Source organism: Rothia sp. 11254D007BW (assembly GCF_053548195.1).
The window spans coordinates 342,609-400,279 of the sequence record NZ_JBPWPK010000001.1 but is presented as its reverse complement, the minus strand read 5'-3'; the positions used below and the strand labels follow the sequence as shown (position 1 = coordinate 400,279).

General features: G+C 61.2%; 47 protein-coding genes and 6 tRNA genes (2 of these 53 cut by a window edge). 18 read left to right on the top strand and 35 right to left on the bottom strand.

All coding sequences use genetic code 11. The features are described from left to right. Positions 1–249: the end of an aminotransferase class I/II-fold pyridoxal phosphate-dependent enzyme gene (locus ACEE43_RS01800; RefSeq protein ID WP_449106991.1), read on the top strand. 969 nt of this gene lie to the left of the window's left edge; 249 of the gene's 1,218 nt are visible here — the last part of the coding sequence; the start codon falls outside the window, past its left edge; it ends in the stop codon at positions 247–249. A 3-nt stretch (positions 250–252) separates the two neighbouring features. Here the strand turns inward: ACEE43_RS01800 and ACEE43_RS01795 are convergent, their stop codons facing one another. The 6 genes from ACEE43_RS01795 to ACEE43_RS01770 all read right to left on the bottom strand — a co-directional run bounded on the left by ACEE43_RS01795 (position 253) and on the right by ACEE43_RS01770 (position 7,208). After that, complete coding sequence (locus ACEE43_RS01795; protein WP_449106990.1) at positions 253–870, bottom strand: LURP-one-related/scramblase family protein; 618 nt, start codon at positions 868–870, stop codon at positions 253–255. Between the two features lie 14 nt (positions 871–884). Further along, positions 885–1,445 (bottom strand): 16S rRNA (guanine(966)-N(2))-methyltransferase RsmD, encoded by a 561-nt coding sequence (gene rsmD / locus ACEE43_RS01790; RefSeq protein WP_449106989.1) that lies wholly within the window; start codon positions 1,443–1,445, stop codon positions 885–887. A gap of 206 nt (positions 1,446–1,651) precedes the next feature. After that, positions 1,652–4,207 (bottom strand): ATP-dependent DNA helicase RecG, encoded by a 2,556-nt coding sequence (locus ACEE43_RS01785; RefSeq protein WP_449106988.1) that lies wholly within the window; start codon positions 4,205–4,207, stop codon positions 1,652–1,654. Further along, a complete protein-coding gene (locus tag ACEE43_RS01780; protein WP_449106987.1) occupies positions 4,207–5,178 on the bottom strand; it encodes a DAK2 domain-containing protein in 972 nt (323 codons plus the stop codon). The genes ACEE43_RS01785 and ACEE43_RS01780 overlap by 1 nt, the downstream gene beginning before the upstream one ends. Further along, positions 5,159–6,202, bottom strand: a complete 1,044-nt coding sequence (gene thiL, locus ACEE43_RS01775) for a thiamine-phosphate kinase (RefSeq protein WP_449106986.1) — start codon at positions 6,200–6,202, stop codon at positions 5,159–5,161. Before thiL ends, ACEE43_RS01780 begins: the two co-directional genes overlap by 20 nt. A gap of 7 nt (positions 6,203–6,209) precedes the next feature. Then, complete coding sequence (locus ACEE43_RS01770; RefSeq protein ID WP_449106985.1) at positions 6,210–7,208, bottom strand: hypothetical protein; 999 nt, start codon at positions 7,206–7,208, stop codon at positions 6,210–6,212. Between the two features lie 139 nt (positions 7,209–7,347). On the opposite strand from ACEE43_RS01770, the gene ACEE43_RS01765 reads away from it, so the two are divergent. After that, positions 7,348–7,875, top strand: a complete 528-nt coding sequence (locus ACEE43_RS01765; RefSeq protein WP_449106984.1) for a DUF3515 domain-containing protein — start codon at positions 7,348–7,350, stop codon at positions 7,873–7,875. Between the two features lie 80 nt (positions 7,876–7,955). On the opposite strand, the gene ACEE43_RS01760 is transcribed toward ACEE43_RS01765, so the two are convergent. The 6 genes from ACEE43_RS01760 to leuC all read right to left on the bottom strand — a co-directional run bounded on the left by ACEE43_RS01760 (position 7,956) and on the right by leuC (position 14,617). Then, positions 7,956–9,083 carry a D-alanine--D-alanine ligase family protein gene (locus ACEE43_RS01760; protein ID WP_449106983.1) on the bottom strand — a complete coding sequence of 376 codons (1,128 nt, stop codon included), beginning with the start codon at positions 9,081–9,083 and terminating at the stop codon, positions 7,956–7,958. 40 nt (positions 9,084–9,123) lie between these two features. After that, entirely contained in the window at positions 9,124–10,215 is a 1,092-nt protein-coding gene (locus ACEE43_RS01755) for an NAD(P)H-dependent glycerol-3-phosphate dehydrogenase (RefSeq protein WP_449106982.1), read from the bottom strand. A gap of 22 nt (positions 10,216–10,237) precedes the next feature. Then, positions 10,238–11,011 (bottom strand): lysophospholipid acyltransferase family protein, encoded by a 774-nt coding sequence (locus tag ACEE43_RS01750; RefSeq protein ID WP_449106981.1) that lies wholly within the window; start codon positions 11,009–11,011, stop codon positions 10,238–10,240. 1 nt (position 11,012) lies between these two features. Beyond that, a complete protein-coding gene (murA, locus tag ACEE43_RS01745) occupies positions 11,013–12,335 on the bottom strand; it encodes a UDP-N-acetylglucosamine 1-carboxyvinyltransferase (protein WP_449106980.1) in 1,323 nt (440 codons plus the stop codon). Between the two features lie 220 nt (positions 12,336–12,555). After that, a complete protein-coding gene (gene leuD, locus ACEE43_RS01740) occupies positions 12,556–13,149 on the bottom strand; it encodes a 3-isopropylmalate dehydratase small subunit (protein WP_237204481.1) in 594 nt (197 codons plus the stop codon). Positions 13,150–13,195: 46 nt separating this feature from the next. Continuing rightward, entirely contained in the window at positions 13,196–14,617 is a 1,422-nt protein-coding gene (gene leuC, locus ACEE43_RS01735) for a 3-isopropylmalate dehydratase large subunit (RefSeq protein WP_449106979.1), read from the bottom strand. A gap of 221 nt (positions 14,618–14,838) precedes the next feature. Between leuC and ACEE43_RS01730 the strand changes: the two genes are divergently transcribed. Continuing rightward, on the top strand, positions 14,839–15,555 hold the full coding sequence (locus tag ACEE43_RS01730) for an IclR family transcriptional regulator (protein WP_237185919.1): 717 nt from the start codon (positions 14,839–14,841) through the stop codon (positions 15,553–15,555). Between the two features lie 69 nt (positions 15,556–15,624). Here ACEE43_RS01730 and ACEE43_RS01725 read toward each other — a convergent pair whose 3' ends face one another. From ACEE43_RS01725 to ACEE43_RS01695, 7 genes are all read right to left on the bottom strand, one after another. Next, positions 15,625–17,340 (bottom strand): dynamin family protein, encoded by a 1,716-nt coding sequence (locus ACEE43_RS01725; protein WP_449106978.1) that lies wholly within the window; start codon positions 17,338–17,340, stop codon positions 15,625–15,627. A gap of 15 nt (positions 17,341–17,355) precedes the next feature. Continuing rightward, positions 17,356–19,152, bottom strand: coding sequence for a GTPase (locus tag ACEE43_RS01720; protein ID WP_449106977.1), 1,797 nt, complete (start codon positions 19,150–19,152; stop codon positions 17,356–17,358). Between the two features lie 106 nt (positions 19,153–19,258). Then, positions 19,259–19,331 (bottom strand) — tRNA-Glu (locus ACEE43_RS01715). A 245-nt stretch (positions 19,332–19,576) separates the two neighbouring features. Next, positions 19,577–19,649, bottom strand: a tRNA-Glu gene (locus ACEE43_RS01710). Positions 19,650–19,674: 25 nt separating this feature from the next. After that, positions 19,675–19,746 (bottom strand) — tRNA-Gln (locus ACEE43_RS01705). 310 nt (positions 19,747–20,056) lie between these two features. After that, positions 20,057–21,571, bottom strand: a complete 1,515-nt coding sequence (gltX, locus tag ACEE43_RS01700) for a glutamate--tRNA ligase (protein WP_449108332.1) — start codon at positions 21,569–21,571, stop codon at positions 20,057–20,059. 49 nt (positions 21,572–21,620) lie between these two features. Then, positions 21,621–22,397: a fumarylacetoacetate hydrolase family protein gene (locus tag ACEE43_RS01695; protein ID WP_449108331.1), complete on the bottom strand. Its 777-nt coding sequence runs from the start codon at positions 22,395–22,397 to the stop codon at positions 21,621–21,623. A gap of 269 nt (positions 22,398–22,666) precedes the next feature. On the opposite strand from ACEE43_RS01695, the gene ACEE43_RS01690 reads away from it, so the two are divergent. Then, positions 22,667–24,358 carry an ATP-binding cassette domain-containing protein gene (locus tag ACEE43_RS01690; protein ID WP_449108330.1) on the top strand — a complete coding sequence of 564 codons (1,692 nt, stop codon included), beginning with the start codon at positions 22,667–22,669 and terminating at the stop codon, positions 24,356–24,358. Between the two features lie 77 nt (positions 24,359–24,435). On the opposite strand, the gene ACEE43_RS01685 is transcribed toward ACEE43_RS01690, so the two are convergent. The 5 genes from ACEE43_RS01685 to thrC form a co-directional block, all read right to left on the bottom strand. Further along, entirely contained in the window at positions 24,436–25,533 is a 1,098-nt protein-coding gene (locus tag ACEE43_RS01685) for a branched-chain amino acid aminotransferase (protein WP_449108329.1), read from the bottom strand. 111 nt (positions 25,534–25,644) lie between these two features. Continuing rightward, a complete protein-coding gene (locus tag ACEE43_RS01680) occupies positions 25,645–26,703 on the bottom strand; it encodes a 3-isopropylmalate dehydrogenase (protein ID WP_449108328.1) in 1,059 nt (352 codons plus the stop codon). 65 nt (positions 26,704–26,768) lie between these two features. Further along, on the bottom strand, positions 26,769–27,119 hold the full coding sequence (locus ACEE43_RS01675) for a hypothetical protein (protein WP_449108327.1): 351 nt from the start codon (positions 27,117–27,119) through the stop codon (positions 26,769–26,771). A gap of 134 nt (positions 27,120–27,253) precedes the next feature. Beyond that, entirely contained in the window at positions 27,254–27,514 is a 261-nt protein-coding gene (locus tag ACEE43_RS01670; protein ID WP_449108326.1) for a type II toxin-antitoxin system RelB/DinJ family antitoxin, read from the bottom strand. A 190-nt stretch (positions 27,515–27,704) separates the two neighbouring features. Beyond that, positions 27,705–29,132, bottom strand: coding sequence for a threonine synthase (thrC, locus tag ACEE43_RS01665; protein ID WP_449108325.1), 1,428 nt, complete (start codon positions 29,130–29,132; stop codon positions 27,705–27,707). 123 nt (positions 29,133–29,255) lie between these two features. On the opposite strand from thrC, the gene ACEE43_RS01660 reads away from it, so the two are divergent. From ACEE43_RS01660 to ACEE43_RS01645, 4 genes are all read left to right on the top strand, one after another. Further along, on the top strand, positions 29,256–30,503 hold the full coding sequence (locus ACEE43_RS01660; RefSeq protein ID WP_449108324.1) for a sensor histidine kinase: 1,248 nt from the start codon (positions 29,256–29,258) through the stop codon (positions 30,501–30,503). Positions 30,504–30,612: 109 nt separating this feature from the next. After that, positions 30,613–31,239 carry a response regulator gene (locus ACEE43_RS01655; RefSeq protein WP_449108333.1) on the top strand — a complete coding sequence of 209 codons (627 nt, stop codon included), beginning with the start codon at positions 30,613–30,615 and terminating at the stop codon, positions 31,237–31,239. Positions 31,240–31,489: 250 nt separating this feature from the next. After that, positions 31,490–32,239, top strand: a complete 750-nt coding sequence (locus ACEE43_RS01650) for an ABC transporter ATP-binding protein (RefSeq protein ID WP_449108323.1) — start codon at positions 31,490–31,492, stop codon at positions 32,237–32,239. Between the two features lies 1 nt (position 32,240). After that, positions 32,241–34,835, top strand: coding sequence for an FtsX-like permease family protein (locus tag ACEE43_RS01645; protein ID WP_449108322.1), 2,595 nt, complete (start codon positions 32,241–32,243; stop codon positions 34,833–34,835). Positions 34,836–34,885: 50 nt separating this feature from the next. Here ACEE43_RS01645 and ACEE43_RS01640 read toward each other — a convergent pair whose 3' ends face one another. After that, positions 34,886–35,806 carry a hypothetical protein gene (locus tag ACEE43_RS01640; RefSeq protein WP_449108321.1) on the bottom strand — a complete coding sequence of 307 codons (921 nt, stop codon included), beginning with the start codon at positions 35,804–35,806 and terminating at the stop codon, positions 34,886–34,888. Between the two features lie 114 nt (positions 35,807–35,920). Between ACEE43_RS01640 and ACEE43_RS01635 the strand changes: the two genes are divergently transcribed. Then, on the top strand, positions 35,921–36,988 hold the full coding sequence (locus ACEE43_RS01635) for a hypothetical protein (protein WP_449108320.1): 1,068 nt from the start codon (positions 35,921–35,923) through the stop codon (positions 36,986–36,988). Between the two features lie 95 nt (positions 36,989–37,083). Here ACEE43_RS01635 and metG read toward each other — a convergent pair whose 3' ends face one another. The 5 genes from metG to ACEE43_RS01610 form a co-directional block, all read right to left on the bottom strand. Beyond that, positions 37,084–38,625, bottom strand: a complete 1,542-nt coding sequence (metG, locus tag ACEE43_RS01630) for a methionine--tRNA ligase (RefSeq protein WP_449108319.1) — start codon at positions 38,623–38,625, stop codon at positions 37,084–37,086. Between the two features lie 76 nt (positions 38,626–38,701). Next, positions 38,702–40,297, bottom strand: coding sequence for a phosphoglycerate dehydrogenase (gene serA, locus ACEE43_RS01625; RefSeq protein ID WP_449108318.1), 1,596 nt, complete (start codon positions 40,295–40,297; stop codon positions 38,702–38,704). Between the two features lie 257 nt (positions 40,298–40,554). After that, positions 40,555–41,583: a ketol-acid reductoisomerase gene (ilvC, locus tag ACEE43_RS01620; protein ID WP_185174491.1), complete on the bottom strand. Its 1,029-nt coding sequence runs from the start codon at positions 41,581–41,583 to the stop codon at positions 40,555–40,557. A 148-nt stretch (positions 41,584–41,731) separates the two neighbouring features. Beyond that, entirely contained in the window at positions 41,732–42,241 is a 510-nt protein-coding gene (gene ilvN / locus ACEE43_RS01615) for an acetolactate synthase small subunit (protein ID WP_185174490.1), read from the bottom strand. Then, a complete protein-coding gene (locus ACEE43_RS01610) occupies positions 42,238–44,076 on the bottom strand; it encodes an acetolactate synthase large subunit (protein ID WP_449108317.1) in 1,839 nt (612 codons plus the stop codon). Before ACEE43_RS01610 ends, ilvN begins: the two co-directional genes overlap by 4 nt. Before the next feature lie 429 nt (positions 44,077–44,505). On the opposite strand from ACEE43_RS01610, the gene ACEE43_RS01605 reads away from it, so the two are divergent. Next, on the top strand, positions 44,506–44,958 hold the full coding sequence (locus ACEE43_RS01605; protein WP_237185900.1) for a hypothetical protein: 453 nt from the start codon (positions 44,506–44,508) through the stop codon (positions 44,956–44,958). A 122-nt stretch (positions 44,959–45,080) separates the two neighbouring features. Here ACEE43_RS01605 and ACEE43_RS01600 read toward each other — a convergent pair. The 3 genes from ACEE43_RS01600 to ACEE43_RS01590 all read right to left on the bottom strand — a co-directional run bounded on the left by ACEE43_RS01600 (position 45,081) and on the right by ACEE43_RS01590 (position 46,193). Next, positions 45,081–45,153 (bottom strand) — tRNA-Lys (locus tag ACEE43_RS01600). A 184-nt stretch (positions 45,154–45,337) separates the two neighbouring features. Continuing rightward, positions 45,338–45,410: transfer RNA gene (locus tag ACEE43_RS01595), tRNA-Lys, on the bottom strand. 168 nt (positions 45,411–45,578) lie between these two features. Next, a complete protein-coding gene (locus tag ACEE43_RS01590; RefSeq protein ID WP_237194255.1) occupies positions 45,579–46,193 on the bottom strand; it encodes a MarR family winged helix-turn-helix transcriptional regulator in 615 nt (204 codons plus the stop codon). Positions 46,194–46,392: 199 nt separating this feature from the next. On the opposite strand from ACEE43_RS01590, the gene bcp reads away from it, so the two are divergent. The 8 genes from bcp (at position 46,393) to ACEE43_RS01550 (ending at position 54,435) form a co-directional block, all read left to right on the top strand. Then, positions 46,393–46,863, top strand: coding sequence for a thioredoxin-dependent thiol peroxidase (gene bcp, locus ACEE43_RS01585; protein WP_185174486.1), 471 nt, complete (start codon positions 46,393–46,395; stop codon positions 46,861–46,863). A gap of 73 nt (positions 46,864–46,936) precedes the next feature. After that, a tRNA-Leu gene (locus ACEE43_RS01580) sits at positions 46,937–47,018 on the top strand. 115 nt (positions 47,019–47,133) lie between these two features. After that, the gene (locus ACEE43_RS01575; RefSeq protein ID WP_449108009.1) at positions 47,134–48,861 is read left to right on the top strand and encodes an ABC transporter substrate-binding protein; all 1,728 of its coding nucleotides are present in this window, start codon (positions 47,134–47,136) and stop codon (positions 48,859–48,861) included. Positions 48,862–49,022: 161 nt separating this feature from the next. Then, positions 49,023–50,501 carry a malate:quinone oxidoreductase gene (locus ACEE43_RS01570; RefSeq protein WP_449108008.1) on the top strand — a complete coding sequence of 493 codons (1,479 nt, stop codon included), beginning with the start codon at positions 49,023–49,025 and terminating at the stop codon, positions 50,499–50,501. Positions 50,502–50,678: 177 nt separating this feature from the next. Continuing rightward, a complete protein-coding gene (locus ACEE43_RS01565) occupies positions 50,679–51,785 on the top strand; it encodes a YihY/virulence factor BrkB family protein (protein ID WP_449108007.1) in 1,107 nt (368 codons plus the stop codon). A 5-nt stretch (positions 51,786–51,790) separates the two neighbouring features. After that, positions 51,791–52,624, top strand: a complete 834-nt coding sequence (locus ACEE43_RS01560) for an alpha/beta fold hydrolase (protein ID WP_449108006.1) — start codon at positions 51,791–51,793, stop codon at positions 52,622–52,624. A gap of 60 nt (positions 52,625–52,684) precedes the next feature. Then, positions 52,685–53,776: an S-(hydroxymethyl)mycothiol dehydrogenase gene (locus tag ACEE43_RS01555; RefSeq protein ID WP_449108005.1), complete on the top strand. Its 1,092-nt coding sequence runs from the start codon at positions 52,685–52,687 to the stop codon at positions 53,774–53,776. Positions 53,777–53,787: 11 nt separating this feature from the next. Next, positions 53,788–54,435, top strand: coding sequence for an MBL fold metallo-hydrolase (locus ACEE43_RS01550; protein ID WP_449108004.1), 648 nt, complete (start codon positions 53,788–53,790; stop codon positions 54,433–54,435). 95 nt (positions 54,436–54,530) lie between these two features. Here ACEE43_RS01550 and ACEE43_RS01545 read toward each other — a convergent pair whose 3' ends face one another. Further along, complete coding sequence (locus tag ACEE43_RS01545) at positions 54,531–55,919, bottom strand: MFS transporter (protein ID WP_449108003.1); 1,389 nt, start codon at positions 55,917–55,919, stop codon at positions 54,531–54,533. Continuing rightward, positions 55,916–57,671: the 3' portion of an AAA family ATPase gene (locus tag ACEE43_RS01540; protein ID WP_449108002.1), read on the bottom strand. 1,388 nt of this gene lie beyond the right edge of the window; only the last 1,756 of its 3,144 coding nucleotides appear in the window; the start codon falls outside the window, past its right edge; its stop codon occupies positions 55,916–55,918. The genes ACEE43_RS01545 and ACEE43_RS01540 overlap by 4 nt, the downstream gene beginning before the upstream one ends.

The window sequence follows — 57,671 nt, the reverse complement described above, 5'->3', positions numbered from 1 at the left end:
ACTCCCCCGGCAGGTACCTTCTTCGCGGTAGCCGATGTGTCGAGGGTCCTGGCTGAACGGGACCTGACCTCAGCAGAAGAGCTCTGCCATCTGCTTCCCGAGCAGGCAGGGGTCGCACTGATTCCACTGACAGCCTTTACGACCGAGGCCTACCGGCAGCGGGTGCAGACCTACGTGCGTTTTGCCTTCTGCAAGCGCCCGGAAGTACTGCAGGAGGCCGCCACCCGTCTGCGTGCCTATAGCGGCTAAGCCCTAGTTGCGGGCGTCCTTTGCCCGAATGAGGTCAAGGGCAACCAAACCGCCCAGCATGGCCAGGCGCACGGGCTCGGGGGCGCCGGGGTCGAAGTTCACCCCGTAGCGGCTCTTACCGCGCAGCCCTGCCACCAGGCCGCCCCACTCGCGGGCAACGCGGGCAGCTACATGGCCGTTAACCGTGATGTTGAAGTCGTACTCGAAGAGGCTACCTTCGAGCTCCAGGGTGAGGCCCGGCAGCTCGATGGTGAGGCGCTTGCGCATGAAAGAGAACTGCTTTTGCACGTGGGCGAAGAGGGAGCCATCGGGGTTCAGCAGTTCGTAGCGGTCCAGGCCAAAGTCAAAGGGGTCAACAATCTTGAGAAGAAGGTTCCCACTGCCGTCGACCAGGTCAAAGGTGCGGTTGCCCTTGAGCAGGCGGCCTGCGGTTGAGCCGGTGGTGAGCACCCGGCCGAGCACGCGCCCGTCCTGGCTCTGTATCTCAAAGTCATTGCTCATGAAGCTGCGGGTTTGCTGCACCACCAGGGTGTTTTCGGTCAGCAGGGGCGCGGACGCTCCCTGGCTCGTTTCTGGGGTCGACTGGGGCTGATGACCGGGGTTATTTGTGTTCTCACTCATAGTTCCACCCTAAACTAGACGGCGGGCTCCACATAATAGAGCACGGTCTCACCGTATTTTTTCTCGGCAAACTTTTCGAGGCCTTCGGGCCAGGTGGGCTCGTCGGTGCGGGAGGCCCGTTCAACCACCACCACCGCTCCCTCGGTCAGGCGGGGTGCCAGCAGGGCCAGCAGCTCTTCGAGCTCGCTGTTGGTTACGGCGTAGGGCGGGTCAATAAAGACCAGGTCCCAGGCGGACGCCCCCGCCGAAAGGTAGGTGCGGGCCGTCATCTTATGTACGCGGGCAGTACCCCCGGCGGTCTTGCCCACGGCGGCAATGTTTTTTTCAATGACGGTAACGGCCTTGGGGTAGTGGTCTACGAAGTCCACGTGGGCAGCCCCGCGCGAGAGAGCTTCGCAGCCCAGGGCACCCGAGCCGCCGAAAAGGTCGAGGGCGCGCACGCCGTCCAACATGTTGTAGGTATCCAGGCGGGAAAAAAGGGCTTCTTTGACCCGGTCGGTGGTGGGGCGGGTGTTATCACCGGGGACGTTGGCTAGGCGCAGGCCGCCTGCGGCTCCTGCAATGATGCGGCTCATTCGGCTGCGCTCCGCTCGTAGTGGTAGAGGGTGGGACTGTTATAAGGGTACCGGTAGGGCTGGTGAGAACAAAGAGAAGGTTAGGTATGGGTGACCGGTGACGGAGGGCCCGCCGGGCACTTGAGTTGACCGCATTTATTCTGGTTTACCCGCAACTAGTTGCGGGTAAACCAGAATAAATGCGGGGTCTACGGCCTTGGCCGAGCCTAACCGCGCCCCAGGAAGGCCTCGCGGTCGGCGTCGAGGGCCCGGTCGATGGTGCGGGCCAGGTCGGGGTGTTTGGCCAGAGTGGGGTCAGCCTCAATAATTCCGGAGGCGTCCTGCCGGGCCCGCTCAATGAGCTTGGCATCGGTCAGGGCACGCAGCAGCTTGAGGGTGGACTTCTTCCCTGACTGGGCAGCACCGAGAATATCGCCTTCGCGCCGCTGCTCCAGGTCAACCCGCGAAAGCTCGAAGCCGTCGGTGGTAGCCGCTACCGCTGCCAGCCGCTCCCGACTGACGCCGTCCGCCGGCTGCTTGGTAACCAGCAGGCAGGTGCCGGGCAGGGAGCCGCGGCCAATGCGTCCGCGCAACTGGTGGAGGCCAGAAATACCAAAGCGGTCGGCGTCCATAATGATCATGAGGGTTGCGTTGGGCACGTTCACGCCCACCTCAATCACGGTGGTAGACACCAGCAGATCAATGCGACCGGCGGAGAATTCGGTCATGACCCGGTTCTTCTCGGCAGTATCCATGCGCCCGTGTAGCCCCTCGATGCGCACCCCGGCCAGGGTGGGGACGTCCTCGAGCTCCTCCAGGGTGCTCTCGACCGAGGCCAGCGAACCGCGGGCGCTCTCCCCCGCCGCGGCTTGAGACCCCAGCCCTTTACCGGTGAGCCCACTCGCCCCGAAGAGGGTCTGGCCTGCCTCGGCGTCACCGGGGGTATCGGCCCCGCCGATTTTGGGCACCACCACGTAAACCTGGTGCCCGGCGTCAATTTCTTCGCGGGCGCGGGCCCAGATGCGGTCGGCCCAGCGGGGGTGCTCTGCCAGCGGCACTACGTGGGTGGTAATTTTTTGGCGGCCGGCCGGTAGCTGGTCAAGCACCGAGGTATCGAGATCGCCAAAGACGGTCATGGCGACGGTACGGGGTATGGGGGTGGCGGTCATGACCAGCCGGTGGGGCAGCTCCCCGCCGGGACCGCGCAGGGCATCGCGCTGTTCAACGCCAAAGCGGTGCTGCTCATCGACCACGACCAGCCCGAGGTCGGCAAAGGTCACCGAGTCTCCGAGCAGGGCGTGGGTACCAATGACGATGTCTGCCTCACCCGAGGCGATAGCCAGCAGGGCTTCCCGTTTAGCCTTGGTTTTGAGGGAGGCGGTCAGCAGCACGACGCGGACGCCCGCCCCGGAGCTGTCCTGAGGGGCCAGCATATCGCCCAAAATCTCGCAGACCGACCGGTAGTGCTGTTCAGCCAGCACCTCGGTGGGGGCCAGCATAGCCGACTGGGCACCGTTATCTGCCACCTGCAGCATGGCGCGCAGGGCCACTACGGTTTTACCCGAGCCTACGTCCCCCTGGAGCAGGCGGTTCATGGGGGAAGAGCTGGCCAGGTCAGAGCGGATTTCTGCACCCACGGCCTGCTGGCCCTCGGTCAGCTGATAGGGCAGGGCTTCCAGCAGGGCGTCCGCGAAACCGCCCTCTACATAGGGGCGGGCAACGGTCTGGTGGGCGGCTCGGGCTGCACGAATACGGGCAAGAGCGGCCTGCAGCACGAAGGCCTCGCGGTAGCGCAGGGAGTGATGGGCTGCCCGCCAGGTTTCTTCGGTATCGGGGGTGTGCACGGCCCGGTAGGTCCATTCCAGGGATGGGATCTTGCGGCTCTTACGCACGGTAAAGGGGACGGGGTCTTCGAGCTCCTTGAGGTTGATGCGCTCAATCAGGGTCTCGATGGCTGCGGCCACCTTATCGGTGGGGAACTTGGGGCTGGCCTTATAGACCGGTATGGGGGCGGACGCCCGCGCGGCGGCCCGCTCTATCGCTTCGGCGCTGGCGCCGGGGGCGGCGGCCAGTTCTTTTCCGGCGATGACGGCGTAGTGGGGGTTGGTCAGGGTGATTTCGCCCCGGTAGGAGCCCACCTTGCCCGAGAACATGACCTGGTCGCCCTCGTGAATGTCTCGGGCTGCTGTCCAGGCGTTGAAGAAGCTCAGGGTCATGGTGCCGCTGGCGGTGAGTGAGTAGGGTTCAGCTGCATAGCCACCGAAAACGTCGCCCATGTGGTAGCTGGACGGGGTGCCCGGTTGCTGGGTGCCGCTGTAGCCCCCAGCGTTGCCGTGTAGGCGGGGATTGGTGTATCCCGGGGTGTAGGACGCCGGTGGAGCCGCCCCCCGGTAGGCGTTGGGGTTGGGAGGCTGCCAGGTGGGCTCGAGCTGACCAACCTGATCCAGCTGATCCGTAATGGTGACCTCTGTGATGGACCCGCGCCGCGATGCCATCTGCCGGGTGGTTACCCGAACGACCCTAGCAATGATGGTGGCTTCGCTGCCCTCTACCAGGGATGAGAAGGGGGTGAGTTCCCCGCGGGGCAGGTATTTGCGGGGGTAGTAGTCCAGTGCCTGGCCCACGGTTTCTAGCCCCAGGTGGGTCTTAAAGGACTTGGCCAGGGTTGCCCCCAGGTAGTCGGCCAGGGGGGCGTTATCCAGGCGGTCTTCTGCGGCGTAGCGGGCTAGGGCGTCCTTTGCCTGCTCGCTTAGTTCCGGGGTCTTGCGTTGACGGGCTGCCATTAGGGGTTAGATTCCTGGTGGGTTTCCCGGTGGGCGGGGTCATCCAGGGAGGTGGTTCGTACGTTGAGGGGGTTGCCCGCAGCGCGGAGGAGGGCCAGGGCGTCCTCGGCCTCGGGGACGTGCACGTGGATAGCCCACAGGGCCTCATTCCCTGCTTCGACCTGGGCGATGGAGACCGAGTCCCCGACCGTCTCTAAGGCGCTGCGCAGCTGGGTTACTTCGAGCACCGGAAGATAAATCTCGCACATAACCTCGATGCGGGCTTCTGCCGCCGAGCGCTGCCGAGTGCTTCGGGGCGGTAAGGACGCCGCCCCCACCTGGAGCAGGTCGCGGTAGGTGGCCTGCGGGGCGGCCCCCAGCAGCTCTGTTGCCAGGGCTACTAAGACCAGGTGCAGGCCCAGGGCTCCGGAATCAACCCAGCCGTTACGGGCGTGGTCTGCTTCGGTGGTAGCTCGCAGGGCAGCCTCTGAGACGGCCAGTAGGGTCGTGAGGTAGACCTGCCAGGGGTTCTCTTCATCGGTAGGATCTGGCAGCGAGCAGGTGGCAAGAGCCTGCATGAGGGTGAGCATGGTGCCGTCGGCGGGCTGGCTCAGAGCGGCGGACGCCTGCTGGGCCCCTCGTTCCCAGGCAGCGGCGAGCGCCTGCGGGGTCAGGGGGCGGACGGTGGAGGGCGGCAGCTGCCCGGCCTCCCCCAGTTCTTCAGCTAGACCCAGGAGCCAGACAGCTAGCAGGGTTCCAGAGTTTCCCCTGGCCCCGCGCAGGGCTGCCCGGGCAGCGATAGCGAGGGTGGGCTCGTCCGCCATGCCAGCGGTGTCGGCGGCCCGCCCGAGGGTGGCGACCATGTTGGCCCCGGTGTCGGCATCGGCCACGGGGAAGACGTTAATGCGGTTGAGAAGGGATCTGTGCTCCACCAGCTGGGTGCGAGCGCGCAGTAGCCAGTTCAGCCACCAGTCAGCGGGAACCTGCCTCAAAGTGATCCCATCCTTTCGCGGTGTAGGTGCGGCCGTCGACGGTAATTCCGTTGCCTGCCTGTACCGTACCAATTCTAGTAAATCCGGGCGGCATCTGTGCAGGTGGGCAGGTGCCTAGTAGGCCGTGGTCTTCCCCGCCGGTCAGTACCCAGCGTAGGGCTTGGGCGTCCGCCTGTTCGGGAGTGCCTGCGGTGAGCAGGGCTGCAGCAGGGCCTACCCTGTTGGCCCAGGGAGCCAGGGCCGTCGAGTCGAGGTCAAGGGCCACACCGGAGGCCGCTGCAATACGGCCGCCGTCGCGCACCAGCCCGTCGGAGACATCCATGAGGGAGGTCAGGTAGGGGGCGCCTTCCGGCCCCAGGTGTAGGGGCGAGCGGGGGCGCTGCTGGGCGCGGACGCAGGCAGTCAGCTCTTCGGTGGCGGTGAAGGGGGCTGAGTCGAGCAGGGCTAGGCCGGCAGCGGCGGTGCCCAGGGCACCGGCGAAGACTACGGCGTCCCCGGGGCAGGCTCCGCTTCGGGTGATAGGCCGGTCGGTCAGGCCCACGGCGGTAACAGTTACCGAGATTTCGCTGCCTGAGCCCATATCGCCCCCGGCAATCGTGCAGGTGGTAGCCCCCTGGGCAGTACAGGATTCGGTGAGACCCCGGGCAAAATCCTGCACCCAGCTCACGGGGGTATCGGGGGTCAGGGTAAGGGACACCAGCAGGGTGACAGGGGTAGCCCCCATAGCTGCGATATCGGCCAGGTTCTGGGTGGCGGCCTTCCAGCCCACCTCATACCCGCCGGTTGTATAGCCCGAGGGCCAGCTGCGGCGGAAGTCCTGGTTTTCGGTTTGGGTGTCGGTGCTCATGACGGTCAGCCCGCCCCGCAGATCGAGGGCAGCAGAATCGTCCCCCGGCCCCAGGACCAGGGCGCCGGGGGCACCTAGCTCGGCGCGGACGTCCGCCGCCCGCTGGTTATGCTCGGTGAGTATAGGCATGAAGAGGGCAAGGAGCTGCCCTTCGCTGACCTGGCTTACAGTCTGCATAGGGCTCCTAGTTCCTGGGCGCACGGTTACGCCACACAAAGTTAAAGACCACCAGGGCCAGGCCCGCCGTGGCGATACCCGTAAAAATCAGCAGGGGGCGGGCACCGTTCATAATGGTGTTGCCGCGCTGGAAGATACTCCCCCCGGTCACCGCCCCGGCCTGGTGCCCCTGGGCTTCTGCCCCGGCAACACCGGCGGCCTGGTTGGGGTCGGCAGATGAAGATCTGTTCCCCTGGGCCCCCGACACGTTCAAGAAGCCCTCCACCCACTCAGGTGCCCCCGCGTACCCGGGGTTCTGCTGGCTGCTTGAGAAAATACCCAGGACTGTTCCACCCACCGGGGAGCTTTCCAGCTGGCTTGTATCGGCGTCCATTCGCCCAGGAGCCTGGGCACCAGCAACACTACTGCCCAGGGTAGAGGGCACAGGCGAGCCCTGAACCGGTATCAAACCTTGGCTAGTGTCGGTTTGACCGATACCCGCAGAAGGCTGCCCCGTAGGTTGGGGGGCTGGCAGGCTAGGGAGCCCGGCAGCTCCACCGGTCACATCAGGGTCAGCAGTTTCCCCTGGAGGCAGGAGAATCTCAATCGCCGATTGGCTGGGGGCAGGCTCAGGGTTAGCCGAAGGAAGCGGGTTCTCGCTCGGTTCTGGCACAGGAGTCGAAGGGGCGGACGAACTCGATTCGGGGCTGGGTGTTGGGGCAACAGGCACTGGGCTAGTCGGCTCAGGGTCTGTGGGCTCGGGCGAAGGAGACTCTGGCGCAGAAGTTTCAGGACCGGGTGACTCGGTAGCGCTGGGTGAATCGGTAACGGTGGAGCTCTCACTCGGCAAGTCACTCGACGGGGAGGAACCAGTGGGGGCAGGACTCACCGTAGAGGTGAAGCTCTCAGTTGGATCAGCTGCGTAAGCGCTCTGGGAGCCTGCCAGGGTCGAGCCGACCAGCAGGGTCAGGGGGGCAAGGGATACCGCCAGAGCCGTTCCCACAGCATAACAGGTCTTCTTCTGCACGGGCCCTCCTTTCCATCGCTCAAAACCAGGCTGCCGTACCCGGAGCAACCCTACCCCTACCCTACCGAATCTGCCACCGCCCCGGCTAGCTAGACCGCTTACCGGCTCCAGGCCCTCAAGAAAGTTATAGAATAGCCGGGTGAGAACACCGCACAAACCTCTTATTCTCTTCCTGGCAGCCTTCGGCCTCACCGGCTGCGGGGCAAGTGCCGTCACCCTTGAACCGGCCCCCGACGCTGCTAACCCCACCTGCGCCTACGCCCTGGTTGCTATGCCAGAAACCGTCAGTGGGCTCTCCCAACGCGAGACCACCGCCCAGGCGACGACCGCCTGGGGCGACCCCAGCGCCGTCATTCTCAAATGCGGAGTCGAGCTCGGCACAGCCCCCGTTGCAGACACCTGCGTCTCGGTCAACGGGGTGGACTGGATCGTCAAACCCGCCGACGAAGAACTTGCCACTGCCACCGAGCAAACAGCCACCGGCACCTGGGTTGCCGAAACTTTCGGACGCGACCCCGCGGTGCAGGTCACCTTTGATGCAGATAGAGTCTCATCGTCCACCGTCCTGGCAGAACTATCATCTGCTGTAGCCCAGATACCCCAGCAGATGCAGTGCACCAACCTCGATGACACCCTTACAGGTATCGACAGCGGCACAGATAGCTAAAGAAAACCCCCAGCACCAAACGGTGCCGGGGGTCATTCACAGCTACGGGTGCGGAACTTAGGCCAGCACCGCTACCGGGTCTAGCGCAGGCCCAGGGGGCGCTCTAGAGCCAGAGAAATCAGCTCGTCAATCAGCTCACCATAAGCCAGGCCGGTGTTCTCCCACATGGTCTTATACATAGAAATCGGGGTGAAGCCGGGCATGGTGTTCACTTCGTTAATGACCAGGCGGCCGTCCTCGGTGTAGAAGAAGTCAGCGCGGCACAGGCCCTCACCATCAACGGCCAGGAAGGCCTCCACAGCTAGCTGGCGCATCCGCTCAGAAACCTCAGCGGGTAGGTCAGCCGGGCAGCGGGTCTCAGCAGAGGTCTTAGAGACGTACTTGGCCTCAAAATCATAGAAACCGTGCTGATCATCCACCACAACAATTTCACCGGGGTAAGAGGCCCGGGGCAGCTCAGAACGGTGCCCATCGAGCACAGCACACTCAATCTCCCGGCCCACAATACCAGCCTCAATCACTAGCTTAGGGTCGTGGGCCTGGGCCTCAGCAATAGCAGCATCAAGCTGGTCAGCCGAATCAACCTTGGTAATACCAAAGGAGGACCCCGCCCGAGCAGGCTTCACAAAGACCGGGTAGCCCAGTTTCTCAATGCGCTCGCGGGCACCGGCCTGATCGAGTACCCACTGGCGGTGGGTTACAACCTCGTAGGGGCCAACTTCCAGGCCAGCGGCCTCAAAGGCCACCTTCATGAAATGCTTGTCCATACCAACCGCGGACGAGGCAACACCACAGCCTACATACTTCAAATCTGCCATTTCCAGCAGGCCCTGCACCGTGCCGTCCTCGCCAAAGGGGCCGTGGAGCAGGGGGAAGACCACGTCAATAGCCGGGCCCAGCTCAACGCTGGTGGAATCAGCAGAATCAATCAGGCGCAGACGATTATCACCGCCGCCTAGGGGCAAAAAGACCTGCTTGCCCGCTGCTGGGAACTCTGCCAGGGCGGTAGCCTCGGTGAGCTCAATCAGGGCAGCTTCATCGGTCAGGTACCAGCGGCCGTCCTTAGTAATACCGATGGTGACCACATCGTACTTGTTATGGTCAATAGCCCCGAGGACGCCTCGGGCGGTAATCAGTGAGATGGAGTGCTCCGACGAGCGCCCACCGCACAGCAGCGCGACGGTAGGTTTGGTGCTGGTTTCGGTCATAACGTCCTTTGGTGTTGTGCGGGGCTCAGCCCCGTCTGCCCTAGCTGGCTGCCGGGGTGCTATCCTCAGATTTAAGGGTGCGGCCCAGCAGGGCGGGGGCTAATTCTTCAACTGATATTCTACGGTCGAGCACAGCGGTGACAGCCTCGGTAATGGGCATTTCTACCCCTACTTTTCGCGCGAGTTCTGCCACAACGGGAGCTGATTTGATGGACTCGGCGGTCTGGGTCATGACGGTGTGCAGCTGGTCAGGGGCAATCCCCTCAGCCAGGAGCCGACCTGCGGTATGGTTACGGGAGAGGGGCGAAGCGCAGGTGGCAATCAGGTCGCCCATACCGGCCAGGCCACTCATGGTCTCGCTCTTACCGCCAAGAGCCAGAGCCAGGCGGGTGGTCTCAGCCAAGCCACGGGTCATGACCGAGGCCTTGGAGTTATCGCCGTACTGCTTGCCCTCGCACATACCCACGCACAGGGCAATCACGTTTTTGACCAGGCCACCAATTTCAACGCCAACGATATCGGTGTTGGTGTAGGGGCGGAAGTAGTCGGCAGCGCAGACGGCGGCAATCTCCCGGGCGGTATCCTGACTCAGGGCCGCCACCACACTGGTGGTGGGCTGTTCGGCAATAATTTCTTTAGCCAGGTTGGGGCCAGAGAGCACGGTGACCCGCCCGGGCACAGCCTCAATCGCTTCCGGCTCAGCGCCGCTGGCAATCAGGTGCCCCTGAAGTACCTCGACCATGACCTCGCTCATGCGCAGGCCGGTGCCCATCTCAAGGCCCTTGGCCAGGGAGACCAGCAGGGCGTCTGGCTCCATCAGGGGGGCAAAGACCTCGAGCTGGGAGCGTAAGACCTGGGCGGGGATAGTCAGGACCACAATGCTGGCCCCGGTCAGAGCCTCAGCGGCATCTGCGGTCATCACCATACTGTCGGGGAGCTTCACCCCGGGGAAGTAGCCCTCATTGGTGCGGCTCTCTTGCATGGCTGCCATCGTAGTGGGATTACGCCCCCACAGCACAACCTGCCGGTCGGTGCCTGAGCTGGCGGCGGCGTCCGCAAGAACCTTGGCAAAAGCGGTGCCCCAGCTACCTGCTCCAAGAACAGCGATTTTCTGGTGCTTCAGATCGGTCATGGGTGCGTGCCTCCCCTAGCGGTTACTGGTCAGGTGACTGGCGGACGTCCAACACGGCATTCCAGCGCCCAGCAGGGGCTTTCTCCCCGCGCAGGCCTTCAAGCAGGCTGGTAACGTCATCAAGCATACGGTTGGTGACGGCATTCAGCTCGTCGTGGGTATAGCGAGCACCGGCTTCGCGGCGCTGAACCAGGTCGCTAAAATCAACCGGATCACCCACCACGATTTTGACCTTCTTGCGGGGCCAGCCAAGACGGGGCTTGCCACGGCGGGGCCAGAAGTCCTGGTCACCCCAGTGAGCCACGGGGTAGACCGGGGCCCCGGTAGCGAGAGCCAGGCGGGCTGCACCGGATTTTCCGGTCATGGGCCACAGCTCGGGGTCCTTGGTCAGGGTGCCTTCGGGGAAGATAATGACCGCTCCCCCGGCGTCCAGAACGTTCTGGGCAACCTCAAGAGACTGGCCCGCCCGGGCTGAACCTCGGGCTACCGGAATGTGGGCGCACTGACGCATGAGCCAACCCAGCAGCGGTACCCTAAACAGCGCTTCTTTGGCCAAGAACCTGGGTAGGACCCCCTCCAGGAAGAGGGGGTAGGCTGCGGTAATCGGGTCGACCACGGTCAGGTGATTTGAGACCACGATAAACCCACCGCTCTTGGGTAGCTTCTCCCGCCCCTCAATCTGCGCCTTCATGGGCAGATTGTAGAGGGGGCGCAAGAGCGTACCGGCTACGGTGTAGACCGCGTCCCCCATCTTGGTGGGCTTGATATCACTCAAAGAAGCGCTGTTCTTGCTCATCTTAGGCAGTGACCTCGAAGTTAGCGCCCAGGGCGGTGAGCTTATCAACGAAGTGCTCATAGCCGCGGGAGATGACCGAAACGCCGGTGACATTTGAGGTGCCCTCAGCGGTCAGGGCAGCAATCACGTGGGAGAAGCCACCGCGCAGGTCGGGCACGTTAATGTCAGCTCCGCGCAGAGGGGTTTTACCGGTGATGATGGCTGAGTGCTTGAAGTTCTGGTGGCCGAAGCGGCAGGGGGTGGGGCCCAGGCAGTCCTTGTGCAGCTGCACGGTAGCGCCCATACGAACCAGGGCGTCGGTGAAGCCGAAGCGGTTCTCGTAGACGGTCTCGTGAACAACAGAGACGCCCTTAGCCTGGGTCATGGCTACAACAAGGGGCTGCTGCCAGTCGGTCATAAAACCGGGGTGCACGTTGGTTTCAACGAAAAGGGGATTCAGGTCGCCGCCCTGGTGGAAGAAACGGATGCCTTCGTCGGTGATATCCAGGCCGCCGCCCAGCTTACGGTAGACGTTGATGAAGGTGGAAAGATCCTTCTGGTTGGCGTTACGCACGAAGATGTCGCCACCGGTGGCCAGGGCTGCGGAAGCCCAGGAGGCTGATTCATTACGGTCGGGCATCGCCACGTGATTAAAGCCGGTCAGCTCGTCGACGCCCTCGATGATGATCTGGCGGTCTGTTTCAACGGTGATGATGGCACCCATCTTCTGCAAGATGGCGATGAGGTCCATGATTTCAGGCTCAATGGCAGCACCGGTCAGCTCGGTCTTGCCCTTGGCACGGGAGGCCGCCAGCAGAACCTGCTCGGTGGCACCGACGGAGGGGTATTCCAGGTTAATCTGGGCACCCTTGAGACCATCAGCGGGAGCCTTCATGGAGATACCGGTAGGCAGCTTCTCAATCTTGGCGCCAAACTTTTCCAGCACGCGCAGGTGCCAGTTGATGGGGCGGTCACCAATCTTGCAGCCACCCAGGTCGGGAATGAAGGCTTCCCCGATAGTGTGCAGCAGGGGGCCGCAGAGCAGAATCGGAATACGGGAGTCGCCTGCGTGTACCTCAATGTCGGTGTGGTTAGCTACGGAGACATTAGAGGGGTCCATGCGCAGTTCGCCAGCCTGCATGTTGTAGTCCACCGACACACCGTGCAGCTCTACCAGGTCGGTAACAACCTGCACGTCCTTGATTTGGGGAACGTTACGAAGCACCGAGGGGGTGGAGCCCAGCAGGGCAGCAACCATGGCTTTGGGGACCAGGTTCTTAGCACCGCGGACGTTTACCTCGCCCTTCAGAGGGGTGCCACCTTCAATACGCAGTGCGCTGACCATGTATGTCCAATCGTCAAAACTGTTAGGGGTGTTGACGCGCGTTACTTTCCGCGTCAATTCTCGTTTACCAACTTTACCCCACTTAGGTGCACTGGTTGTTGTACAGGCGGTGTTCTTAGCCATACCACAGACTTTACTTATCTAGACGGGCCAGGCAGAACACCAAAAGGACGCCGGTGCTCGGGGCACGGCGTCCTTTGGGTTAAGCTGTAGGCTGGTTTTACAGCTGCTGGGTGCGGGGCAGCCAGGCGGGGCGCTTGGCCTCGTAGGCGGTGATGGCATCCTCGTGCTGTAGGGTGAGGCCGATGTCGTCCAGGCCTTCCATCAGGCGCCAGCGCACGTAGTCGTCAATCTGGAAGGGTACGGTCAAAGCGCCGACGGTGACGGTCTTGTCTTCCAGGTCAACGGTGACTTCGGTGCCGGGTTCGGCCTCTAGCTGCTTCCAGATCAGTTCGATGTTGTCCTGGTCCACCTGGGCGGCGACCAGTCCCTGCTTGCCGGAGTTACCGCGGAAGATGTCAGCGAAACGGGCTGAGATGACCACGCGGAAACCGTAGTCCTTGAGGGCCCAAACCGCGTGCTCGCGGGATGAGCCAGTGCCGAAATCGGGACCAGCGACCAGCACTGTACCGTGCTTGTAGGGTTCCTGGTTGAGGATGAAGTTTTCGTCCTTGCGCCAGCCAGCGAACAGGGCGTCGTCGAAGCCTGTCTTGGTCACGCGCTTGAGGTAGACGGCGGGGATAATCTGGTCGGTATCGACGTTGGAGGCACGCAGGGGCACGCCAATGCCGGTGTGCTTCTTAATGGGTTCCATGAAAAATCCGTTCCACCCGGGTTTACCGGGTTCATTCAAAGAGGGCCTACAGGTCTGCCGGTGATGAGAGAGTGCCGCGAATGGCGGTAGCGGCGGCGACCAGAGGGGAAACCAGGTGGGTGCGTCCGCCCTTACCCTGGCGTCCTTCAAAGTTGCGGTTGGAGGTCGAAGCGCAGCGTTCGCCGGGGGCCAGCTGGTCGGGGTTCATGCCCAGGCACATGGAGCAGCCGGCAAAACGCCAGTCGGCGCCGAAGTCCTTGAAAATCTGGTCCAGGCCCTCTTCTTCAGCCTGGGCTCGTACCTTCTGGGAGCCGGGGACGACCATCATGCGGACGCCCTCAGCCAGCTTCTGGCCCTTGACGATCTCGGCGGCAGCCCGCAGATCCTCGATGCGGGAGTTGGTGCAGGAACCCAGGAAGACTACGTCCACGGGGATGTCCTTCATGGGGGTACCCGCGGTCAGGTCCATGTATTCCAGGGCGCGGGAGGCGGCCTTCTGCTCGTTCTCGTCCTCGAAATCCTCGGGGAAGGGCACTGCCTGGGAAAGGGGGACGCCCTGGCCGGGGTTGGTACCCCAGGTAACGAAGGGTTCTAGCTCATCAGCATTGATGAAGACCTCCCGGTCGAAGGTTGCCCCCTCGTCGGTGGGCAGGGTCTTCCAGTATTCAACGGCGGCATCCCAGTTTTCGCCGGTGGGTGCGTGGGGGCGACCCTTGACGTACTCAAAGGTGGTCTCATCGGGGGCCACCATACCGGCGCGGGCACCTGCTTCAATGGACATGTTGCAGATGGTCATGCGGCCCTCCATAGAGAGGGCACGGATAGCTGAGCCACGGTATTCCAGCACATAGCCCTGGCCACCGCCGGTGCCAATCTCAGCGATAACAGCCAGAATGATGTCCTTGGCGGTCACACCGGGCTTGAGGGTGCCCTCTACGTTAATAGCCATGGTCTTAAAGGGAGCCAGGGGCAGGGTCTGGGTAGCCATCACATGCTCTACCTCAGAAGTGCCAATACCGAAGGCCAGGGCACCGAAGGCGCCGTGGGTTGAAGTGTGGGAGTCACCGCAGACCACAGTCATACCGGGCATGGTCAAACCCAGCTGGGGACCCACCACATGCACGATGCCCTGTTCTTTATCGCCCAGGGAGTGGATACGGACACCGAATTCCTCGGCGTTCTTGCGCAGGGTTTCGATCTGGGTGCGGGAGGTCAGATCAGCGATGGTGGAGAAGATGTTCTCGGTGGGGGTGTTGTGATCCTCAGTTGCGATGGTGAGGTCGAGACGACGCAGGGGGCGACCTTCGAGGCGCAGACCCTCAAAGGCCTGGGGTGAGGTGACTTCGTGGACCAGGTGCAGGTCGATGTAGAGCAGGTCGGGCTTGCCGTTTTCGCCGGGCACTACAGTGTGCGCGTCCCAAACCTTTTCAGCCAAAGTTCGCGGGGTATGGTCGGTAATACCAGCCATGGAGTCCTCCATAAAGTTTTCTCGTGATGCTTTAACAAGTGTGACCCGCCGAAGAAAATCTTTCCAATAAATGAACTTGCATATCACCATATGAGAAGTCATGATAGGTTATACGGACACAATCCTTTAGCTCTCGATCTTTCACACTCGAAAGGCTCCCACCGCAACCACTCACCTGGGCCGAAGCCCGGCCCACGACCACAGGCGAAAGAAAAGTCACCATGCACGATAACCGCAGCTCAGGCGTCGGCGTCCTCGATAAAGCCGCACACATTCTTGACTGTCTCGAAGCAGGCCCCGCCACCCTCTCCCAGCTCGTTGAAGCAACCGGCCTAGCCCGCCCCACCGCCCACCGTCTCGCCGTCGCCCTAACCCACCACCGCCTGGTGGCCCGCGACGTCCAGGGTCGGTTCATGCTGGGGCCCCGCCTGGGCGAACTGTCCAGCGCCGCCGGCGAAGACCGTCTGATTGCAGCCGCAGGCCCCGTGCTCAACAACCTGCGCAACGTCACCGGTGAGTCCTCCCAGGTCTTCCGCCGTCAGGGCGACTGGCGTGTCTGCGTAGCCTCCGCCGAGCGTCCTATCGGCCTGCGCGACACCATCCCCGTGGGCACCCAGCTCTCCATGAAAGCCGGTTCTGCAGCCCAGATCCTCACCGCCTGGGAAGACCACGCCCGCCTGGTCGAGGGCCTGCATAACGCCCGGTTCTCAGCCACCATGCTGGCAGCCGTCCGCCGCCGAGGCTGGGCCCAGTCCGTCGGCGAACGCGAACGCGGAACCGCCTCCGTTTCAGCCCCGGTGCGCTCCCCCTCCGGCAAGGTCATCGCTGCGGTTTCAATCTCGGGCCCCATAGAGCGCCTCACCCGCCAGCCCGGTCGTCTTCACGCCGAAGTAGTGTGCGAGGCTGCTGCTGCGCTGACTGAGGCCCTGCGCAGCTAAAGCCTTACTCAGCAGCTTAAACACAGAAACTCCCCGCTCACCGGTGTCGGTGAGCGGGGAGTTTTCGTTTTATCGGGCCTCGTGCAGGGCCTGGCGGTAGCCCTCTAGGCGGGCTAGCTCATCCTGTACGGGAGCGGTGACGCAGCGGGCCGCCACATCGGCCAAGTTGGTTTCGAGCTGACGGCGGATATTCTTGGCGTAGATACGGTGCCCCACCGCCGCTAGCCCCCGCCCCAGGGCCGCTGTCAGTATGCCTAGCAGGATGCCGGTGACCACTAGCAGGGTGGGGACGGGCAGGGGGAAGCCCTCAACTGTGGGCGGGTCGGGCAGGACAATCTGGAAGTAGCCAGCAAGAGCCAGGCCGGTGAGCCAGAGCAGGCCCACAAGAGCCGTTGCCAGCCCGACCCACTGCAGGGCATTGAGCAGGTGCCACCACCAGCGTTTTTTCTGGGCATCGTAGTGAACGGTGGCTGCGGCCCGCTCAATCTCACCGGGCAGGTGGCTCTCATAGGTGCGGGCAGCGTTCCTGATGGAGTGGCTCCAGGGCTCCTCGACGCCCTGCGAAACGCTGGTGGCAAAGGTGCGCAAGGAAGTCGAGAGAGCCGCTTTCTGGGGCGCTCCCAGCGGTGGCAGGGATGACTTAGAAATGGGTGCCCCGTCGTGCTCCTTATGCAGGCCTAGGCGTTTGAGGGGGTCGCGTTTGATTTTGAGCAGCCAGCGGGTTGCAATCCAGCCGGTAGACGAAGCAGCGTGCAGCTTATAGGAGTCAGACGCGGCCTTGACCAGGGCTTCTGCGCCGGAAGCAGCGTAGAAGTCGTCCTCAAGCCGGGTGGTTGCGGCAGCGGTGATGCCCGCGGGCTCTCCCCCGCCGTCCTGACCAGCCAAATCTGTGCGGACGCCCGCCAGGTCAGCTTCGATGCGGGCTACCGCAGCGTTCTTGGCGACGGCCACCTGGCCGAGAATCTCGCGCAGGCGGGGTATCTGGTAGCCGGTGCGGGCTGAGGCGCCCAGAGGGTCAGCAAGCAGGGTGGAGGTGAGCCCGTCCTGGGCCAGTAGGAGCTTGAGGGAGTCCAGGACTGCGGGGACTTCGGCTTCATCCAGGCGGTCGACCTGGTTGAGCACGGCCAGGGTCACTGCCCCGTGGGCGGCTAGGGGCCGGATGAAGTCCTGGTGAATCACGGCATCGGCGTATTTTTGGGGGTCCATGACCCAGACCAGCACGTCGACGCACTCGGCCATTTTTTCAACGATAGCCCGGTTTGAGGCTTCTACCGAGTCGAAGTCGGGCAGATCGAGCAAGATAAGCCCGCCGCTGGCCTGTTCGGTCTTACCGGCTCCTACCGAGCGGCGAATCTTGTTCCACATACCCACGGTGACCGGTACGTCGGCGCGGTTGAGGGCTTCTGCTGCCTGGGCTGGGTCTTCGTCCATGTAGGTACGGTTGGTTACGCCCAGCCAGTCCAGCAGGGGCTCTGCCCCTTCCTTACCCCAGATGGCAGCCTGGGCGGTGGACGTGGTGGGGCGGCGGGCAGCGCTCTTGGCGATTTCTTTGCCTACGACCGCGTTGAAGAGGGTTGACTTGCCCGAACCGGTTGCGCCAAAGAAACCGATGACGGTGTGTTCGGCTGAAAGTTCACGGCGGGCTGCTGCGCGGGTGAGCACGCCCCTGGCGGTCTCGATGGTTTCGGGGTCTACTCGCCCCTCGCCCAGTTCCAGGGCGGTGATGAGGGCATCGACGCGGCTTGCTAGGGCTGTGGTTGCGACAGCTGTATCGGTGGTGGTCACGGTGGTTACTCTCGCTTATTCGGTGTCAGTGCCGGTGAATGCTGAATCGCTGGTGGTGGAGGCGGACGCCAGCTGCTCCCCTGCCCGGGTCAGGGCCTGGGCCGCTGCGGTTAGGTCAGCCGCCGAGGGGGTTTCAGGGTCAGCTGCCCCGGTCGTCTCATCAAGACGCTGGGTGAAGCGTTCCTGCTGGCTGATGAGGAGTTCCTGTATCCGCTCTTCCAGGCGGCTGCGGGCACCGGCTGCCATGCGGCGCACGGCGTCCTCACCGAAAATTGCTTCCAGCAGCTTCTGGCCAACGACGCCTGAGCCGCCAGCGATGCCAACCTCTAGGCCGGTCAGGCCGCCAGTCATGGAGAAAACCGCGACCATGAGAATTACGGCGGTGACGTTGACCCCCAGCGACATGAACCGGGCCTTTTGGCGCTTACCGGCACCTTCAGCGGCGATGATGTCCATGACGTCCTGCTGCCAGGCGCGAATAGATTCAGCAACTTCTTCGGAGAAGTTCTCGCCGAGGGAGGCTAGGTCGTCCCCGTTCAGCAGGGCACGGCCTGCCCGGTCTTCGAGCCAGCGGCGCTGGGCGGTTTCGGCGGCCGCTGCCGCTTCTTCCATGATGACCGAGTGCAGGCCCACTTCAAGAGCCTGCTCCACTTCAACAGCGCGGGTGGGCGGGGTACCCCTAAAGAAGCCGGCTACGCGGTCGCGTACCTTGCCAATGGTGGTTTCGACCTGGCGGAAGAATTCGCCGGTGCCCACAAAGTCCTGCCAGCGGGTCAGCACCTCGCCGCGGAGCATCTGCCCGTCCTGGGTGGCCTCATTCAGGTTGGCCAGGGCGCGTTCAAAGGCTGTGGTGACGTCCGCGCGCAGGCGGGTCTCGGCGTCCTGCTGTTCCCCGGCGGCCTGGGCCAGGGTAATAGCCTGCTGGGCTACCCCGCGCACGGCTCCTTCGAGGGTTCGGCGGGCGATATCTGAGCGGGCGTCCACGTCAGCGCCCAGGGAGCGTAACCAGAAGATGAGCGGGGTCAAGGCGACAGAGGGAAGTAGGCCGCGTTCATCGCGCTCCTGCTCGGTAACCGAGTGAATGAGGGCGGGGGTGATGCCCGCTTCGGTCAGCATGCGGGTGAGGTCGGCTTCGATTTCGTCCTCGGCTCCTTCGGGTACGCGGTTGAGCACCACAGCGATGGTGATATCGCGGGCTGCTGCCTGGCGCAGGATTTCCCAGGGCACGGCGTCGGCGTAGCGGTTGGCTGTGGTGACAAAGAGCCAGAGGTCAGCGGCGCGCAGGAGCTGCTGGGCCAGGCGGCGGTTCTCGTCTGAGACCGAGTCGAAATCGGGGGCGTCAATCAGGGCGATACCGGCAGGCAGGGACTCTACGGGCACGGTCACCAGCTCGTCTTGGCCGCTGTGGGGGTTCGCCCCGGGCAGGGCTTCGCCGGGTGCTACCGGTACCCGCACCAGGTGGGGCAGGATTCGCTCGGGGGTGAAGGCGTCGGCATCCTCGGGGCGGTGGAGCAGGACGGGCTGGCGGGTGGTGGGGCGGATTGCCCCGGAGCGGGTGACGGGTTCCCCCATGAGGGTGTTGACCAGGGTTGACTTACCGGCGCCGGTAGAGCCACCCACGACCACTGTGAGCGGGGCGTCCAGGGTTGCTAGCTTGGGCAGGATGTAGTCATCGAGCTGGGTGACGGCGGTACGGGCTTCTTTGCGCGCGTCGTCAGCGGAAGCTGTGATGAGGGGAAAGGACGCTGCCGCCAGGGTATTGCGGGCGTCGCGGACGGCGGCGAGAGCGGGGGTGATTGTTTCCTTGTGCACGTACCCTATTCTCGCATGTTTAGCGTAGATTGAGGGTCTTCGGGCCAATGAAGCCGAGGGCAAAAGAAAAGCTCCACATCTTGGTAGATGTGGAGCTTTTAGCCTGTGACCCCAACCGGATTTGAACCGGTGTTGCCGCCGTGAGAGGGCGGAGTACTAGGCCGCTATACGATGGGGCCGAAGCTCTTTCGAGCTGTTACCGTTTCCGGCAACAGATAAAACTATACACACACCGTTTACCTGTGCGCAAGCTGGAAGGGTGTAACCTGCGCCATTTCTAAGAACACAGGCGCACGGGGCAAATGTGGCGCCTACCGCCATATGTGGCAATGGCGCTGCCACATTTGGCGACCATCGCAACATGTTGCATTCAGACACACGAAAAAAATCCCCCGCTTCGAATGAAGCGAGGGATTTTAGCCTGTGACCCCAACCGGATTTGAACCGGTGTTGCCGCCGTGAGAGGGCGGAGTACTAGGCCGCTATACGATGGGGCCGTAACATCTTGAAGCAAGATGTTCGCTGGGATACCAGGACTCGAACCTAGAATGACGGTACCAGAAACCGTAGTGTTGCCAATTACACCATATCCCATTATTATTTGCTCCGGCTCGTTTTCCTTTCGGAACTCATCGCCGCAACGAGTAATAACTCTATACGAGCTTTTGAGGGCGTGCAACTTGAAATCCGTAGAGCTGGCTCACATTCAAGTAGTTCACCCCGCGTTTACCCTTATTTCTAGCGGTTTTTGACCCCAAAATTTTTGTAAAAATTCCTGAAAAAGCCGCTGCGGGCGTCCTGCTCCCCCCGCTTTTCTCCCCTCCCAGGTCTTATAAAAAGCACCGCCACGCTCCCCCACTACGCGGGGTCACGGGGCGGTGCGTGAGCTAAACCTCGAAATTTTTTAGGCCAGCGAAGCGCGGAGCTTCTTCAGGCGGGCAAGGGAGGAATCCTTACCCAGAATCTCCATGGACTCGAAGAGCGGCGGTGAGATGCGCTGGCCGCTCATGGCGGTGCGCACCGGGCCGAAGGCCAGGCGGGGCTTGATTTCAAGACCGTCGACGATAGCTTCGCGCAGGGCAGCTTCGATGGTGGTAGCGGTGAAGTCGGTCAGGCCCTCAACGGCGGTGATAGCCGCATCGAGAACTGCCGGTGCTGACTCCTTGAGCTGCTTGGCGGCGTCCTCTGCAACCTCGATGTTCTCGTCGGCGGTGAAGAGGAAGCCCAGCAGGCCAGGTGCCTCGCCCAGAAGCTGCATGCGCTCCTGAACCAGAGGGGCTGCCTCGGTCAGAATGGCCTGCTCGCGCTCGGTCAGATTCTCGAAGCTCTCAGCGGAAACCAGTTCAGCCTTATGCAGGAAGGGGACCAGGCGATTGCGGAAGTCCTCTGCCTGAAGCAGGCGGATGTGGGTGCCGTTGATGGCTTCTGCCTTCTTCAGGTCGAAGCGGGCGGGATTGGCCAGAACGTCCTTGATGTCGAAGGCGGCAACCATCTGGTCCATGGTGAAGATGTCTTCGTCGTGGGAGAGGGACCAGCCCAGCAGGGAGAGGTAGTTGAGCAGGCCTTCCTTGATGAAACCGGCGTCCAGCAGGTTGTAGAGGCTGGACTCGGGGTCGCGCTTGGAAAGCTTCTTGTTGCCCTGGCCCATGACGTAGGGCAGGTGGCCGAATTCGGGGATGAAGCTGGTGACGCCAACCTCAACCAGGGCCCGGTAGAGGGCAATCTGACGGGGAGTTGATGACAGCAGGTCCTCGCCACGCAGCACGTGGGTGATGCCCATGAGGGCGTCGTCAACGGGGTTAACCAGGGTGTAGAGGGGCTTGCCGTTGGCGCGGACGACCACGAAGTCGGGTACAGAACCGGCCTTAAAGGTGATGTCACCGCGCACCAGGTCGTGGAAGGTGATGTCTTCATCGGGCATGCGCAGGCGTAGCACGGGGGTACGGCCCTCGGCACGATAGGCGGCCTTCTGCTCTTCGGTCAGGTCGCGGTCGAAGTTGTCGTAGCCCAGCTTGGGGTCTTCGCCCTTAGCCTTGTGGCGCTCTTCGACCTCTTCGGGGGTTGAGAAGTCTTCGTAGACGAAGCCGCCGGCCTTGAGTTTTTCTACCACGTCAGCGTAGATGTCCATACGCTCTGACTGGCGGTAGGGGGCGTGGGGGCCGCCGATGCCGACGCCCTCGTCCCAGTTGATGCCCAGCCACTGCAGGGATTCGAGCACCTGGTTGAAGGATTCTTCGGAGTCACGGGCAGCGTCGGTGTCTTCGATGCGGAAGACCATGGTGCCGCCGGTGTGCTTGGCGTAGGCCCAGTTGAAGAGGGCGGTTCGCACCATACCCACGTGCGGGGTACCGGTGGGTGAGGGGCAGAAGCGGACGCGGGTCTCGCTGGGGTCGTTGAGTTTCAGAGCGTAATCACTCATGGATGCGGGCACATCCCTTTCTAGTTGAAAGCTGTTCGTAGGTTCTAGTTTACTCGGCGCGGACGGTGTTGATGAGGGAGCCGATACCCTCAACCTCAATCTCGACCTCGTTACCTGCGCTCAGGCGTCCTACCCCTGCGGGGGTACCGGTGAGAATCACGTCGCCGGGCAGCAGGGTGAAGTATTCACTGGCGGCGGCGACAAGTTCGGCAACGGAGAAGACCATGTCGGCGGTGGTGCCGTCCTGCTTGAGGTCGCCGTCAACCCAGGTTTGGATGGTGAGGTCGTCGGTGTCCAGGTCGGTTTCAATCCAGGGGCCGAGGGGGCAGGCACCGTCGAAGCCCTTGGCGCGGGCCCACTGGATGTCGGTTTTTTGGGCATCGCGGGCGGTCAGGTCGTTGGCGACGGTGAAGCCGTAGATGACTTCGGGCACGCGGTCCAGGGGCACGGACTTGGCGATGCGGCCGATGACGACGGCGAGCTCACCTTCGAAGGAGACGTTATCTGACCATTCGGGCAGGGCGATGGGGTCGCCGGGGCCGATGACGGAGGTGTTGGGCTTGAAGAAGAACTGGGGGGTGGTGGGGGTTTCGTTGCCCAGTTCGGACGCGTGGTCGCGCCAGTTGCGGGCCACACCAATGATCTTGGAGCGGGGGATGATGGGGGCCAGCAGGCGGACGTCGGCGATAGGGTATCGCTTATCGGTGGGGTTGATGCCGGTGTAGAAAGGGTCGCCGGAGAGAACGGTGATGGTCTCTTCCCCGGGCTCACCTTCAACCAGGCCAAAGTGCAGGGTGTCGTCTACGGTAAATCGGGCAATGCGCATGGTTCTAGACTACCGGACTCGCCTCCCCCGCCCCAGAAGGTACCAGGTAAATCAAAAATGACCACCTGGTTCGTGGTCTTTTTTGACTTAGATGGTACCTACCTCTATAGGTTGACATCGTCCGCCCCGCTGTCCTACAGTAATCACCAGTTCTTGTTCCCTACGGAAGGCCCCCCAGTGGATTTTTCAGCGGCTCTCTAGACCACGCTGAAACCCTCACCGCGGTTTTCAGCACTTCACCTCTTTGACGCTGAATGGATCGCACCCTTATGCCTATTTCCGTATCTGAACCCCACCTTTCTTTTAACAGCCTCAGCCTGATTTGGCCCGACGGCACCCCCTGCTTTGAAAACCTCACCGGCGCTGTCAGTGCCCCGGTTACAGCCCTCATTGGCGATAACGGCTCCGGCAAATCAACCCTGCTCAAGATTCTGGCAGGCACGCTAGAACCAACGAGCGGCAGCATCAGCCGGCCCGGTACCGTCGCCTATCTGCCCCAGGATTTAGGGCTCACCCCGCAGACCACCATCGCCGACCTCTTCGCTATCACCGACGTCCTCGACGCCCTCACCGCGCTAGAAGCCGGCGACTACTCCGAAGATCTCTACGACCGGATCGGTGATAACTGGGACGCCGCCGAGCAAGCCCAGGCTACCCTGGCCGCGTCCGGCTTCTCTCCTGCCCTAACCACTACCGACGCCCATGCCCTCATGCGGCGTACCGTCGGCACGCTCTCAGGCGGCGAGGCCGTCACCGCAGCCCTCACAGCCCTAGTTGCCACCCGCCCCGGCGTCCTACTATTGGATGAGCCCACCAACAACCTCGACGCCGACGCCCGCGCCACCCTCTACCGACTCCTAGACAGTCTGCCTTGCCCGGTGCTCGTGGTCAGCCACGACCGTGACCTGCTAGAGCGGATCGATGAAGTGCTGGAACTCAGGCAGGGAACCCTGCGCTCTTTCACCGGTAACTACAGCGCCTACCGGCAGGCTATCGACAGCGAGCAGGACGCCGCCGCCCGCCACCTGCGCGAGGCCAAGCAGGTTGAGCGGCAGGAAAACCGGGAGCGTATCGAGGCAGAAACCAAGCTGGCGCGCGCGGCCCGGGCTGGAGCGACCGCCCAGGCTAACCGGCGGGGTTCGCGTATGTCGATGGGGCTGGCCGCCTCCTCAGCCCAGCGGTCGGCGGCCAAGATTCGGCAGACCCACCAGGGCAGACTGGAAGCCGCTACTGTCACCAGGCAGGCCCGGGAGCGAGATATCCGCGAGGACCAGGCCATCTACCTTGACCTGCCCGACACCCGGGTGCCAGCAGGTAAACGGGTGCTGGAACTCACCCTGCGGCAGGGTACCGGTGCGGACGCCAGCCCCCACCAAGGTGAGCAGGAGCAGGCGGACGACGGGGCGGCTGCTACTACTCCCCTGCCTGAGCGGCTGATTGTCCAGGGCCCAGAGCGCCTGCGGCTAGCCGGGTCTAACGGCTCGGGTAAGAGTACCCTGCTGAGGGCCATCATGGGTGATTCTCAGGCTGCTGAAACCGCCCGCTACGCCTGCGACTACCGGGTAGCCAATACCGGTTACCTGCCCCAGCGACTGACACTCCCCCAGGAGCAGAGCATGTTAGAGCTAGTGGCGACAGCTAATCCGGCGCTCACCGAGCAACAAATCCGCGATGATCTGGCCCGGCTGCTCTTCCGCCGGGAACGGGTGCACCTGCCCGTGGGTGTTCTCTCCGGTGGCGAACGCTTCCGGGTGGCCCTGGCAACCGTCCTTTTGGCCAGCCCAGCTCCCCAGCTGCTGATTCTGGACGAGCCCACCAACAACCTCGATATGGCCTCGGTGGACTGGCTGGTTCAGGCGCTAGCCTCCTATGAGGGTGCCCTGCTGGTGGTTAGCCACGACGAAGCCTTCTGCGCGCAACTGGGCCTGACGGGCGTCCTGACGCTGTCCAAGAACAACTAGAAAAGACCATTTAAATCAGAAAAACCCACCTAGTTGGTGGGTGTTTCTGATTTAGGTGGTACCTACCAGAAGAGAGACTAGACCAGCTTCACGTTCCAGCCCAGGCGGTCCTCGACCTTACCGGTCTGAATGCCTACCAGCTCTTCGCGCAGGGCCATGGTGACCTCACCGCCGTCCGAGCCAGAAGCCGAGGGGATCTCAAAGTCAGCGGCCTTGAGCTTACCCACGGGGGTAATGACGGCAGCGGTACCGCAGGCAAAAATCTCGGTGATCTCGCCAGAAGCTACGCCCTCGCGCCACTCGCTCAGGGTAATCTTGCGTTCCTCAACGGTGTGGCCGCGGTCCTCAGCCAGCTTGATGATGGATTTACGAGTCACACCGCGCAGAATAGTGCCGGTCAGCTCGGGGGTGACGATGCGTCCGTCCTTGTAGACGAAGAAAACGTTCATGCCACCGAGCTCTTCGATGGCGTCATCGCGGTTGGGATCCTTGAAGATGACCTGCTTACAACCGTTGGCCTCGCCCTCCAGCTGGGCTGCCAGGGAGGCTGCATAGTTGCCGCCGCACTTGGCCTCGCCGGTGCCGCCCACGCCAGCGCGGGCATAGGTGGTGGAAAGCCAGATATCAACGGGCTTAGGGGTACCGAAGTAGTTACCGGCAGGCGACGCAATGATGAAGAAAGAAACCTCGTGGGCAGGGCGGATGCCCAAGAAAGCCTCGGTGGCAATCATGAAGGGGCGCAGGTAGAGGGATTCACCGTCACCGCTAGGCACCCAGTCGGCGTCAATGGTGACCAGCTGGCGGATAGCCTCAACAAAAAGCTCTTCGGGCAGGTTGGGCAGCACCAGGCGGTCTGCTGACTTATTCAGACGGGAGGCGTTCTCTTCAGGGCGGAAGGTGGTGATGGACCCGTCTGCCTGGCGGTAGGCCTTGATTCCCTCAAAGATTTCCTGGCCATAGTGGAAAACGGAAGCCGCCGGATCCAGGCTCAGAGGGCCGTAGGGCAGGACCTGGGCATTGGTCCATTCACCGCCGTCGGTGTGGGTGCCACGCCAGTCAATGCGCACCATGTGGTCGGTGAAGTAGTTACCGAAGCCGGGGTCGGCGAGGATCTCGGCGCGTCGTTCGGCACTGGCGGGGTTGGGGTTGCGGTTGATGGTGAATTCGAGTGACATGCTCATCCTTCAAACGTTGTCGTGGGGTCTGTATTCTAGGGTACCCCAGTGGCTTGTGCTCTGTTAGCTAGCTTACGCAAGACCCCACCGGGTTTCGGTGGGGTCAGGGGCTTAGCCCAGCTGGGCAAGGATTGCGTCGCCTATTTCGTCGGTGGCGCGGGTTGCGCCGGGGTTGGCGGCCAGGTCAGCTTCAACGGCCTTCTCAATGCGGGCGGCTGAAGCCTCGTAGCCTAGGTGGCGCAGGAGCATGGCAGCTGCCAGGACGGTCGCAGTCGGATTGGCCTTGTTCTGCCCGGCAATATCGGGGGCAGAGCCGTGGACGGGCTCAAACATGGAGGGGTAGGTGCCGTCGGCGTTGATATTGCCGCAGGCTGCATAACCGATGCCGCCGGTAATAGCACCTGCTTGGTCGGTAAGAATATCACCGAAGAGGTTATCGGTAACAATCACATCAAAGCGGGCGGGGTCGGTGGTGAAGAAGATGGTGGCTGCGTCAATGTGCAGGTAGTCGGTGGTGACCTGGGGGTATTCTTCGGCGACCTTGGTGAAGATGCGGTTGTAGAGGGCACCAGCGTTGACCAGCACGTTGGTCTTGTGGATAAGGGTCAGCTTTTTCTTCTCGCGGCTGGCGGCCAGCTCGAAGGCGTAGCGCACCAGGCGTTCGATACCGTAGGCGGTGTTGACCGAGACTTCGGTGGCGATTTCAGCGTCGGTTCCGGCGCGCAGTACACCGCCGTTACCGGCGTAGGGGCCTTCGGTACCTTCGCGTACGACTACAAAGTCAATGTCGCCAGGGTTGCTCAGGGGTGAAACAGCGCCGGGGAAGAGGCGGGAGGGGCGCAGGTTGATGTAGTGGTCGAAAGAGAAGCGCAGGTTGAGCAGGATTTCTCGTTCGATCAGACCGCTGGGCACGGCGGACGAGCGCGGGTCGGCCCCCACAGCGCCGAAGAGGATGGCGTCGTGCTGGGCGAGTGCGGTCTTGGTCTCTTCGGTGAGGGTCTGACCGGTGGCGAGCCAGTGCTCTGCACCGAGGGGGTATTCGGTGGAGGTGACAGTGATGTTGTCGAGTTCGGCTGCGCGGGTGAGGACGCGGTGGGCTTGGGCTACTACTTCGGGGCCAATGCCGTCGCCGGGGATTACTGCCAGGTTGATGGAGCTGTTTTCAGTCATGGTTTAAGGCTAGTCCTGCGAGCGCAGCTTTGCCCATATTTTGACTGATGGTTTCATATATTGGTTTAGGGTGTAAGGTCGCCGATAGCCGGCAGCACCTCTACCGGTTTGTTACCGGTGGGGGCTACTTCGAGGGTAGCGAGTTTATCCCCTACCAGATGGGCGAGGACGAGCGCGTCCCCGTCCTTGGTGTTTGCAGCCAGGTAGGTGCGGGGCAGGTCCTGATTGACGGGCTCGCCCGGGTAAAGCAGGTCGTAGGTCAGGCAGGTGCCGCAGTCGCAGGCCTGCACTATCTGAGCTTCTTCAAGGGCAGCAATTGCTGCCTCGCGTTCTGCTGCATTCGGTTCACGGTCGCTTGGGGTGTGGGGCTTGGCCAGGCGCAGCACCGCCGCAAAGAACTCTTTTTCGCTGATCATAGGGAAACTATAACAATCAAATTACCCCCCCCCCGCTAGCTAGTCTCACGATTTATACAAGTGACTGATATAGAAACGAAGGAGGGGTTTGCGGTGCTTTGGCATCTCTTTTGAACTGGCTGGTTCGGTGGATTTTAGTCAGCATCAGTCAAATCAGCCATGAGAGCCTCAACCGATGTGAAGGTCTTCCCGTGCCGCTGCTCAGCTTCCTGGCGAGCTCGTACATTGAGAGGGTTCTCGCGGTGCGGAGTGAAGGGCAGACCGTTATCAACGAGCGACTGTTTTAGGAACATATTCAGTGCAGTGCTGAGGTCGAGGCCGAGGTCGTTGTAGAGTTTTCGCACCTCTTCTTTAGTGGCGCTATCGGTGCGGAAGGAAATTGTTGTATCAGTCATGAATGCTCCTGTTATTACAGTGTCATTACATTTGCACCATACTCGCGTGAATCTATCTTTTCAAGACTTTTGCCGAGAAACTCATGCGTTCGAGCAGCCCAGCAACAAGAAACCACATGCCTTGCCACCAGCCCCTGAATTTAATCGGGGCTCAACAAGGCATGTGGTTCTATAAGAGGTGAGCGAACGGTTAGACGTTCTTCTCGATCAGCTCCTTGACAGCCTCAACATCGTTGGGCAGGTCAATGACGTAGCGGTCGGCGTCCATGATGCCGGCAAAGCGCTCGGGGATGGTAGGCTCAGCGCCGGTTGCTTCGAGAATGGTTTCAGCGAACTTGACCGGCAGGGCGGTTTCTAGGCAGATGATGGGGGTATCAACCTTCTCAGCCCAGTCGCGGGCTACCTTGACACCGTCCGCAGTGTGGGGGTCAAGCAGCACACCCAGGCGCTTGTGGGCATCGCGAATGGTGGCGACGCGGTCGGCGTGGGTTGAACGGCCAGAGGCAAAACCGTAGCGCTCAGCAGCTTCGGTAAAGGCCGGGTCATCGGTCAGGGAGAATCCGCCTTGACGCACCTTGAGGCCAAAGAGGTCAGCGGTCCGCTCGGCATCCCGGCCCAGCAGGTCGTAGATGAAGCGCTCAAAGTTTGAGGCCCGGGAGATATCCATGGAGGGGCTGGATGTCTCATAAGTGTCAGCTGATGTGCGCACCCGGTAGTCGCCGGTGCGGAAGAATTCGTCCAGCACGTCGTTCTCGTTGGTGGCCACAATCAGGCGGTCGATGGGCAGACCCATCTGGCGGGCGATGTGGCCGGCGCAGATATCACCGAAGTTACCGGTGGGCACGCAGAAGGAAACCTTCTGGTCATTGCTTTCGGTAGCGCGAATCCAGGAGGAAACGTAGTAGACGATCTGAGCCATCAGGCGGGCCCAGTTAATAGAGTTGACCGCGCCAATGCGCTTCTCAGCCTTAAAGGCAGAGTCAGCAGAAATAGCCTTGACCACATCCTGGCAGTCATCAAAGACGCCGTCGAGGGCAACATTGAAGATGTTTTCATCGTCCAGGCCGAACATCTGGGCCTGCTGGAAGGGGGTCATACGGCCAGCCGGGGTGAGCATGAAGACCTTGATACCGGGGCGGCCGCGCATGGCGTACTCGGCAGAAGAACCGGTATCACCTGAGGTTGCACCCACAATGTTGAGGGTCTCGCCCCGGCGGCCCAGTTCGTACTCAAAGAGTTCACCTAGCAACTGCATGGCCATGTCCTTGAAGGCGGCGGTGGGGCCTTCAGATAGGTGGCCTATCAAAATACCGGGTTCCAGTTCAGTGACCGGCACAATTTCTTCGGAGGCAAACTTGGGGTAGGAGTAAGCTCGGGCAGTCATGGCCTTGATATCGTCGGCAGGAATGTCGTCGATGAAGAGCTGCAGTACTTCTGCGGCCAGGGCTGCGTAGCCTTCCTCAGCAAGCACAGTACGCCAGCGGGTCAGAGTGGCGTCGTCGAGGGTGGGGTAGGTTTCGGGCAGGTAGAGACCGCCGTCGGGGGCTAGGCCACCGAGCAGGATGTCGGTGAAGCGGGCGGGAGTCTTGGATGCGTCGCGGGTTGAGATGTACTGCATGGGTATAAGCCTACCGAAACTGCCCGGCCGGTGGCGCTAGGCGCTCATACTGCGGTATGAATTTGGAGTGCGGACGCCCGCCGACACCTTCCCGGGGCCGGGGCTGCTTTTAGACTTAGGAGGGTGGATACCCTTCAGTTAGAGCTGGCTGCTACTCAGCGCCGCAAGAAGCTGGTCAATGCAATCGCTGTTGCCCTGGGACAGATACTGACCCTGCTGATAACTCTTGCCTTTGGTTTCTCTCTGATGGAGGGCACCTGGGCACTGATCTACATACTTGCTTGGCTAGTTGCTACGTCCAGTCTCTACTTCAGGTATTCCCGTCCGATTCTGGTCTTGGTTCTGGTGGTGGTATCGCTAATCGTCACTATTCCTGCTCAGTACCCTGCGGTGGGCTCCTGGTGGGCAGCCCCGGTGATGGTCTACCATCTAGTGCGCTATTTTTCGCGCCCAGTCCGTATTGGCACTTTTCTTGCGGCTCTCCTTGCTTCGCTCGTTGGCGGCTTTGTTTTTGCTCGTGCCTTTTTGGTCTATGATTTCACAGCTTTTGAGTTCTACGTTACCGCTCTGACCGCTGCTTTTATCTGTGCGGCCATCGTTACCATTGCCTGGTTCTTTGGAGATTCCCGGCGGCTGCGCGAGAACCGTCACCGGGCCCTAATTGAGCGGAACCGCCAGCTAGAGCACGAGCGGGAGCAGGAACGGGCCCTTGCCGCCCTCGATGAGCGGGCCCGCATTGCCCGGGAAATGCATGATATCGTGGCTCATTCGCTGTCTGTCATCATTGCCCAGGCGGACGGCGCCCGCTACGCTGCCGCTGCCCAGCAGGCTGGGAGCGGGGCGGGGGCGTCCGCGCAGAATGAACCCGTGGAGCTAGCCGCCCTGGGCACGATTTCTGAGGCGGCGCGGTCGTCCCTGCAACAGATGCGTACCCTGCTGGGGGTCCTGCGCACCGATGAGGGCACTACCGTTGAGCCCCTCCCGGCCCTGCACAACGTCCCCCAGCTCATTGAGCAAACCCAGAAGCTGGGCATACCGGTGCGCTTTAGCACGGTATCGGGGGTTGAAGAGAAACTGCCGCAGGGTGCCGACCTGACCATCTACCGTATTGTGCAAGAGGCCCTGACCAACGTGGCCAAGCACTGCCCGGGCACTCCCCTGGTGACCGTCACCATTAGCGAGGGTAAGCAGACCCTGGATATCGACATCACCAACCTGCCCCAGGCCGAGCCCACCCAGCCTCTGCCCGGTGCCCGCCGCGGGCTGCTGGGTATGCGCGAGCGCGTCGATATGTACCACGGCACCTTGCACTACGGCCGCCTAGCCGATGGGTCTTTTAGGGTCTTTGCCCAAATCCCTTTTGTGCCCTAAAGACACCATAACTAAAGCCAGCCCCAACGATGACCAGGAACGATAGAGTAAAACCGTGATTAGAGTTCTTCTTGTAGATGACCAGCAACTGGTGCGGTCTGGCCTAGCTATGCTGATTGGCTCCCAGGCCGATATGCAGGTAGTAGCTCAGGCAGGGGACGGCCAGCAGGCAATCGAGCAGGTTGCCGCGCTCCAAGCCCAGGGGCAGGGGCCGGACGTCGTGCTCATGGACGTCCGCATGCCGGTACTCGACGGCATTGAAGCTACCGGCGCTATCATCGCCGCTCACCCCGAGGTCAAGGTCGTCATGCTGACCACCTTCGACATCGACGACTACGTGTACGCTGCCGTCCAGCGCGGAGCCAGCGGCTTTCTGCTCAAGGACGCCCCACCCGAGCAGCTTCTCGGAGCCATTCGGACGGTGCAGCGCGGGGACGCCGTCATCGCCCCCAGCGCCACCAAGCGGCTGCTTGAGCAGATGATTCCCCACCTGGCAGGGGGCGCACCTACCCAGCAGGTACCTCAGAAACACGCTGAGAAGATTGCCAGTCTGACTAACCGCGAGCGCGAGCTCTTCTTGCTCATTGCCCAGGGCCTATCGAACGGTGAGATGGCCCAGCAGCTCTTTGTTTCTGAGGCGACCGTCAAAACCCATGTCTCGCATATTCTGGCTAAGCTTGAGGCCCGCGACCGCGTGCAGGCAGTGATTATCGCCTACGAGGCGGGGCTGGTTTAACCTTCAATACTGAAAATTATTAGGTTCCGCAGACTCACAGCGAAGCTGCTGGCTCGGCGGCTGGCGTGAATCGCCGTATGAGCGAAGCGAATCGGGCGAGAGGGTCGGCAGCGAGCGTGAGTCTGCGGAACCTATTTCATACGAGCCTATTTCATACGAGCTTATTTCATACCTAGGTATGAGGCCCGCCCCTTTCGCTTCACTCCATAGTGCGATGTGCCCTGCCCCACTGCCTTGCCATACTGGGTATATGAGCACCTCACACACTATTCCTATCGCTGTTTCTGCCCGGCATCTTTCTAAAACCTACGCGGGCGAGTCCCCCGTGCACGCGCTGCGCAACATTTCCATTGATTTTGAGCGGGGCAAGTTCACGGCCATCATGGGCCCCTCTGGGTCCGGCAAGTCAACCCTGCTGCACACCCTGGCAACTCTCGATGCCCCCGACCCCGGGGAGCAGACGTCCGTACAGGTCAAGGGCGTAGAGCTGACGGGACTCAAAGACGCCGCCCTAGCTGAGTTTCGGGCCCGGAATATCGGTTTTATCTTCCAGGCCTTTAACCTGGTCCCGACGCTCACCGCGGCCCAGAACATGGAGCTGCCCCTGGGGCTGGCTAAGGTGGCGGTAGATACCATCTGGCGCGATGAGCTGGTACGCGCCCTGGGTCTTGAGGACCGCCTCAAGCACCTGCCCTCCCAGCTCTCTGGTGGGCAGCAGCAGCGGGTGGCGATTGCTCGGGCTCTGTTGCCCCGCCCAGCCGTCATTTTTGCGGACGAGCCCACCGGCTCCCTGGACTCGGCAAGTAGCGCTGAGGTGCTGGGCCTACTCCAACAGGCCAGCCGTGAGCAGGGGCAGACTATTCTAATGGTCACCCATGACCCGCTCGCGGCCTCCTACGCAGACCGGGTCCTCCTGCTCAAGGACGGTCAATTAGCCGGCGGACTTGAGGCCCCCACCCAAACCGGTGTGCTCTCAGCTCTTGCAAGGCTCGGTGATTAGCGTGGCCACCACTCTAGGCACCGTCGCCTTCTCTCATCTAGGTAAACACCGTCTGCGCTTTGCCCTCACCTCTATCGGCATCGCGATTTCGGCTTTCTTTCTCACGGCCGTCCTGCTGATTAATACCTCCTTCTATGACGAGGTGAGGCAGGCAGCAGGCCAGAAGTACTCCACCGCCGATGCTGTTGTCGAAACTACCGATAGGTTCACTCAGGGGGACGCCACCGACTACCTTCTCACCCAGGAGCAGGCTGACCGGGTAGTAAGTCTCCCCGCAGTTGAATCGGCCTGGGCAATGGCCGCCACCTATGCCGTTATCCACATACCAGACGAGGGCGAGCAGGCAGGGAGCACCTACAGCATCACCCAAGCCGATATGCCCGCCGAGGCCTTCTTCCCCTACCCCCTGACAGAGGGCAGCCTGCCGACGTCCGACCATCAGATAGTGATTACCGACCGGGTAGCCGAAGCTCTCTCTGTAGGGGTGGGCGGAGCGGTCGTCCTCGATGATCTTTCTACCGTAACCGAGCAGACCGACCTGGCAGAGCCCCTCCCCCAGGCGGCCTACACCGTCACCGGTATCTACGAACGCCCCGCAGGCTACAGAGCGGGACCAGATATGGTCTTTACACCGGGTAACGGTGTAGCAAACTACATCGAACGCAGCCACGCCTATTGGGGGAACGCCCCCGACGGCATCTACGAGCAGGTTCTTCTGAAGCTCAAAGACCCCGCCTCCACATCCTTAGTAGATCTCAAGCAGGCTCTTGCGAACTCCCCCACCCTTACTGTCTCCTCGGTTGAAGAGCAGATCAGAAACGATGTCGGTAAGGGAGTGGGTAGCTACACCGCCCTGCTCTCTATTCTCTTCGGGTTTGGGGCTCTCTCACTTCTCATGAGTTCCTTCATCATCGCCAGCACCTACAAGGTGCATGCGGCAGCCCGCTCCCGTGAACTGGCTCTGCTTCGTACCCTGGGCGCTACCCGCCTAGCGGTGGTGCGCATGCTCCTGGTTGAGGCAACAGCACTCGGTGCGCTCTCCTCCCTCGCAGGTATCATTACCGCCTACCTTGCCGCTCTAGTTTTCAACGAAAGTGGCCGCATCACCTTTAACCCCCTAGCGGGTATCCTGGCCATGCTGGTCTGCACGCTCGTTACCCTCGCCGCCGTGCTCAAGCCGGTCTGGGCGACCCGCGCCATACCGCCGGTGGCGGCGCTCAACGGCTACCAGGACCTTCCGAACGCTCCCCGCACCAGGCACACCTGGGCTTATATCGGCCTCTGCCTTGTACTCACCCTGGCTACAGCAGCCTGCGTCCTAGCCGGGCTTCAGGAGAGCCATGCGGGTCTCATCATGCTAGCTACGGTTCTGGCCGCCCTTACCTTCGTGGTGGCAGCTCCCCTGCTCGTCGCACCGGGCCTCGCCCTGCTCCGGGTCTTTGCCCGCCCCTACTCCACCGCGGCCCTGGCCCACAGCAACATCGCCCAATCGCGGGCGTCCGCCTCGGTGACCGTGCGTATGGTCTTTATCTGCACCGCCTTCGTCAGCGCAGCCCTCACCGGTTATTCCACCATGCAGCAGAGCTTCATGGCAGAACTAGACCGCAACTACCCCTACGACGTTGAAGCGGTACTTGCCGAACCAGACATCGCCCGCCTGCATGAGATACAGCGCCAGGTCTCCCAGCTCGACGGTGTGGACGCCGCCCTTGTGGCCCTGCCCCAGGGTAGTGTGCTGACTTCGTCCGATAGCTGGTTCAGCACAACGGTTTACTCCGTAGATCCCGAAACACTCACCAGCCTGCACGGTGACCAGACCGGCCGAAAGCTGACCGAGCAGACGGTGCTGCTGAGCCAGGCCTACGCCGACTCCTTCGGAGTGCAGGAAGGCCAGCAACTCTACATTGAAGGCAGCCGTGACGCTGTAGAACTCACCGTCAGCATCACCCCCGATACGCTGCGTGGCTTCCTCATCACCACGCAGAACGGCACCCTTATCAGCGGAACGGACCTAGTAGACCCCACCGGAGAGAACACCGAGGCTGGCCTGCTCCAAGCTAATCTTGATCCAGATATTAGCTGGAGTGACCGCTTCTCGGTACTCAATCCCATCGCCGAAATCACCGGCCTCGATGCGGGTGAACTTTCGGGGGTAGCCACCGAAAAAGCCCGCTTGCAGGATGATATGCGCTCAGTTCTCTGGGTGATTCTAGGTCTACTCTCCGCTTCCTTGCTGGTCTCGCTCGTGGGGCTTGCCAACACCCAGCTCCTGAGCACCCAGCAGCGGCGCAGGTCCTACGCCCTACTGCGTATCAACGGCCTCTCTAGCCGTCGATTGCAGGCTGCCGTCAGCTACGAAACCCTGCTATTGGCTGTCTTCGCCCTCATCTGGGGTAGCGTAGCCGGTGCGCTCACAGCCCTACTGCTACTCCAAGTTTTTGTCCTCAACAACTTCACACTGGTCTATAGTTTTCAGATCTGGCACTACCTAGCGGTTATTGCAGGCGGCCTTGCCCTGGCCTGGGCCACGGTCTTTTTCCCGGCCAGGTCAGCCTCCCGCATACCGCCGGTTGCCGCCCTACAGGAGGTGAACTAGCCGGGTAGGCGGGCGTCCGCTTCTCTCAGGGGCAGGACGCCCGCCCCGCCTTAGCTAGCGCTGGGGCTAGCGGTGGGGGTTGGGACCGTCACCGGTGAAGTATTCTTGGGGTCGGCTTTATCGGCCTCAACCCGTTCAAGGGCGGTTGCATGAATAGCTTCCAATTCATCAGAGAACTGCTCAAGACGCTGGTAAACAGCCTCATAATAGGAGTTCTTCAGATCGGTGATAGAAGAGTCAAAAGAGATGCTCTCACGGCAAGAGATGTCGGCCTGCAGCATCTTCTCCGCGTTATCGGCCCCCAGCAAACTAGAGCTATAGGCAGCCTGATCGGTGCTCGAAGCCTGACCAAACCCCGCGTCCTTCATGCAGCTAGCCCATGACTCCTGCAGAGCCAGATAATTCTCATCGACCCGCAGGCTAGTCTCAATAGCCTGGGCAAACTCGGGGGCCAGCAGGGCAGCCTTCACGCCGTTCTCCACAGAGCCATAGATGTACTCGTAGCTCTGGGCCATGCAACCAGCCGAGTTCAGTTCTCCACTGGAATACTCCATGAAAGTCACGGTAAAGGGCTCGCCGTCCTCCCCCAGATAGGCGTCCAGCCCCGCCTGGTCAAAGCTAGCGGTAGCCCGGCCTTCAGCGGCAGGTAACTGACCGTAACCCGAGGCTTTCAATTCCTCGGTGGTTCGGCCCGTATAGACCGCAGAGTCCAAGGTCAACCCAACCTCAGGCTCCTGGTAGCTACCACCGGCCTCAGCCACGCAGCGCTCCACAAAAGCCCGACGGGCAGACTCAGCCTCTGCCGGCGGGAAAATCCAGGACTCAAGGGCATCAAGGTGCTCGGCCTGAGCGGTCTCGGCGGTCAGCTCATCGAAGTTCTGAGGCTGTGAAGAACACCCGGCCAGCCCTAAAGCTGTGAAACAGCCAAGTACTGCGATCCCTTTTACACAGCGGTTCGTAAGTAATGACACGGCGTCCTCCCTAGATAATCAGCCTCAATTCTAACTACTATGAATAAGCAGCATCACCACAATCCCCACATGAAACCACGACGACCTCGTCACAGAAAGCAGACTAGTAACGTTATGACCTCCCTTGACCAGCAAGGACTTCAGACCAGCCGCCGTGGCCTCATGCGCTTTGCCGCGCTTACAGGTGTGGCCGGTGTTGCCACCGCAGCAGGAACCGTAGCCATCAACGCTACCGCTCACGCAGCGGACGCAACCGCCAGCGTCTTCCCCTCAGATTTCTCCTACCCCACCGTTACCGGCCCCTCCCTGGCCCTGTGGGGTAGCTCCTCCTTCGAAGGTGCCCAAGCCGACCAGGGCGTGCCTGCGGGGTTCAATGCGAGCATGGAAGCCCTGCTCAGCAGCTACCTTTCAGCACCGATTCTAGAATTCGGCCGCGGTGGCGAAACCTCCACCATGATTGCGGCCCGCCGAGGCGTGGCAACCAACATCTATAAGCTCTCCTTCCCCAACGACCGTATCCCGGCCAGCGGAACAGTAAATATCACTCTTTCTGATGCCACCTATGTCGCCTGGGGTGTAAGTGCCTATGTACCCGGCTACGTTGGCGGTGTAGCGGGTGTGCTCAAGGCAGGGACTACAGAGGGTACCTATACCTTCACCCGCGTTGTTCCCGGTGAAGAAATCTACGCTCCCGCCAATACTGAGGCTGCCTGGTTCTACTCCTACCAGGAGATGATTAGCCGCTCTTCCTACCATGTACTCCAAATCGGCCGTAATAATATCAGCGACTACGACCGCATCACTCAAGATACCCAGCGTTGCTTTGACTTAGCACCGGAGCGCACGATCGTTATGGGCCACTTCGCGTCAAAGGGTGATGCCCTGGACTCTGACCGTGTCAAGAAGGTCAAAGCCTATAATGAGTGGGCAGCAAGCACCTATGGCACTAAGTTCATGAACCCCGAAACCTATCTGCGCGAAACGACCCAGGAGTCTTGGCTGCGCTACGGTGCCCTTTCTGGCTCAGGTGTCTGGTCTTCAGACGAAGACCGCAAGGCTTACGAGGCCGGGCAGATTCCCCCGTCTCTGTATTCCTCCGACGGCCTGCACCTGAACGGCTGGGGTTACATTGCCCTGTCGCAGATGGTCTACTACAAGGTCACTGAGCTCGGCTGGTTCTAGCCTCTCGGGTGTAAGCATAAGGACGCGGCCCCCGCCTTTCGCGCGAAAGGTGGGGGCCGCGTCCTTATACGTTTGCTGGATACCCTGCTCGTAGCCTAGGCGTTCTTGGGTTCCTCGTAGCGGGGGAATACGGGAGCCGGGGCGGGTAGCTCGGTGCCGGGCACTAGGGCTTGATCAAGCGCTGCGAAGAGGCGGTTCTCGGGAGCAACCGCCAGCAGGTCGAGCAGCTTGCCCATGGAGGTGGGCATGACCGGCTGAGCAAGAGTTGCAACGATGCGTAGCACCTCTGCGGTTACATAAAGCACGGTGTTCATGCGCTCCAGGTCGGTCTTGCGCAGCTTCCAGGGCTCCTGGGCGGTGAAGTAGCGGTTGGCTTCGCCCACGACCTGCCAGATACGCTCCAGGGCGCGGTGGAAGGCCTGTTCGTCGAAGTCAGAGCGGACGGGCTCGTACAGGGCTGCTGCCATCTCTAGCATGGCGGTATCTTCTGCGGTAAATGCACCGTGGGCAGGAACCTTGCCCTCGCAGTTCTTAGCGACCATGGAGAGGGAGCGCTGGGCCAGGTTACCCAGGTCATTGGCGAGGTCTGAGTTGATACGGTTCTTGATGCCCTCAGCTGAGTAGGAGCCGTCCTGGCCGAAGGAGACATCGCGCAGCAGGAAGAAGCGCAGCTGGTCCAGGCCAAAGCTGGCGACCAGGTCGGCAGGGTCAACCACATTGCCGATGGACTTGCTCATCTTCTCGCCGTCCACCAGCAGGAAGCCGTGGCCAAAGACCCGCTTGGGTAGGTCCAGACCGGCTGACCAGAGGAAGGCGGGCCAGTAGATGGCGTGGAAGCGAGTGATGTCCTTGCCGATCATGTGCAGGTCGGCAGGCCAGAACTTGGTGAACAGTTCGCCCTCGGTATCGGGGTAGCCCAGGCCGGTGATGTAGTTGGTCAGGGCGTCCACCCAGACGTACATGACGTGCTTGTCGTTGCCGGGTACAGGTACGCCCCAGTCGAAGGTGGTGCGGGAGATGGAGAGGTCGGTCAGGCCGTTCTTGATGAAGGCGGCCAGCTCGTTGCGGCGGGATTCGGGGTAGACGAAGCCCTCGGTGGAGTAGAGCTCCAGCAGGCGGTCACCGTACTTGGAGAGACGGAAGAAGTAGGATTCCTCTTCGGTCCACTCAACTTCGGTGCCGGTTGAGATGGCGTAGCGGACGCCGTCGCGCACCTCGGTTTCGTCCTCAGTGTAGTAGGCCTCGTCACGCACGGAGTACCAGCCGGCGTACTTATCCAGGTAGATATCGCCGCTCTCTTCCATCTTTGTCCAGATGGCCTGAGAAGCAGCGTAGTGGTCGGTATCGGTGGTGCGGATAAAGCGGTCGAAGTCAGCACCGACCATCTCAGCCATGGCGCGGAAGCGGGCGGAGTTTTCGTCCGCTAGCTCCTTGGGGGTCTTGCCCTGTTTTTCGGCTGTGGTCTGCATCTTCTGCCCGTGCTCATCGGTACCGGTCATGAAGCGCACATCGAAGCCGTCCAGCTTCTTAAAGCGGGCCATGGTATCGGCGGCAATAACCTCATAGGCATGCCCGATATGGGGGGCACCGTTGGGGTAAGAAATCGCAGTGGTGATGTAGTACGGGGTAGAAGTCATAGGTACCACTTTACCCGCTTACACCAACCACTGCGAACGCTATTTCACACGGGAAAAAGCCCACCCGCGCTTCCAGTTAGTCGGCCAGATTGATAACCGCTGCGCGAGAAGCGTTGACTACCCGCTTGATGGATTCGAGCACCTCGGCTGAGAGGGCTGAGTCCAGGGCCAGGACGCAGAGGGCTTCAGCCTTCTTGTCGTTGCGGGAGACCTGCATACCGGCGATGTTGATGGAGGCGGTGCCCAGCAGGGTACCGATAGCGGCAATAACGCCCGGGCGGTCTTCGTATTCGAGCACCAGCATGTGGTCGGTGATGGGGATTTCGATATCGTAACCGTTGACGTTGGTCAGTTTCTCGATGAGCTTGGGGCCGGTGACAGTACCGGCGACGGAGACCACTTCACCGTTAGCGAGAGCACCGGTGAGTACGGTTTCGTTGCGGAAGTACTCGGTATCGGTGGTGGTGACCAGCTCAACCTCAACGCCGCGCTGTTCGGCTAGCACGGGGGCGTTGACGTAGGAAACCTTGTCTGAGACGACGTCGGTGAAGACACCCTTGAGGGCTGAGAGCTTGAGGGAGGTGACGTCCTTGGTAGCGATTTCGCCAGCGATCTTGACCTCGACGCGGGTGAGGGCTTCGTCGCCGCCGATGGCGGTGAGTATGCGGCCGACATTCTCTGCCAGGGGGACACCGGGGCGAACGTCCTTGTCGATGGCGCCGCCTGCGACGTTGACGGCGTCGGGCACCAGGTCACCTTCGAGGGCCAGGCGGACGGACTTGGCAACGGAGATTCCGGCCTTTTCCTGGGCTTCGAAGGTGGAGGCACCCAGGTGGGGGGTGGCAACGACGTTGGGCAGCTCAATGAAGGGCACGTTCTTGGCGGGTTCCTTGACGTAGACGTCGATGGCCGCGCCAGCAATTTCGCCCGAGCGCAGGGCTGCGTCGAGGTCTGCTTCGTCGATGAGGCCACCGCGGGCTACGTTGACCACGTAGGCGGTCTTCTTCATCTTCTTGAAGCTCTCAGCGTTGATCATGCCCAGGGTTTCGGGGGTGCGGGGCATGTGGATGGTGATGAAGTCAGAGCGTTCTACCAGCTCATCCAGTTCAACCAGTTCTGTGCCCAGGGCTGCTGCGCGGGCTGAGGTGACGAAGGGGTCGTAGGCGATGATTTCGGTGCCGAAGGCCTTGAGGCGTTCTGCAACCAGGCCGCCGATTCGGCCCAGGCCGATAATGCCGATGGTCTTTTCAAAGAGCTCGACGCCTGAGAAGGCGGAGCGCTTCCACTGACCAGCCTTCATGGAGGCGTCGGCAGCAGCGATGTTACGGGCCAGGCCCAGGATGTGCCCGACGGTGAGCTCTGCAGCGGAAATGACGTTAGAGGTGGGAGCATTGACCACCATGACGCCTGCCTTGGTGGCGGCCTTGATATCGACGTTATCGAGGCCAACGCCCGCGCGGGCGATGACCTTGAGCTTCTTGGCAACGGCAATAGCTTCCGCATCGACCTGGGTGGCTGAGCGCACCAGAATAGCGTCTACATCTGCAATGGCGGGGATGAGTTCGTCGCGGTTGGCTCCGTCGCAGGAGCGGATTTCAAAGTCAGGGCCCAGGGCTTCAACGGTGGCAGGTGAGAGTTCTTCAGCGAGCAGAACGACGGGTTTTGCAGTCACAGGTGGTTTCCTTAGATAGCGGGTGACGGTTAGAGAAAGTGGGGCAGCTGGCGCTTCGGACCCTAAGGACGCCGCTGGTAGGGGTGCTCTGGTGAGAGCAGGAGTGCGGTGGTTAGGCTACAGTTCACCGTACGGCTGTAGCTAGACCGCTCCCCCAGTTTACTGGGGGGTTGGCAAGAGCCGGCTACCTTGCCCTGGGTGGGTGAGGTAGCCGGCTCTTGAGAGTTCACTGCTGGTGCAGATGAGAGTAGCTTGGCTTAGCGGGCAACTGAGCCGTCGACGTAGTCTGAGTCAACGGAGTTGTTCCAGGCAAAGAGCTTGCGCAGTTCGCGGCCGGTGGCCTCGATGGGGTGGGCTTCGCCCTTGGCACGCAGTTCCTTGAACTCGGGGCCGCCGGCTGCCTGGTCTTCCATGAAGCGCTTGGCGAAGGTGCCGTCCTGAATATCGGCCAGAACAGCCTTCATGTTTTCCTTGACCTCGGGGGTGATGACGCGGGGACCTGAGACGTAGTCGCCGTATTCTGCGGTGTCTGAGATGGACCAGCGCTGCTTGGCGATGCCGCCCTCAATCATGAGGTCAACAATCAGCTTGAGCTCGTGCAGCACCTCGAAGTAGGCGATTTCGGGCTGGTAGCCAGCTTCGGTCAGGGTTTCGAAGCCGTACTGGATCAGCTGGGAAGCGCCACCGCAGAGAACTGCCTGCTCGCCGAAGAGGTCTGATTCGGCTTCTTCCTTGAAGGTGGTTTCAATGACGCCTGCGCGGGTTGCGCCCATAGCCTTGGCGTAAGCCAGGGCCAGGTCGAGGGCCTTACCTGAGGCGTCCTTTTCAACGGCGACGAGGGCGGGCACGGCGCGTCCTGCCTCAAATTCGCGGCGGACGGTGTGGCCGGGGCCCTTGGGGGCAACCATGGCAACGTCGACGCCCTCGGGGGCTTCGATGTAGCCGAAGACGATGTTGAAGCCGTGGGCGAAGAAGAGGGCGTCACCTTCGTTGAGGTTGGGGGCGATGTCGTTCTTGTAGACCTCTGCCTGAACCTGGTCGGGGGTGAGGATCATGATGACGTCTGCTTCTGCTGCTGCTTCTGCAACGGTGAGGACGCGCAGGCCTTCTGCTTCTGCCTTGGCGCGTGACTTTGAGCCTTCTGCAAGACCAACGCGGACGTCTACGCCGGAGTCACGCAGGTTGAGGGCGTGGGCGTGGCCCTGGGAACCGTAGCCGATGATGGCGACGGAGCGTTCTGCGATGTTCGCCAGATCTGCGTCGTCGTTGTAGTAGATCTTTGCCATGGTGTTCGATCTCCTTGATCGGTTGAGGGGCAGCAGCTGCTGCTAAACCTTGGTTGTGATGAACCGTTAGTCTCTAGCCTAGTAGGTTCGGCTGATTTTGAGACGCGGGTTTCATATTTTGGAACGATATTTTTGGGTAACTCTTACCCTAGCCGCGCAGGGCCTTTTCGCTCATGGAGCGAGGGCCGCGGGAAAGCCCGATGGTGCCAGCACGCACGATTTCGCGAACACCAAAGGGTTCAAGCACCTCAAGCAGGGCGTTAATCTTGTTGGCTGAGCCGGTGGCCTCGATAATGACGGACTCGGTAGAGACATCCACAATCTTGGCGCGGAAGAGGTCGGCGGCCTGGGTGACCTGGATGCGGGCTGCCGCGTCCGCCTTGACCTTGATGAGAATGTGGTCTCGCTGGGCCGACTGTTCGTCGGGCAGTTCCACAATCTTGAGCACGTGGATCAGCTTGTTGAGCTGTTTGGTGACCTGCTCAAGCAGCACGCCCTCGGCGTCGACCACCACGGTGATGCGGGAGATACCCGGAACTTCGGTGGGGCCCACGGCCAGGGAGTCAATGTTAAACATGCGGCGGGCAAAGAGGCCTGAGACTCTGGCCAGCACGCCGGGCTTATCTTCTACAAGAACCGAGAGGGTGTGGCGGCTCATAGCATCTCCTCATCTTCGCCCCAGGAGGGTGAGATATCTTTAGCAATCTGAATCTGGTCGTTGGACACACCCGCAGGCACCATGGGCCAGACCAGGGCATCGGGGCTGACGTTGAAGTCCACGACAACAGGACGGTCGTTAATGGCCAGGGCCTGCTTGATGGTTTCTTCAACATCCTCATCGCTCTCACAGCGCAGGGCGGCGCAACCATAAGCTTCAGCCAGTTTGACGAAGTCAGGTACTCGCTCGGTACCCATGCCGGTCTTGAGATGGGTGTTGGAGTAGCGGCCATCGTAGAAGAGGTTCTGCCACTGGCGCACCATACCCAAGGACGAGTTGTTGATAATGGCAACCTTGATGGGGATGTTGTTCTGCACGCAGGTAGCTAGTTCCTGGTTGGTCATCTGGAAGCAGCCATCACCGTCAATAGCCCATACAACGGAGTCGGGGAAGGCAACCTTGACACCCATAGCGGCGGGGACCGAGAAGCCCATGGTGCCCAGACCTGCTGAGTTGATGAAGTGGCGGGGGTTTTCGCTCTGGATAAACTGGGCTGCCCACATCTGGTGCTGGCCGACACCGGTGACGTAGTAGGCGTCGGGGCCGGTGAGCTCGCTCAGCTTTTCGATGACGTACTGGGGGGAGCCCAGGCCGTCGTCAGTCTTGGTGTAGCCCAGCGGGAAGGTTTCCTTGAACCGGTTAACCAGCTTCCACCAGTCCGAAAGGTCGGGAAGTTCAGAGGCAAACTCGCCCTCGAGAATCTCGTTAAGCTCGGGAAGCACGTAGCGCAGATCCCCCACAATGGGCACGTCGGCAATACGAATCTTTGAGATTTCTGCGGGGTCTACATCGACGTGGATGACCTTAGCGTGCGGGGCAAATTCTGAGACAACACCGGTGACGCGGTCGTCAAAACGTGCGCCCAGGGCAATGAGCAGGTCGGACTTCTGCATGGCGGTCACGGCCGGGACAGTGCCGTGCATACCGGGCATGCCCAGGTTCTGGGGGTCAGAGTCGGGGTAGGCGCCACGGGCGGTGAGGGTGGTAACGACGGGTGCACCAATGGTCTTAGCCAACTTGAGCAACTCGTCGGACGCTTCAGCGCGGACGACACCGCCACCCACGTAGAGGACGGGGCGCCGGGACTCGGTAATAAGCTTGGCCGCTTCGCGAATCTGCTTGGAGTGGCCGCGGGTGACGGGGTTGTAGCCGCGGGGGTCGGTGTTAGCGGGCGGCCAGGAGAAGTCCATCATGCCCTGCTGGGCGTCCTTGGTTATGTCAACGAGGACGGGGCCGGGGCGACCGGTTGCGGCAATTTTGAAGGCGGTGGCGATGCAGCGGGGAATCTCCTGGGCATCGCGCACCATAAAGGAGTGCTTGGTGATGGGCATGGTCATGCCCACGATGTCGGCTTCCTGGAAGGCATCGGTGCCGATGACCTTTGAGGAGACCTGGCCGGTAATACAGACAATGGGCACAGAGTCCATGTTGGCGTCCGCAATGGCGGTGAGCAGGTTGGTGGCGCCGGGGCCCGAGGTGGCGATAGCTACGCCGACCTTACCGCTGGCAATCGCGTAACCTTCTGCCGCGTGCCCTGCCCCCTGTTCGTGGCGCACCAGAATGTGATTGAGCTTTTCAGAATCAAAGAGGGGGTCATAGGTGGGCAGAATCGCGCCGCCGGGCAGGCCGAAGATATCGGTTACACCCAGTTCTTCGAGGGAGCGGACGATGGCTTGAGAGCCGGTCATGCGCTCTACCGGTGAGGTTTCTGAGCTGCTACGGTTGCCCAGGTTTTTAGCTAGATCTGCAGGGTTGATGGGATTTCCCGCTGTCATTGGTGATCCTCGCGATGGTCTGAAGATGATCTTGTGTGTGAGCGGTGGGTGCGCCCGTTGGGTGTAGGTAGTGCCGGGTTGCGGATAAACCTAGAAAAAAACCCTCCGCTTGGTTGAGCGAAGGGTGCGCACGCCGTAAGACACATCAAAGACTTATGCTGCGCACTCGTTCACGAGTCGCACCACAAGAATAATCTGTGACTGCTGGCGTGTTGTCATACCCCTTATTCTTGGTGCTCAAGGGCACACCGGTCAAACCGGTCTTAGAATGTGACACACCATTTTCACACATCAAGACACTTCAAGGAAGCCCCTGCGCCCCACTCTCGGCAAGTCGACACAAACCTGCACATCGTCATTTAAAGACTTTTAGGCAATCAGCAGTACTTTTCTAGCCAAGACAACACTTATAGCACGTAGACTGATGACATGACTGAACCCCAGCTCACCAGTAGTGAAATCGCCAAGGCCCTGCATACTGTCTTCGATAGTCAGATTATTAACTATGGGGCCTACAACCTGGTTTTTGCTACAGGTTCATCTATCTACCGAAACCCCGATGTAGCATCCCGCCAGGAAGAGGGTCAAAGCCATTTCCTCATTGGCTACAGGGATACCCCACGAGAGGCCGTCATTGCCCCGCTCTCTCTACCCGAAGTTCGCGGTACCGGCACGCCCACCTCGATCGACAACACCAACGCCGCACGCACTTTCACTCTTTCAGAGTTTTCGTTTGGGCTAGAGTCCACAAACGGCACCTCATTTTCCCTCACCTTTGAGCCACAGATGACTGTACAAACCTCAGAAGGTAGTGGTGTGCTCGACCAGGCACTTGATATCGAAGATTTCAAGCGTGTCATTATTGAGGCTTGGGAGCTCTAACCCTTCTCCCCATGGTGAAGCCCGCATACAAAAGACTGGGCATCACCTGAAAAATAGACACAGACAAACCAGGATAAATGAAAAGAAGCCCGACCGGATAACCGGTCGGGCTTCTTACGCTGTGCGCCCCCTGGGACTCGAACCCAGAACCCATTGATTAAGAGTCAATTGCTCTGCCAATTGAGCTAGAGGCGCATATTTACTTGTCAGACCGAGAACCTGTCTCAGCAACGGGTTCTACTATACGCAGCTTTTTTGAGGCGCGCAAGCTGAAAAGGGTGTTTGTGAGCACTTCCACAAAATAGCGGATCTTTACATCTAAAAATATATAAGTACACAAAGAAGCCCGACCGGACAACCGGTCGGGCTTCTTACGCTGTGCGCCCCCTGGGACTCGAACCCAGAACCCATTGATTAAGAGTCAATTGCTCTGCCAATTGAGCTAGAGGCGCATATTTACTTGTCAGACCGAGAACCTGTCTCAGCAACGGGTTCTACTATACGCAGCTTTTTTGAGGCGCGCAAGCCAAAAAGGGTATTTGTGAGCACCTTCATAAAAAGCGTATATGTACAGCCCATACAGAAGACCTCCCGCCGTATCGACAGGAGGCCCAGAAGCACTATTTACGGTACTCAGCAATCATCTCTGGCGTAATAACGTCCATAACAGCGGTATTGACGCGCTCAACGATAGGCTCCGCGACATTAGCCTCGGGTACGTCGGCTTCTGCCGACGGAGCCTCTGCTAAAGATTTAGTGATAGCCCCAATCTGGGCGGTGCGCTCACCGGCAACATCATCGAGTACCTCTCCACCACCATGGTGTTCATTGAGGCTTTCGATAATGTGAATGAGCATTTCGCGAAATTCAGGGTTTGAAAGCTCGCCGGCAGATCCCAGCTTGCGGTCAATATTCTCCGCTTCAGCCAACACACGCCGCCCCTCTTCGGTGATACCCAGAAGGTAGCTACGGCGATCTATGGTGTTCCTGGTGCGAAATACATGGCCGTGCGCTTCAAGACGAGCAAGGGTTTTACCCATGGTCTGCGCCTGCACACCTACGAGGGAGGCAACTTTCACCTGTGAAATCATGCCTTCGCGGGCGATGACACCGAGAGCTGTTACGCCAGCGTGAGTGAGCCCAAGTGACTTCAGCTGATCGTTCCAGCTGTATTCCAGCATGCGCGCTGCAGTTGAGAGGAGTCGATTAATCGACCAATTACGAATTTCTGGCATAGCACCATTATAAGCATACTCACCACTTATATGCCTAGACATGACAGGTGCTTGACACAATCCACCGTACACTGAGTAATTGTTGAACAACCCTGTTTTTCCGCTAAAAATCAGCTCTCCTTGCCCCTGATAAGCTGGAGGCAAGGCCGCAGCCCGGTGGGTTGCACCCCTATTCTGTTCACCATGTGAAAGGACGCCCGTGGAACGACTTACTCCGGGAACCCCCGCACCCCAGTTCACCCTGCCCGCTGCAGGAGGTGGAACTGTCACCCTGGCCGACTACGCGGGGCAGAAGGTAATCATCTACTTTTACCCCAAGGCATCTACCCCCGGGTGCACCACCCAGGCCTGCGACTTTAGAGATAATCTGGCCTCGCTCACCTCGCACGGCTACGCCGTCCTGGGCATCTCGCCCGATAGCGTCAAGGCCCTCGATACCTTCACTGAGAACCAGGAACTCACTTTCCCCCTGCTCTCTGATGAAGACCACGCGGTTGCGGAAGCCTACGGAGCCTGGGGCGAAAAGAAAAACTATGGCAAGACCTACGTAGGTCTAATCCGTTCCACTCTCGTCATCGATGAAAAGGGCATCATAGAGGTCGCCCAATACAACGTCCGGGCCAAGGGGCATGTTGCAAAGCTGCGCCGAGATCTAGGCATCGATGCCTAACCGCGACGGCCGTATTTAGCAAAACCTCTCAAGGTGTTGTAGCATAGACACTGTTGTGCTGACAGCACCGCATGCGCGAGTGGTGAAATTGGCAGACACGCAGGATTTAGGTTCCTGTGCCTTACGGCGTGAGGGTTCAAGTCCCTCCTCGCGCACATAGACGAAACACCCGTTCAGCCCGGTTTATCCACGGTTGGACGGGTTTTTTGATAGCTAAAACCTGACGGTAAGGTCTAGGTCAACGTGCCTCAGAACGAAGGGGATTCTCTTATGGCAGCATCAGCCCTGTCTCGCCGCACTCTGCTTCACTATGGTTCCATACTTACCGCTGGGCTAGCCCTTTCAGCCTGTTCGAGCCCGACTGAAGCCGACCCCGCAGCGTCCGCGTCCGCCACCGAGAGTGCAGGCCCCACCTTCCGTTTTGCCCAGGGCGCGCAAGTACTCACCCTTGACCCGGCAGCGACCTACCGGGTAGAAAGCCACCGCATCAGCGCCCAAATTCTAGAACCTCTAGTTCGATCTGATGTCAACACCGGTGAGCCCGCCCCCTCTCTTGCAACCAGCTGGGAGACTAGCGAGGACGGTCTCACCTACACCTTTAATCTGGTTGAGAATGCCACCTTTAGCGATGGCACCCCGTTGACAGCCAGTAGCGTACTGGCCAATATCGAGCGTTGGTCTACTCTGGGAAAAACTGCTCTCACCCGTATGACTCAGCCTTTTCATCAGCTCTTTGGCAGCGCTAAAGCCGCAGACGGCAACGAGATTAAGCCCCTGGTGACCGCCTGGTCGGCACCTACAGATACTAGCCTTGACATCGTTCTCAGCCGACCTTCTCGCAGTTTTCTCAAGGCCCTGAGCCAGCCAGCCTACGGGGTTGTTCTACCCAGCAGTATCGGGGCGGACGGCTACCTCACCGGCTCCCCCATAGGAACCGGAGCCTTTACGCTGAGTTCCTGGGATGGCGGTACCGCCGTCCTCACCCGTAACAGTTCCTACCGGGGCGAGCCCGCCGATCTCGGCACCATCGAGTTCCTTACCATTCCCGATGCCGAAAAGCGCTACTACAACCTGCTCGAAGGCAGCATTGACGCCTACGACCAGGTAGCCCTCAAAGACTACGTCCCCCTGGCCCTTGACGGTTACGCCGTACAGTCCCGCGACCCCTACGCAATTGCTTATATCGGCATCAACCTCTCCCACCCTGCCTTCGACGATGCCCGGGTTCGTCAGGCACTAGCCCGCTCCATCGACCGGGCTGCCATCGTCGAGACCTATTACCCCCAGGGCACCAATACCGCCCCCGACTTCATCCCCGCCCTCTTCCAGATGAAGAAAGAGGACATGGAGCAGGTCTACACCTATAACCTCACCCGCGCCAAAGAACTTCTCAGGGCCAGCACCTACGCCAATCAGGCCATTGATTTCTACTACCCGGTCAACCTGTCACTGCCGTCCCTGCCCTCACCCGAAGGTATCTACTCGCTCATCTCGGCCAACCTGGTCGAGGCAGGCTTCAATATTGTGCCCAAGCCCTACCGCTGGTCGGACGCCGGTACCGAGGACGTACCCACCGCCCACCCCGACTACGGGTTAGAACTGACCGGCTTTATCGGGGCTTTCCGCGACCCCACCACCTTTCTAGGGCATGTACTGACGCCGGCAGCGTCCGCCCCCACCACCATCAGCGAACCCAGCCCGAGCGCAAGCGCCAGTGCCAGCCCCTCCCCCACTTCCACAGCAGCAGCTACCGAACCGACCAAGGCTACTGCCAGCTACGCCAGTATCCGCCAGGCTATCAACGAGGCTGATACCCGCACCGATATCGCCGAATGGCGGGAAGCCTACAAGGACATCAATAACCAGGTAGCCAACCTGCTATCTGCAATTCCTCTGGCCTACCCTGTATCGGGCGTTACCCAGGGCCAGAGGGTGCGCACCTACACGGTGAGCGCCACCTGCATCGATGATTTCTCCACCGTGCACATCGACGACTAGCCCACCGCGGGCGTCCGCAAAAGTGCGTCAAAGAACCGTACGTGTTAGGTAGGTCGCCCTATCTGTACTACGCTAAAGATGAGAACGGGGCCGAGCGGCTCCACCCCAGCCGGTGTCCAGCGTCGGGCACCACAGTCTTAGAGTGACGGAGTGTCAATCACGTGGCAAACGAAGTACAGACCGATGTCGTCCTAGTGGGCGGCGGTATTATGAGCGCAACCCTGGGCGTCCTACTCAAGGAAGTAGAGCCCACCTGGAATATCACCCTGCTGGAGCGTCTGGATCAGGTAGCCCAGGAGTCATCTAACCCCTGGAACAATGCTGGTACCGGCCACTCAGCGCTCTGCGAACTCAACTACGCCCCGGCAGGCCCCGACGGCACCGTAGACCCGGCCAAGGCACTGGGTATTAACGAGCAGTTCCAGGTTTCCCGCCAGCTCTGGGCCTCCCTGGTTGAAGAGGGCAAAATTAAGGACGCCAGCTTCATCAACCCGGTGCCCCACATGTCCCTGGTCTTCGGTGAAGACCACGTGCGCTACCTGGGCAAGCGTTTTGAGGCCTTCGAGAACCAGAAGCTCTTTGAGCGCATGAAGTTCTCTACCGATTTTGACCAGATTCGCCAGTGGGCCCCCCTGGCCGTTGAGGGCCGCGACCCCAACCAGAAGATTGCCGCCACCTGGTCACCCGAGGGTACCGACGTAGACTTCGGCAACCTCACCCAGCAGATGGTGGACTACCTGGTAGAGCAGGGCGTCACCGTCCAGTACGGCCAGCAGGTCACCAACCTCGAGCAGCAGAGTGACGGCAGCTGGCTGGTCAAGGTTAAGAACCGCCTGAACTCCGAGCACAGCCAGACCATTCGTGCCAAGTTTGTCTTCCTGGGTGCCGGTGGCGGTGCCCTCAACCTGCTGCAGAAGTCAGGTATTAAGGAAGGCAAGGGCTTCGGCGGCTTCCCCGTCTCGGGCCTCTTCTTCCGCAATACCAATGAAGAAACCGCTCTCAAGCACAATGCCAAGGTCTACGGCCAGGCTTCGGTGGGTGCCCCGCCCATGTCTGTGCCCCACCTCGACACCCGCTACGTGAACGGCAAGCGCTCCCTGCTCTTTGGCCCCTACGCTGGCTTTAAGACCAACTTCCTCAAGCAGGGCTCCCTGCTCGATCTGCCCCTCTCCCTGCGTCCGGACAACCTGGTCCCCATGATTCGCGCGGGTCTGGACAACGTAGATCTCACCAAGTACCTCATCGGTGAACTGCTCAAGAACCGTGACGAGCGTGTAGCTTCTCTGCGCGAGTACTACCCCACCGCGGTAGCTGACGAATGGGAGCTCATCACCGCTGGCCAGCGTGTGCAGGTTATTAAGAAGGACGCCAAGAAGGGCGGCGTGCTGCAGTTCGGCACCGAACTCATTGCATCGGGCGACGGCTCCATCGCGGCCCTGCTCGGTGCCTCCCCCGGCGCCTCAACCGCCGCCCCCATCATGCTGACCCTGCTGGCCCGTTGCTTCCCCTCCAAGATGAACCAGTGGGAGCCCCGCATCAAGGAACTGGTACCCGGCTACGGCGTCAAGCTCAACGACAACCACGACCTGGCTGACGAGCTCTTTGCCCACACCGCCAAGGTGCTGGGTATCGATAACTAGCCCACCGGCGTCCGCCCACTACCGTGTGGGCTACCCTGTCTCATAGCTGCCCCGGCATCATGCGCCGGGGCAGCTACTGTTTTATCACGAAGCAGACGCTCAGCCAGCTCAAAGGTTTATCATGCTACTGATAAGATGTTTACTGATTAAATCACCGCATGCCCAAAGGACGACACTATGGCTCTCAAAGAACAAACCATTAGCCGGGCGGTTACAGAGGAGGCCCACAAAGAGGCTCCCAAGCCCGCCAAGCTCTCAGATATGAGCGGCTCTAGCTGGAAGTACATCTTCAAGCGCGCCCTGAGCGAATTCACCAACGACGGCTGCACCGATCTGGCCGCCGCCCTGACCTACTTCACGGTGCTCTCTATCTTCCCCGGCCTACTGGCTGTGGTCTCCCTGCTGGGTGTCTTTGGGCAGGGCCAGCAGACCACCAACGCGATTCTCAACTTCCTTGAAGACTACGCCCCGGCTGAAATGCTGACCCTTCTGGAAGAGCCCATCACCCAGCTCACCAGCTCAGACGCCGCAGGTCTGGCCCTGGTGACCGGTGTGGTCGGTGCCCTCTGGACTGCCTCGGGCTACATCGGCGCCTTCGGCCGTGCCATGAACAAGATCTATGGTGTAGTAGAGGGTCGCCCCATCTGGAAGCTGCGCCCCTTCAACCTGCTGGTCACCGCCGCCATGGTACTGATTGTTGTTGCCATGATGCTGGTACTGCTTTCCTCTGAAGACGTGCTGACCACCCTGCAAAACGCCGTGCCCGCTATCGAACTCGGCGGCTTCATCGGCGTATGGATGTGGCTGCGCTACCCCATCATGCTGGTGCTGGCCGTTGTGCTCATTAGCCTGCTCTACTTCGCCACCCCCAACGTCAAGCAGCCCAAGTTCCGCTTCCTCACCCCCGGCGCCGCTATTGCCCTGGTCGTGATGGCTATTGCTGCTCTGGGCTTCACCTTCTACGTCTCGAACTTCGGCTCCTACAATGCCACTTACGGCCTGATCGGTGGCGTTATCGTGATGCTGCTGTTCATCTGGATCATGAACAATGTGCTGCTGCTCGGCGCCCAGATTGACGCTGAGATTCAGCGCGGTCGCGAGCTGCAGGCAGGCATCAAGGCCGAGGACGAGCTTCAGCTGCCCCCTCGCGATGACACCATGGCGATCAAGCAGCAGGAGAAGAAGGAAAACCTCATCGAAGAGGGCCGCAAGATTCGCCTGGCCCATAACGGTGTTGATTTCCAGCAGATGGCCGAGAAGCAGGAGAAGAAGGACTCCGAGTAGGCCCTATGTGCGAGCCCTGTCTTTCGGTCGAGATTTACTGTGCCCCCGTTGCTGGGGCGGACGCTCCGCCCCGGCTTCTTGAGGGCCAGCAGGTGGTGGCGGTGCACGGTTTTGCCTCCATCCCCGAGGTGACCTGGGAACGGACCGGTTGGGTGCGGCAGTTGCAGCGGGCAGGGGCAGATGTCCATCTGGTCACCCTGCCCTATCACCGGCTCGAAGAAGCGGGGCACGAAGGGGCAGGAAAGTCTAGCGGGCAGATAGCCGTCACCTGGCAGCAAGAAGGGCTAGTGACTTCCCTGGGCACAGCCCTTGCCCGGGCTCTGGCAGATGTAGATACACCGGTTCATCTGCTGGGCTATTCTCTGGGCGCCCGCATCTGCTGGCAGGTAGCGCTCAGCTCCCCGCACCTGGTACAGAGCCTGACGCTCGGAGGCCTGCCCCTAGCAACCCACCTCGATGAGGTGCAGTCCTATCTATCGGCGCCTTCCGCCGCCCCCGGCACCTCCATTCCAGAGGGGCTCGAAGCCGTCCTCGATACCAGCCCCCTGCCCCGCGCTGCGCTGGCCGCTTTTACAGCCCAGCCGGTTGAGCCTTTCACACCGAACAAACTACCTGCCTGCCCCACCCTCCTCTTTGCCGGCAGCGACGATACCCTAGCCACCGGGTTCCCTGCCCTTGCAGCTACCCTGCCGCACCCGGCGTCCGCCTATCTGGAGCTAGCTGGCCGCGACCATATTAGTGCCCTGACCAGCGGGCAAGCCCGTCGGGCATCCGCTGACTTCATGGCCCGTCATGCGGTCTCACGAGCTGGCAGCGAGCCGGACCACACGGTAGCGTAGAGAGTAGCAGCAGGTAGCTACCTGCCGATATTTTTCCCCTCCCGCTATCGAAGGAGCCCCATGCACAAGGTCAAGGCCGTCGTCTCTCTGGCCAAGGATCAGCCCGTTGAAGTTGTTACCATCAATGTGCCCAACCCCATCAAGGGCGAGGCCCTGGTGAAGGTGCTCACCTGCGGTGTCTGCCAGACCGACCACCACTACGTCCAGGGCGGGGTCGGCAACGACTACCCCTACCTGCTGGGCCACGAGTCAGCCGGTATCGTCGAGGCGGTGGGCGAGGGCGTCACCAACGTTGCCCCCGGCGACCTGGTCATTCTCAACTGGCGGGCTGTCTGCGGCGAGTGCCGGGCCTGTAAAAAGGGCAAGCCCCAGTACTGCTTCGCCACCCACAACGCCACCCAGAAGATGACCCTGGAGGACGGCACCGAGCTCTCCCCCGCTCTGGGTATCGGCTCCTTTGCCGAGAAGACCCTGGTGGCAGCCGGCCAGTGCACCAAGATTGAGGCTGAGCTGACCGAAGACCAGTATGCCGCTATCGGCCTGCTGGGCTGCGGCGTCACCGCCGGTCTGGGCGCTGTGCTCAACACCGGTGAAGTAGCCCGCGGCGAGTCAGTTGCCGTCATCGGCTGCGGCGGCGTAGGTACTGCCGCTGTTGCCGGCGCCAAGCTGGGCGGGGCAACCACCATCATCGCCGTTGATATTGACGACGAAAAGCTGGCCCGAGCCAAGGAGCACGGCGCCACCCATGTGATCAACTCTAAAAACCAGGACCCGGTAGCCGCTATCAAGGAGCTCACCGACGGCTTCGGTGCCGACCTGGTTATTGACGCTGTGGGCGTTGAAGCCACTTTCAAGCAGGCCTTCGAGGCCCGTGACCTGGCCGGACGCGTCGTTCTGGTAGGCGTACCCGCACCAGGTACCACCTGGCAGGCCCCCCTCGATGAGGTCTTCGGGCGCGGCGGCTCCATCAAGTCAGCCTGGTACGGCGATACCCTGCCCTCCCGCGACTTCCCCATGTTCGTGCAGCACTACCAGCTGGGCAACCTCGACCTGGACGGCTTCGTCTCAGAACGCATCAGCCTTGACCAGGTCAACGAGGCTTTCGAAACCATGAAGACCGGTAAGGTCCTCCGCTCGGTCGTTGAGCTCTAGGAGTTATCACCATGACAGAACGCATTGAACGAGTTATCACCTCCGGCACCTTTTCCCTGGACGGGGGAACCTGGGACGTCGATAACAACGTCTGGATTATCGGCAACGAAACTTCCGTGGTCATTATCGACCCCGCCCACGACGTCGATAAGATTTCGGCCAAGGTTGCAGGGCGAACCGTTGAGAAAATCCTGCTGACCCACGCCCACGACGACCACATCCGCTCAGCTAAGGAAGCCGCCGACCGATTCGACGCCCCGGTCTACCTCAACCCGGCAGACCGTCCGCTCTGGGAGATGGTCTACCCCTCCTGGGACTTCGACAAAGACCTGGCAGAGGGCGATACCATTACCGTCGGCTCCACCGAGCTGAACGTCCTGGCAACCCCGGGCCACTCCCCCGGCTCCGTCTGCTTCTACGCCCCCACCCTCTCCTGGGAGAACTCAGAGGGCGTGCTCTTCTCGGGTGATACCCTGTTCAACGGAGGGCCCGGCGCCACCGGCCGCTCCTTCTCCAGCTTCGAGACCATCATCGAGTCAATCTCAACCAAGCTCTTAACCCTGCCCGAATCCACCGCTGTGCTCACCGGCCACGGGGACTCCACCGGCATCGGCCTAGAAGCCCCCGAACTCGAGAACTGGATCAAGCGCGGCCACTAGCCGCGAGGGCGTCCGCCCCCCTCAGCCTATGCCAAGGGGCCCTACCGTCAGTTGACGGTAGGGCCCCTTGTGTTTGGAGTGATGAGGGTGCGGCGCTAGGGCAGTAGCGCCAGACGCTCCTCGTAGGTGCGACGCCACAAGAACCCGTAGAGATGCCCCAGGCAGAAGTACATCGCAGCGGCGATGAGAGGAATAATCAGGGCCACCTGGTAACTGTAGGAGCCGCTCAGATCGGCTGCCCACACGAACCCTACCGCGATACCACCCAGGGAACATGCCTGCAGGGTAGAAAGAGCGAGGTCGAGGTTTTTGCGCACCGAGAGGCTGGTGGCTACCGAGTCCATGGTGACCAGGCAAATACCGTAGGCAAGACCCACGCTAATCAGAGGAATCACCATGCCCACAGCTGAGGTGGGCAGCGACAGGGTCATGGCGGTAAGGGTCAGGCACACCCCGCTCACCAGCCAGGCCCCCCACCCGAACATAGGCAGGCGGTCAAAGAGCACAAACAGGGCAGAGATAACCGCGCACAGACCGAGCAGGGCGATCAGGAAGCCGGTCACGCCCATCTGGTCAGTCGAAATAGCGTAGGCCACGATAGCTGCCTGGGTTGCGCCCAGGGATAGTCCCAAGCAGATGGTGCCCAGCTGGGGTATCCAGAGTAGGGAGCGGCTTACGCCGCGCAGGGGCTTGCGGCGGTTGCCCCCGCTGACATCTCGGGTCTCAACCGGCAGGTTTTCCGGGCGCCACAGTAGCATGAGCAGGCCCAGCACATCGAGCACAATCACCGCGAAGAGGGCCGACTGGGCCGTCAAAAAGACCGTGGTCATACCGGCAATAACGGCACCGGCCGGTAGGGCGATGACGTCGAACATGGTTTCAAGCGAAATGGACGCGTTGAGCTTACGGCGGTCCTTGGTGGTGAGGTACTCGGCGCTCCAGTAGCTTCGCATCACCGCCCCCAGCGGCACGGTGGTCACTCCCGTCACCGCGCAGGCTGCGAGGAACCGGCCAATAGACCCGCTACTGGTCTCAGCAAAGTGCAGGGACTCCAGCATCAGCCACATCAGGGCCAGAATATTGAGCACTGTAACGGCAAAAAATATTCTTCGCTGGCCCCAGCGCTCAGAAATCGACCGATAGACCGGCACCATGAGAGCCGCACTCAGTCCCACCGTACCGGCGGCGTACCCGCCGAGGGTGGCCTCATTATTCTGCACGGCCAGCATCATCATCACCGCCAGCATCACCATAGCCGCGGGCAGGCGCATGAGCAGGGAGAAGAAGAGGAAGCGCCGGCCGTGGGCCAGCAGCAGGTCGCGAATACGGGTGCGGGCATACTCGGTTGAAATGCGCAGGCGAGTGACGCTCTCTCGCAGGTTATTCCGCAGGTCGGAGCCACTGGGCCACTGGCGGTCGCGCCGGTAGCCCAGCCCCGTGCGGGGAGAAGAGCTACGATTCTTGGGGTTACGGTGGGGGCTCACGCTGCTCCTGCATCTGCGACCAGGGATGAGCCCTGGGGCGAGCTTGTAAGGACGATGTGCTTGTTAATGCGGTTCTTCATCTCGGCCACATGCGAGATAAGGCCGATGACTCTCCCCCGCTCGCGCAGGGAGTCGATGGTGGTCATGACCTCTTCGAGGGTTTCATCGTCGAGAGAGCCGAAGCCTTCGTCAACGAAGAGGGTGTCGATGTCGATACCGCCATTGGCCTGCTGCACGACGTCGGCAAGCCCCAGTGCCAGGGCCAGGGATGCCATGAAGGTTTCACCGCCCGAGAGGCTTTCGGGGCGGCGGCTGGCGTTGTGCCAGGCATCGAAGATGTCGATAGCCAGGCCGGATTTCTTGTTGCGCCCCTCTGCCCGGTCGGTGTGTTCCAGGCGGTAGCGGCCGTGGGTCATTTTTTCGAGGTGCTCACTGGCTGCCTCGGCTACCTCGGCGAGCTGGTAGGCCAGCACGTAGGACGTCAGCGTCATGTGCAAGCGGTTATCGCTGCCAGGGGCCGCTGTGGCGGTCGCTGCGAGCTCGCGTTTGAGATGGGCGTCTTCGAGTAGCAGGCGGCTCTTTTCTAGGGTCGCTTCGAGCAGGCTCAGCACCTCGTGCAGCTCCTCGCGAGCACCGGTGAGGCGGGTAGCGTGGCTAATGTAGCTATCGCGCTGGGCGCTGAGCTGGGCGATTGCTGCCTTGAGCTGGGCTAGTTGTTCGGGGGCAGGTGGTTGGCCGCCGTCCGCCTGGAGCTGGGCGATAGCTGCCAGAGCAGGGCTAGTGAGCTGGGCTGTGACTGCCAGGGTGCGGTCGCGGTGGGTGGTGATCTGTTGCTCTAGCTGGCTGGCCTGGGCCTTGGTGAGTAGCTGGGCTTTTACCTGCTGGGCGTCCTTGAACTGGGCTTCTTGTAGGGCCTTGTTCAGTTCTTCCTGGGCGGACGTCTGGGCTTGGGCCTGCCGCTCCCGATCGGCGTAGGCGGCGAGCAGGGTGGGCAGCTGCCTGGTCAGCCGGTTGAGGGTGGCGATACGGTCGGCTAGGCCTGGGCCCTGTCGGTGGGGTGCCAGCTCGGCTTCAAGGCTTTCTCTCTGAGCGGTGAGCTGGTGCAGTTTGGCTTCTTCGCTCGTGTGCTGGCGTTCGGCTTCGGCCAGGTCTGCCCGGCTGGTCTCAAGGGTTTCTTCGGCGGTGGAGATGCGTTGGGCGAGGGCTTTGCGGTGGGCGACCTCAGCCTGGGCCTGGTTGAGGCTCTCCTGGGCAGAGGTCAGAGCTGCCCGGGCTTCTTCGGGTTCAGGGGTGCCCTGCTCTACCAACTGGTCGAGGGTGCTCTGGGCTGAGCTCAGGGCGGCGAGCGCCTGCTGGGCTTTTGCTTCTGCCGCGTCGCGCTGGTGCTTGGCGCGGGTGAGGGCTTCTTCTGTGACGGGTGGTGTGTTTTGGTCGTAGCTGGCGGGGGCGGGGTGGTCTGTAGAGCCGCAGACGCTACAGGGTTGGCCGTCGGTGAGGGTTTCGGCCAGGATCTGGGCTGCGGCGTCAAAGCGCTGGCGCTGTAAGGTTTCGGCTTGGGCGGACGCCTTCCGTCGGCTTTCTTCGGCCCCTTGGGAGGCCCGCTGGGCGGCTTCTAGGTTGGTGCGGGCCTGGGTGAGGCGGTCGGCGGCGGTGACCCGGTCGCGAGCCTGGGCCAGCAGGGCGCGGGCAGCTTCTTCGCGGGCGGTAGCCTGCTCGGTTTTCTCGTAGTCCTGGCGCTGCTGGGTGAGGCTC

Excerpts from the sequence above, each read along its gene's own strand:
- ACEE43_RS01795 (WP_449106990.1), bottom strand. The coding sequence starts at position 870 with ATGAGTGAGAACACAAATAACCCCGGTCATCAGCCCCAGTCGACCCCA.
- rsmD (WP_449106989.1), bottom strand. The coding sequence starts at position 1,445 with ATGAGCCGCATCATTGCAGGAGCCGCAGGCGGCCTGCGCCTAGCCAAC.
- ACEE43_RS01785 (WP_449106988.1), bottom strand. The coding sequence starts at position 4,207 with ATGGCAGCCCGTCAACGCAAGACCCCGGAACTAAGCGAGCAGGCAAAG.
- thiL (WP_449106986.1), bottom strand. The coding sequence starts at position 6,202 with ATGCAGACTGTAAGCCAGGTCAGCGAAGGGCAGCTCCTTGCCCTCTTC.
- ACEE43_RS01760 (WP_449106983.1), bottom strand. The coding sequence starts at position 9,083 with ATGACCGAAACCAGCACCAAACCTACCGTCGCGCTGCTGTGCGGTGGG.
- ACEE43_RS01755 (WP_449106982.1), bottom strand. The coding sequence starts at position 10,215 with ATGACCGATCTGAAGCACCAGAAAATCGCTGTTCTTGGAGCAGGTAGC.
- ACEE43_RS01750 (WP_449106981.1), bottom strand. The coding sequence starts at position 11,011 with ATGAGCAAGAACAGCGCTTCTTTGAGTGATATCAAGCCCACCAAGATG.
- murA (WP_449106980.1), bottom strand. The coding sequence starts at position 12,335 with ATGGTCAGCGCACTGCGTATTGAAGGTGGCACCCCTCTGAAGGGCGAG.
- leuD (WP_237204481.1), bottom strand. The coding sequence starts at position 13,149 with ATGGAACCCATTAAGAAGCACACCGGCATTGGCGTGCCCCTGCGTGCC.
- leuC (WP_449106979.1), bottom strand. The coding sequence starts at position 14,617 with ATGGCTGGTATTACCGACCATACCCCGCGAACTTTGGCTGAAAAGGTT.
- ACEE43_RS01730 (WP_237185919.1), top strand. The coding sequence starts at position 14,839 with ATGCACGATAACCGCAGCTCAGGCGTCGGCGTCCTCGATAAAGCCGCA.
- gltX (WP_449108332.1), bottom strand. The coding sequence starts at position 21,571 with ATGAGTGATTACGCTCTGAAACTCAACGACCCCAGCGAGACCCGCGTC.
- ACEE43_RS01695 (WP_449108331.1), bottom strand. The coding sequence starts at position 22,397 with ATGCGCATTGCCCGATTTACCGTAGACGACACCCTGCACTTTGGCCTG.
- ACEE43_RS01690 (WP_449108330.1), top strand. The coding sequence starts at position 22,667 with ATGCCTATTTCCGTATCTGAACCCCACCTTTCTTTTAACAGCCTCAGC.
- ACEE43_RS01685 (WP_449108329.1), bottom strand. The coding sequence starts at position 25,533 with ATGTCACTCGAATTCACCATCAACCGCAACCCCAACCCCGCCAGTGCC.
- ACEE43_RS01680 (WP_449108328.1), bottom strand. The coding sequence starts at position 26,703 with ATGACTGAAAACAGCTCCATCAACCTGGCAGTAATCCCCGGCGACGGC.
- ACEE43_RS01675 (WP_449108327.1), bottom strand. The coding sequence starts at position 27,119 with ATGATCAGCGAAAAAGAGTTCTTTGCGGCGGTGCTGCGCCTGGCCAAG.
- ACEE43_RS01670 (WP_449108326.1), bottom strand. The coding sequence starts at position 27,514 with ATGACTGATACAACAATTTCCTTCCGCACCGATAGCGCCACTAAAGAA.
- thrC (WP_449108325.1), bottom strand. The coding sequence starts at position 29,132 with ATGCAGTACATCTCAACCCGCGACGCATCCAAGACTCCCGCCCGCTTC.
- ACEE43_RS01655 (WP_449108333.1), top strand. The coding sequence starts at position 30,613 with ATGCTGATTGGCTCCCAGGCCGATATGCAGGTAGTAGCTCAGGCAGGG.
- ACEE43_RS01650 (WP_449108323.1), top strand. The coding sequence starts at position 31,490 with ATGAGCACCTCACACACTATTCCTATCGCTGTTTCTGCCCGGCATCTT.
- ACEE43_RS01635 (WP_449108320.1), top strand. The coding sequence starts at position 35,921 with ATGACCTCCCTTGACCAGCAAGGACTTCAGACCAGCCGCCGTGGCCTC.
- metG (WP_449108319.1), bottom strand. The coding sequence starts at position 38,625 with ATGACTTCTACCCCGTACTACATCACCACTGCGATTTCTTACCCCAAC.
- ilvC (WP_185174491.1), bottom strand. The coding sequence starts at position 41,583 with ATGGCAAAGATCTACTACAACGACGACGCAGATCTGGCGAACATCGCA.
- ilvN (WP_185174490.1), bottom strand. The coding sequence starts at position 42,241 with ATGAGCCGCCACACCCTCTCGGTTCTTGTAGAAGATAAGCCCGGCGTG.
- ACEE43_RS01610 (WP_449108317.1), bottom strand. The coding sequence starts at position 44,076 with ATGACAGCGGGAAATCCCATCAACCCTGCAGATCTAGCTAAAAACCTG.
- ACEE43_RS01605 (WP_237185900.1), top strand. The coding sequence starts at position 44,506 with ATGACTGAACCCCAGCTCACCAGTAGTGAAATCGCCAAGGCCCTGCAT.
- ACEE43_RS01590 (WP_237194255.1), bottom strand. The coding sequence starts at position 46,193 with ATGCCAGAAATTCGTAATTGGTCGATTAATCGACTCCTCTCAACTGCA.
- ACEE43_RS01575 (WP_449108009.1), top strand. The coding sequence starts at position 47,134 with ATGGCAGCATCAGCCCTGTCTCGCCGCACTCTGCTTCACTATGGTTCC.
- ACEE43_RS01565 (WP_449108007.1), top strand. The coding sequence starts at position 50,679 with ATGGCTCTCAAAGAACAAACCATTAGCCGGGCGGTTACAGAGGAGGCC.
- ACEE43_RS01560 (WP_449108006.1), top strand. The coding sequence starts at position 51,791 with ATGTGCGAGCCCTGTCTTTCGGTCGAGATTTACTGTGCCCCCGTTGCT.
- ACEE43_RS01555 (WP_449108005.1), top strand. The coding sequence starts at position 52,685 with ATGCACAAGGTCAAGGCCGTCGTCTCTCTGGCCAAGGATCAGCCCGTT.
- ACEE43_RS01550 (WP_449108004.1), top strand. The coding sequence starts at position 53,788 with ATGACAGAACGCATTGAACGAGTTATCACCTCCGGCACCTTTTCCCTG.